We start from the raw sequence: 55,213 nt of genomic DNA on the forward strand, positions 1-55,213 counted from the left end.
GTGACCAACGGCTCGATTTTGGGCATTGCATCCGGTGATGCTGCCGCACAAGGGTTGGGGATTCAAATTCTCGACAGCAACGATACCGTCCTTCAGTTTGACCAGACCTATACTGCGATATCCGCTACGCAGGACAAGGTGCCCGCAGAGATCCCCCTGAAGGCCCGCTACGTAAAAACGGGGGAGGTCAAACCCGGAAAAGTCGAGGCGGTCGCCACGTTCGAGCTGTTTTACCGCTAATGCTTCCCGCCCGCTCCGGCGGGTTTTGGCGATCCTTTCGCTAACATCATTAACCCCCTGTTTTCATCTGGTTAATTCTTAATCCCTCAATTCTCGTAGGGCCGCTTATTGCTTGCTATGCAACCGGCGTTTCGCCTATTATTCTTGAGCTCATAATAATAATTCTCGTTTACGTTATCATTAACCTTTCCATCAGAGATACAACATGGCGCTTTCCAATACTGCTCAGCCAATCAACACGTCGCTGCGAAAAGTCGCGGTCGTCGTAGCCACAGCGGTTGCCGGCATGTCGGCTTATGCACATGCTGCCGAAACCCCGAAAAAAGAAGAAACCATTACGGTAACCGCAGCGCCTGCGGCACAGGAAAGTGCCTGGGGACCGGCGGCAACTATCGCGGCAAGACAATCCGCGACCGGCACGAAAACCGATACGCCAATTCAGAAGGTGCCGCAGTCTATTTCAGTCGTCACCGCCGAAGAGATGGCGCTGCATCAGCCGCGTTCGGTAAAAGAAGCCCTGAGCTATACGCCGGGCGTGGCGGTTGGCACCCGTGGTGCGTCGAATACCTATGACTATCTGGTGATTCGCGGCTTTGCGGCCGACGGCCAGAGCCAGAATAACTACCTCGACGGCATGAAGATGCAGGGCAACTTCTATAACGACGCGGTAATCGACCCTTACATGCTGGAACGCGCCGAGATCATGCGCGGTCCGGTTTCCGTTCTGTACGGCAAAAGCAGCCCTGGCGGTTTGCTGAACATGGTAAGCAAGCGCCCAACCACCGAGCCGCTGAAAGAAATCCAGTTCAAAGTCGGTACGGACAGCCTGTTCCAGACCGGGTTTGACTTCAGCGATGCCATCGACGACGACGGCGTATACTCTTACCGCTTAACGGGTGTTGCGCGTTCTAATAACGCTCAGCAGGAGCGTGCGGAAGAGCAGCGTTACGCCATCGCGCCATCGTTCTCCTGGCGTCCGGATGATAAGACTACCTTCACGTTCCTCTCTTACTTCCAGAACGAGCCTGAAACCGGCTACTACGGCTGGCTGCCAAAAGAGGGGACGGTTGATCCGCTGCCGAACGGCGATCGTCTGCCGACGAACTTCAATGAAGGCGCGAAGAACAATACCTATTCCCGCAACCAGAAAATGGTGGGATACAGCTTCGATCACGAATTCAACGATACCTTTACCGTACGCCAGAACCTGCGCTTTGCTGAGAATAAAACCTCACAAAACAGTGTTTACGGCTATGGCGTCTGTACCGACCCGGCGAATGCGGGCAACAAACAGTGCGCCGCGTTAGCCCCTGCTGACAAAGGCCATTATCTGGCGCGTAAATACGTTGTCGATAATGAAAAGCTCCAGAACTTCACCGTTGATACCCAGTTGCAAAGCAAATTCACTACCGGTGAGGTGGACCACATCCTGCTGACCGGCGTTGACTTTATGCGCATGCGTAACGACATCAACTCCTGGTTCGGCTATGACGACTCGGTGCCGCTGCTGGATCTCTACAACCCGGTGAACAGCGATTTTGATTTCGGTTCAAAAGATCCGGCGACCTCCGGCCCTTATCAGATCCTCAACCGTCAGAAACAGACCGGTCTGTACGTTCAGGATCAGGCGCAGTGGGATAAAGTGCTGGTTACGCTGGGCGGCCGTTATGACTGGGCGGATCAGGAATCGTATAACCGCGTGTTGAATACCACCTCCAAACGTGATGATACCCAGTTCACCTGGCGTGGTGGTGTTAACTACCTGTTTGATAATGGCGTAACCCCGTACTTCAGCTACAGCGAATCGTTTGAGCCCGCTTCGCAGACCGATGCTCAGGGCAAACTGTTCTCCCCGTCTAAAGGTAAGCAGTACGAAGCGGGCGTGAAATACGTGCCGAATGACCGTCCGATCGTTGTCACCGGTGCGTTGTACCAACTGACCAAAACCAACAACCTGATGGCGGACCCGGCTGGCTCGTTCTTCTCGGTTGAAGGGGGAGAAATCCGCGCGCGTGGCGTAGAGCTGGAAGCGAAAGCGGCGCTGTCTGCGAGCGTGAACGTTGTCGGTTCCTACACCTATACCGATGCGGAATACACCACCGATACAAATTACAAAGGCAACACGCCTGCTCAGGTGCCTAAACACATGGCATCCGTATGGGGCGATTACACGCTGTTTGATGGCCCGCTGTCCGGCCTGACGCTGGGTACCGGCGTGCGTTACACCGGCTCCAGCAAAGGCGATCCGGCGAACACCTTCACGGTAGGCAGCTACACCGTTGTCGATGCGCTGGTGAGATACGACCTGGCGCGCGTGGGCATGGCAGGCTCGAACGTCGCACTTCACGTGAACAACCTGTTTGATCGCGAGTATGTTGCCAGCTGCTTTAACACCTACGGTTGCTTCTGGGGTGCTGAACGTCAGGTTGTCGCCACCGCGACCTTCCGCTTCTAATCTCTCTTTGGGCACGGTTCGCCGTGCCCTTTTTATTTAAGTTGGCTGATATGCAGGATAATCAAACGCAATCCGACACCACCTTCACGCTCAATCATCTCTCCTTTCGCGTACCCGGACGCACGTTGCTGCATCCGCTCTCTCTGACGTTCCCGGCCGGTAAAGTGACGGGCCTGATTGGTCACAACGGTTCCGGTAAATCCACGCTCCTTAAGATGCTGGGACGCCATCAGCCGCCGTCTGAAGGGGATATCCTGCTGGACGGACAGCAACTGGAGAGCTGGAGCAGCAAAGCCTTTGCGCGCAAAGTGGCCTATCTGCCGCAGCAGTTGCCGCAGGCGGAAGGGATGACGGTGCGTGAGCTGGTGGCGATTGGGCGTTATCCGTGGCACGGGGCGCTTGGGCGCTTCGGCGTGGCTGACCGGGAGAAAGTGGAAGAGGCGATTGCGCTGGTTGGGCTAAAACCGCTGGCGCACCGTCTGGTGGATAGCCTGTCTGGCGGTGAGCGTCAGCGGGCGTGGATTGCAATGCTGGTGGCTCAGGACAGCCGTTGCCTGCTACTGGATGAGCCTACTTCTGCGCTGGATATTGCCCATCAGGTCGACGTGCTGGCGCTGGTACACCGGTTAAGCCAGCAGCGTGGCCTGACGGTGATTGCGGTCCTGCACGATATCAACATGGCGGCGCGCTACTGCGATTATCTTGTCGCGCTACGCGGCGGCGAAATGATTGCGCAGGGAACACCGTCAGAATTGATGCGCAGCGAAACGCTGGAACACATTTACGGTATTCCAATGGGTATCTTGCCTCACCCGGCTGGGGCTGCACCGGTGAGCTTCGTGTACTGATGCTGGACAACACATTTATCAGCCGTCGTCGCCTGTTGACGGCAATGGCGCTCTCACCCCTGCTGTTTAACATGACGACGGCGCGTGCTGCCGCAGTCGATCCTCACCGCATTGTGGCGCTGGAGTGGCTGCCGGTAGAGCTGATGATGGCGCTGGGTGTCACGCCCTATGGCGTGGCGGACATCCCTAACTATAACCTCTGGGTGAACGAGCCGAAGCTGCCGGACTCGGTGATTGACATCGGCCTGCGTACGGAGCCAAACCTCGAACTGCTTACCCAAATGAAACCGTCATTCCTGTTCTGGTCTGTGGGCTATGGCCCGTCAGAAGAGACCATGGCACGTATTGCGCCAGGGCGCGGTTTTTCCTTTAGCGACGGTAAAAAACCGCTGACCGTGGCGAAAAACTCGATCAACGAGATGGCGCATTTCCTCAACCGTGAAACGGAAGCCAAAAAGCATCTCGATGAATTCGATGCCCTGAAGCCGCGCTTTGCCGGGCGGGGTGATCGCCCGCTGCTGATGGTGACGCTGCTGGATGCCCGCCATATGCTGGTATTCGGTAAAAACTGTCTGTTCCAGGAGGTGCTGGACAGCTTTGGCATTCGCAATGCGTGGGAAGGGGAGATGACCTTCTGGGGCAGTACCGCCGTCGGTATCGATCGTCTGGCGGCGTTTCGTGATGTGGATGTGCTGTGTTTCGACCACGGCAACGAGCGCGAAATGCAAACGCTGATGGCGACGCCGCTCTGGCAGGCGATGCCGTTTGTGCGCGAGAAGCGCTTCCAGCGTGCGCCCGCTGTGTGGTTCTACGGCGCGACGCTATCGGCCATGCATTTTGCCCGCGTACTGGATAACGCGCTGGGAGGTAAAGCATGAGTACCCGTATCGCGCGTTTCCCGGTTCTACTGCTGTCCGTGCTTTTTCTGGCTGCACTGTCATTCACCGGGTTCAATCTCTCGACGGCGTTACCGCGTGCGCAGTGGGGAGCCGCGCTGGTCTCGCCGGATATCGACAATATTCAGCAGATGCTGTTCCACTACAGCCTGCTGCCGCGTCTGGCGATCTCCCTTTTGGTCGGGGCCGGTTTAGGCCTGGTAGGTGTCTTATTCCAGCAGGTATTACGTAACCCGCTGGCGGAGCCAACCACGTTGGGCGTCGCTACCGGGGCGCAGCTTGGGATCACGATCACCACGCTGTGGGCATTGCCCGGCGCGTTAACCTCGCAGTTCGCGGCCCTCGCGGGGGCGTGTGTCGTAGGGGCGCTGGTCTTTGGTGTGGCCTGGGGAAAACGCCTTTCTCCGGTAACGCTGATTCTGGCCGGGCTGGTTGTCAGCCTCTATTGCGGTGCGATTAACCAGCTGCTGGTGCTGTTCCATCACGATCAGCTGCAAAGTATGTTCCTGTGGAGCACCGGCACGCTCACCCAGACCGACTGGAGCATCGTGCAGCGTCTGTGGCCGCAGCTGGCGGGCGGGGTCGTGCTGACGCTGCTGCTCCTGCGTCCGCTGACGCTCATGGGGCTGGATGATGGCGTGGCGCGCAACCTGGGGCTGGCACTGTCGCTGGCACGCCTGGCGGCGCTCACGCTGGCGATTGTGCTGAGCGCTCTGCTGGTTAACGCGGTGGGCATTATCGGCTTTATCGGTCTCTTTGCGCCGCTGCTGGCAAAAATGCTCGGGGCGCGTCGGCTGCTGGCGCGTCTGCTGCTCGCACCGTTGATCGGGGCGCTGATCCTCTGGCTTTCCGATCAGATCATTCTCTGGCTGGCCCGCGTCTGGATGGAAGTGTCTACCGGGTCAGCAACGGCGCTTATCGGTGCGCCGCTGCTGCTGTGGTTGCTCCCGCGTTTGCGCAGCATCAGCGCGCCTGCGATGGACGCGGGCGATAAGGTCTACGCGGAACGTCAGTCGGTACTGTGGTTTAGCCTTGCCGGTCTGGGAGTCTTGCTTCTCGCCTCGTTTGCCGCACTCGCGTTTGGGCGCGATGCCGCAGGCTGGCACTGGGCAACGGGTGATTTACTCAACGAATTACTGCAATGGCGCTGGCCGCGGATCCTCTCCGCGCTTATTGCCGGTGTGATGCTGGCGGTTGCGGGCTGTATTATTCAGCGTCTGACCGGTAACCCGATGGCGAGCCCGGAAGTGCTGGGGATCAGCTCCGGTGCCGCCTTTGGCGTGGTGCTGATGCTGTTCCTGGTGCCAGGGAACGCGTTTGGCTGGTTGATGCCTGCCGGGAGTATCGGTGCGGCGGTGACGCTGATGATTATTCTGATTGCCTCTGGCCGCGGCGGATTTTCCCCGCACCGGATGTTGCTGGCCGGGATGGCGCTCAGCACGGCCTTTACGATGCTGTTGATGATGCTGCAGGCGAGTGGCGATCCGCGAATGGCGAAGATCCTGACCTGGATTTCTGGCTCAACCTACAACGCTACCGCCAGCCAGGTTGTGCATTCCGGGATCGTAATGATTGTGCTGCTGGCGATTGTGCCGCTGTGTCGTCGCTGGATGACCATTCTGCCGCTCGGCGGCGAAACGGCGCGGGCTGTGGGCATGGCGCTGACGCCTACGCGTGTCGCACTTCTCCTGCTGGCAGCGTGCCTCACGGCAACGGCAACCATGACTATCGGCCCGTTGAGCTTTGTCGGATTGATGGCACCGCATATCGCCAGAATGATGGGGTTCCGCCGGACAATGCCGCACATTGTGATGTCAGCCCTGACGGGCGGAGTCATTCTGGTATTTGCGGACTGGTGTGGAAGGATGGTGCTGTTCCCTTACCAGATCCCGGCGGGACTGCTGTCGACCTTTATCGGCGCGCCGTATTTTATTTATCTGTTGAGAAAGCAGAGTCGGTAGTCAGGTGCGGCCTGATGCCCTCACCCCGGCCCTCTCCCACGGGGAGAGGGAGAATATCGTAGGCCGGGTAAGCGTTAGCGCCACCCGGCAATTCCCTTAAAGCTTCGCAAACACCTTACGCGCCGCGTCGATGGTGTTATTGATATCTTCTTCGCTGTGCGCCACGGACATAAAGCCCGCTTCAAACGCCGACGGCGCCAGGTACACACCTTCTTCCAGCATCAGGTGGAAGAAGCGCTTGAAGCGTTCAACATCGCACTTCACGACGTCCTGATAGCAGGTCACGGTTGGCGCATCGGTGAAGAAAATCCCGAACATGCCGCCGACGTGATTGACCACCAGTGGGATACCCGCCTCTTCTGCAGCTTCCAGCAGACCGTTAGCCAGTTGAGTCGTCAGGTCGGTCAGGGTTTCGTGAATACCTGGTTGCGCCACTTCGGTCAGGCAGGCGAAGCCTGCTGCCATCGCAATCGGGTTGCCGGAAAGGGTACCAGCCTGGTAGACCGGGCCCGTTGGCGCCAGCGCTTCCATCACATCCTTACGGCCGCCGAATGCGCCAACAGGCATTCCGCCGCCGATGATTTTGCCGAGGCAGGTCAGGTCCGGCTCAACGCCATAATAAGACTGGGCACCCGCCAGCGCTACGCGGAAGCCGGTCATCACTTCGTCGATGATCAGCAGGGCACCAAACTCATCGCACAGGGCGCGCAGGCCCGGCAGGAAGTCCGGCTGCGGTGGAATGCAGTTCATGTTGCCCGCTACCGGTTCAACGATGATGCAGGCGATCTCCTGCGGATACTGCTCGAACGCCGCGCGAACGGTGTTCAGATCGTTATAGGTACAGGTCAGGGTATGCTTAGCGAAATCCGCCGGCACGCCAGGCGAGTTTGGCTGGCCGAGGGTCAGCGCGCCGGAGCCTGCTTTCACCAGTAAACAGTCTGCGTGACCGTGGTAGCAGCCTTCGAATTTAATGATTTTATCGCGACCGGTAAAACCGCGCGCCAGGCGGATCGCGCTCATGGTCGCTTCTGTACCGGAGTTCACCATACGTACCATGTCCATGGTCGGCACCAGTTCGGTCACCAGCTCCGCCATCTTCACTTCCATTTCGGTTGGCGCACCGAAGCTCAGGCCACGCTGAGCGGCTTCAATGACCGCGTTACGAATGGCTGGGTGGTTGTGCCCGAGCACCATCGGTCCCCAGGAACCGACATAATCGATATAGGCTTTGCCATCGACATCATACAGATACGCGCCGTCAGCACGTTCAATAAACAGCGGCGTACCGCCCACGCCGGTAAAGGCGCGAACAGGCGAGTTCACACCACCTGGAATAAGCTCCCGGGCTGCACTGTAGAGGTTTTCAGACTTGCTCATGGCGTCGTTCCTGGTTCGTATAAAATGATTAAGCACACTATTCTAAGTGATTCGCAGTAGGTTATGAAATTTTTAGCCAGATAATGCTTTAAGATTTGTTAAGTATTTTTAAGGGGACGGAGGGAAGGTCTCTGGTAAAATCTCCTCGGCTTTTTGTATGACGAATAAGAACAGGACATGAAATCAGATTCTCCGTCTTTTGAAGAACAACAGTTTACGCGCGCTCAGCACCGGATCAGTATTCGGCGGCTGCTCAATCGCGATAAAACGCCGCTGGCGATCCTGCTGGCTGCAGCCGTGGTGGGGACTCTCGCCGGTCTGGTTGGCGTGGCGTTTGAAAAAGCGGTCAATGCCGTACTCAACTGGCGAGTGGGCACCGTCGCGGGTTTTGCCGATAGCCGGTGGCTGGTCTGGGTCGGGGCATTTGGACTGTCGGCGCTGTTTGCCATGGTGGGGTATTTTCTGGTGCGTAAATTCGCCCAGGAGGCCGGCGGGTCTGGCATCCCGGAAATTGAAGGTGCACTGGAAGAGTTGCGCCCGGTGCGCTGGTGGCGAGTGATCCCGGTTAAATTCATCGGCGGTATGGGGACGCTGGGCGCGGGGATGGTGCTGGGCCGGGAAGGGCCAACGGTACAACTGGGGGGCAACGTCGGACGCATGGTGGGCGATCTGTTCCGGATGCGAAGCGCCGAAGCGCGCCATACGCTGCTCGCCACCGGTGCGGCGGCGGGTCTTTCAGCGGCGTTTAACGCACCGCTGGCGGGCATATTGTTCATCATCGAAGAGATGCGCGCGCAGTTCCGCTACAACCTGATCTCCATTAAAGCCGTGTTTACCGGCGTTATTATGTCGAGCATTGTTTTCCGCCTCTTCAATGGCGAAGGGGCGGTAATTGAGGTGGGTAAACTGACCAACGCGCCGGTCAACACCCTGTGGCTTTATCTAATCCTCGGCATGATTTTTGGCGTAGTGGGGCCGCTGTTTAACACCTGCATCTTACGTGCTCAGGATATGTTCCAGCGTATTCATGGCGGCAATACGACGAAATGGGTGCTGATGGGCGGCCTGCTGGGCGGGATGTGCGGCGTGCTCGGCTTTATTGAGCCGAATGCCGCAGGCGGCGGCTTCGGGCTGATCCCCATCGCCGCAGCGGGAAATTTCAGCGTCGGTCTGCTGCTGTTTATGTTTATCTCCCGGGTTATCACAACGGTTCTGTGCTTTTCCTCCGGTGCACCCGGCGGGATTTTCGCCCCGATGCTGGCGCTTGGTACGCTGCTGGGCACCGCGTTTGGTATGGCAGCCAAAGTGGGCTTCCCGGCGTATCATCTTGATGCTGGCACCTTCGCGGTGGCCGGTATGGGGGCACTGCTGGCAGCGTCTCTGCGTGCACCGTTGACCGGTATCGTGCTGGTGCTGGAGATGACAGATAATTACCAGCTCATTTTGCCAATGATCATTACATGTCTCGGGGCGACACTATTAGCCCAATTCCTGGGCGGGAAACCGCTATACTCCACCATCCTCGCGCGTACCCTGGCAAAGCAAGAGGCGGAGCGGGCCGCCGCGCAGAATACTTGAATGAATTACCAGGGTATTAGATAATGACGAAAAGAATTGGGTGAATTTTACCCAATAGCAGTATTCATGGGAGCATAAGATGAGTGATGACGTAGCTGTGCCGCTGGAATTTACCGAAGCAGCAGCCAACAAAGTGAAAACCCTGATTGCCGACGAAGACAATCCGGATCTGAAACTGCGTGTCTATATTACCGGTGGCGGCTGCAGCGGCTTCCAGTACGGTTTTACTTTTGACGATCAGGTGAACGATGGTGATATGACCATCGAGAAGCAGGGCGTTGCGCTGGTGGTTGACCCGATGAGCCTGCAGTATTTGGTCGGCGGTTCAGTGGATTACACCGAAGGTCTGGAAGGGTCACGCTTTGTGGTGACTAACCCGAACGCAACCAGCACCTGCGGGTGTGGTTCTTCGTTCAGTATTTAAGCCTGAATGCGGATTTGTATGCCCGGTAAGCGAAGCGCCACCGGGCTTATAAACCACGCCTATCTTGAATTTTCATCCAGCGCAAACGTCGGCAGCTTCAGGTGCCAGCGTATTGCCGCCAGACGAATCACCAGCGTCACGACCATCCCCAGCATCGCAGCATTTTCCAGCGGCACCGCAAAGGTGTAATACGCCGTGGCGTGCACAATCCCGCCAATAATACAGGCAGTAGCATAGATCTCGGTACGCAGGATCATCGGTACTTCACGCGCCAGAATGTCGCGAATAATGCCGCCGCCCACGCCGGTTAATACGCCCATGCAGATCGCGACCATCGGGCCGGTTCCGGCATTGAAGGCTTTATTGACGCCAATACCGACAAACACGGCCAGACCCACGGCATCCAGCACCGGGAGTATCCATTTCGGTAATCTGCGGGGCTGGCGAACCAGCACAATGGTTAACAGACAGGTCACCATGGCTACCACCAGATCGGTCGGATCTTTCACCCAAAACACCGGGCCATTCGCCAGCGCCATATCACGGATAGTCCCGCCGCCAACGGCAGTGACTACGCCAAGCACCAGCACGCCAAACGGATCCATGCGTAGTTTTCCGGCGAGCAGAACGCCGGAGATAGCAAAAACGGCTGTGCCAAGAATATCCAGCCAATAAACGAGCATCGTTAAATCCTCGAAAAGGTCTTCTGTTAGTGACTCTCTGCCAGTGCGGCACAGAGCTGTTTTGCGGCGAGGATAATACGCGGGCTGGCGCGTTCAAACCAGTCACTGTTGAGTGGGATCACCGGAATTTTTAGCTGGCTTTGCCAGAATTGTTTAATTTTAGGAATCTCGCTCGCATTTCCGACCACGACGATGGCCTGCGGCTGGCGCGCCAGTACCTGCTCACGGCTAACCTGCGGCCACGGTACCCGGCTGGCAGCAAAGATATTTTCACCGCCACACACTTCCAGGACCTGGTTCTGAATTGACCCTTTACCTGTGGTAAACAGCGGCTGACTGCCAAACTGCAGGAAGATGCGCTTTTTAACGGACGTATCGTATTGAGCTTTCAGCGCAGCATAGTCATTGAGCATCTGGCTCGCCGCATGCCTGGCTTTTTCAGGCGCAGGGCTATAAGGGGCAAGGGCTCGCAGTGCCTGAGCGACTTGCTCAATACTTACGGCGTCAACCCACATGACCTTGATGCCAAGCGAGGTAAGCTGATTGACCTGCCGTTCGGCGTTACCGCCACGCCAGGCCAGCACGAGATCGGGTCTCAGCGCCACGATGCGCTCAAGGTTCATCCCTTGCCAGGTCGCAACGTGTTCAATGTTGGCCGCCTGGGGGGGGTAATCCGAAAAGCTACTCACGCCAACGGGGGTGATGCCAGCGGCAAAGGCCAGCTCGGTGTTAGCGGGAGAGAGCGTAATTACGCGAGGCGCGGCACAGAGCCACGCTGAAGCAAGCAGAAGCAGGGCGGCGAGCGCCCTGAGGGATGGTTTAGCCACGTGCCAGGTTCTGCACCAGGCGTTCCACCATCACGGTGGACTGTTTTGCCGCAACGGTCAGGAACTCGTCGAAGCTGATGTGAGACTGCTGGTCTGCGACGTCAGAGATGGCGCGAACCACCACGAACGGTACGCTGAAGTTGTGGCAAACGTGCGCAATCGCGGTCGCTTCCATCTCAACGGCAACCGCCTGCGGGAAGTTATGACGGATTTTTGCCAGACCGACGGAGCCATTGATGAACGCATCACCGCTGACAATCAGGCCGCGTACCGCGTTAAGATTGAGCTCAGCAATGCAGGTTTCAGCCGCCGCAATCAGTTTGTCGTCAGCTTTAAACCCTGCCGGGCAGCCCGGGAGTTGACCGTATTCGTAGCCAAACGCGGTGACGTCGGCATCGTGATAACGCGCTTCGTCGGAGACAACGATATCGCCCACTTTCAGCGTCGGCGCCAGGCCGCCAGCCGAACCGGTGTTCACGATCACGTCCGGCTTGCAGCGCTCAAGCAGCAGGGTCGCACCCAGCGCAGCAGCCACTTTACCGATGCCTGATTTCAGCAGAGCCACGTCAACACCGTTAAGCTGACCGGTGTAGATCTCACCCCCCCCCAGAGAGAGGGTCTGACGGTTCTCAATTTTGTCACGCAGGAGCGTAACTTCTTCTTCCATTGCACCAATAATGCCGATTTTCATAGATTTACTCGCGATGTGCCTTGTTAAGATGCATAGTCTATCATGCGGTTAAGGGGAAACGCATTCTCACGCGGGGGAGCACATGTCACCAATCGATTTTCGTACCAAAATTAACTGGCACCGACGTTTCCGCTCGCCACAGGGCGAGAAGAGCGAACATGAGATCCTGCGTATCTTCGAAAGCGATCGAGGAAGGATTATTAACTCGCCCGCCATCCGGCGTTTGCAGCAAAAAACGCAGGTGTTTCCGCTGGAGCGTAATGCCGCTGTACGCACGCGCTTAACCCACTCAATGGAAGTGCAGCAGGTCGGGCGGTATATTGCCAAAGAGATTTTAAGCCGTCTCAAAGAGCTACGTTTACTGGAAACCTATGGTCTGGACGAGCTGACGGGGCCCTTCGAGAGCATCGTTGAGATGGCCTGCCTGATGCATGACATCGGCAATCCGCCTTTTGGTCACTTTGGCGAGGCGGCAATTAATGACTGGTTTAAACAACGCCTTCATCCGTCGGATGCGGCAAGCCAGCCGCTCAGCGATGACCGCTGCATCGTGCGGGATTTACGTCTGCGTGAAGGTGAAGAAGGGCTTAACGATCTGCGTCGCAAAGTGCGTCAGGATCTCTGTCACTTCGAGGGCAATGCCCAGGGTATCCGACTGGTACATTCCCTGATGCGCATGAACCTGACCTGGGCGCAGGTCGGCTGTATCCTGAAATATACGCGTCCCGCGTGGTGGACGGGAGAGACGCCCGCATCCCACAGCTATTTAATGAAGAAACCGGGCTACTACCTTTCCGAAGAGGCCTATATTGAACGGCTGCGTAAAGAACTTTCATTGACGCCAAACGGTCGCTTTCCATTAACCTGGATTATGGAAGCCGCGGATGATATTTCCTATTGCGTCGCTGACCTGGAAGACGCCGTTGAGAAAAGAATATTCAGCGTCGAGGAGCTTTACCAGCACCTTTATGCCGCCTGGGGAAACCACGAAAAAGGTTCACTGTTTGCTCAGGTTGTCGAAAATGCCTGGGAAAAGTCGCGCTCAAATACATTAAGCCGCAGCACGGAAGACCAGTTCTTTATGTATTTGCGCGTCAATACATTAAATAAACTGGTGCCCTACGCAGCCTCGCGCTTTATCGATAATCTGCCGCAGATTTTCAGCGGGGAATTCAATCACGCGCTGCTGGAAGATGACAGCAGTTTCAGTCAACTCCTTGAACTCTATAAACATGTGGCGATGCGGCATGTGTTCAGCCATCCGGATGTCGAGCAGCTCGAACTGCAGGGCTACCGGGTAATCAGTGGGTTACTGGAAATTTATTCTCCGTTGCTTCAGCTGTCGGTCGACGAATTCAGTGAGCTGGTGGAAAAAGAACGCGTGCGACGAATTCCTATCGAATCCCGGCTTTATCAAAAACTTTCAACCCGTCATCGGCTGGCCTATGTCGAAGCGATAAGTAAGCTGGATCGTCACGCTACGCAGTGGCCGGTAATGGAATTTTATTATCGCTGCCGTCTTATCCAGGACTATATCAGCGGCATGACGGATTTGTATGCCTGGGATGAATACCGCAAGCTAATGGCCGTGGAATAAACGCTGAGTTTTGTAAAGACGGCCAATAAATTTTTACCTTTTCCATAAACTTATGGCCGGAACTAAGCGGTATAAAATGAATCTGAGTTACACAGCAATTTTGCGTTACCTGTAAATCGAGATTGAGAAACATGAAAAAAACCACATTAGCAATGAGTGCACTGGCTCTGAGTTTAGGTTTAGCGCTGTCTCCTCTGACTGCTACCGCAGCCGAGACCGCGTCATCGGCAGCAACCGCGCAGCAGATGCCAAGCCTGGCACCGATGCTCGAAAAAGTGATGCCATCGGTGGTGAGTATTAACGTTGAGGGGAGTACGACCGTCAATACGCCGCGTATGCCGCGTAACTTCCAGCAGTTCTTTGGTGACAACTCACCGTTCTGCCAGGACGGTTCGCCATTCCAGAGTTCCCCGTTCTGTCAGGGCGGTGGTGCAGGGGATGACAGCCAGGGCGGCGGCCAGCAACAGAAATTCATGGCGCTTGGCTCGGGGGTCATTATCGATGCTGCGAAAGGCTACGTCGTGACCAACAACCACGTGGTTGATAACGCGAACAGCATTAAGGTTCAGCTGAGTGATGGCCGTAAGTTCGACGCAAAAGTGGTCGGCAAAGACCCGCGTTCCGATATTGCGCTGATCCAGATTCAGGATCCGAAAAACCTGACGGCGATTAAAATTGCCGACTCTGATGCGCTGCGCGTGGGCGACTACACCGTGGCTATCGGTAACCCGTTCGGTCTGGGCGAAACCGTGACCTCAGGTATCGTCTCTGCGCTGGGCCGTAGCGGCCTGAACGCAGAGAACTATGAAAACTTTATTCAGACGGATGCGGCCATCAACCGCGGTAACTCCGGCGGTGCGCTGGTGAACCTGAACGGCGAGCTGATCGGTATTAACACCGCGATCCTGGCGCCGGACGGCGGCAACATCGGGATCGGTTTTGCTATCCCGAGCAACATGGTGAAAAACCTGACCGCGCAGATGGTGCAGTACGGCCAGGTGAAACGCGGCGAGCTGGGTATTTTGGGCACCGAGCTGAACTCTGAGCTGGCAAAAGCGATGAAAGTGGATGCCCAGCGCGGCGCGTTCGTCAGCCAGGTGATGCCGAACTCCTCTGCGGCGAAAGCAGGGATTAAAGCGGGTGACGTGATCACCTCCCTGAACGGTAAACCGATCAGCAGCTTTGCAGCCCTGCGTGCGGAAGTCGGCTCTATGCCGATTGGCAGCAAAGTGACCCTCGGTCTGCTGCGTGACGGTAAGCCGGTCAACGTGAGCCTGGAGCTGCAGCAGAGCAGCCAGAATCAGGTTGATTCCAGCACCATCTTCAGCGGTATTGAAGGCGCTGAGATGAGCAATAAGGGCGCAGACAAAGGTGTGGTAGTGAATAACGTGAAGGCGAATTCACCTGCTGCCCGTATCGGCCTGAAAAAAGGGGATGTGATCATGGGCGCTAACCAGCAGCCGGTGAAAAACATCGCTGAACTGCGCAAAATTCTCGACAGCAAACCGTCCGTGCTGGCGTTGAATATTCAGCGTGGTGATACCTCTATCTACCTGCTGATGCAGTAATCCTCTTAAGCCCCTGTACGCAGGGGCTTTCTTGTTTCTGTGACTTTTCCCACAACTCCATACTTCTTACGCTCTCTTTGTGCATTCGCACAATGCAGCCGTCATTGAACTTCCCTATGCTTGAGCTCTGCTCAGAGGAGGGTGACATGGCTGGCTGGCATCTTGATACCAAAATGGCGCAGGATATTGTGGCGCGCACGATGCGCATCATTGATACCAACATCAATGTAATGGATGCCCGTGGGCGCATTATTGGTAGTGGCGATCGTGAGCGCATTGGTGAATTGCACGAAGGCGCGCTTTTGGTGCTCTCTCAGGGGCGTGTGGTTGATATCGACGATGCGGTTGCGAAACACCTGCACGGCGTGCGTCAGGGCATCAATTTACCGCTGCGCCTTGAAGGCGAGATTGTGGGGGTTATCGGTCTGACCGGCGAGCCGGAGTCCCTGCGTAAATATGGCGAGCTGGTCTGTATGACGGCGGAAATGATGCTGGAGCAGTCGCGCCTGATGCATCTGCTCGCCCAGGACAGCCGCCTGCGCGAAGAGCTGGTGATGAACCTTATTCAGGCGGAAGAGCTTACGCCTGCACTCAGCGAATGGGCGCAGCGCCTGGGGATCGACCTCAATCAGCCGCGCGTGGTGGCGGTGATCGAGGTCGATAGCGGTCAGCTTGGCGTAGACAGCGCGATGGCCGAACTGCAGCAGTTGCAAAATGCGCTGACGACACCGGAACGCGATAACCTGGTGGCGATAGTCTCGCTGACGGAAATGGTGGTGCTCAAACCCGCGCTCAATCCGTTTGGCCGCTGGGATGCCGAAGATCATCGCCGTCGCGTGGAACTGCTGATTTCCCGGATGCAGGAGAACGGTCAACTGCGTTTTCGCGTTGCGCTCGGCAATTACTTTTCCGGGCCGGGCAGTATTGCCCGCTCCTGGCGCACCGCGCGCACCACCATGATGGTGGGTAAGCAGCGGATGCCGGAGAGCCGCAGTTATTTCTATCAGGACCTGATGCTGCCGGTGCTGCTCGACAGCCTGCGCGGTGGCTGGCAGGCCAACGAGCTGGCGCGGCCCTTAGCGCGCCTGAAAGCGATGGACAACAACGGCCTGCTGCGCCGGACGCTGCAGGCGTGGTTCCGCCATAACGTGCAGCCGCTGGCGACGTCGAAGGCGTTGTTTATTCATCGCAATACGCTGGAGTACCGGCTTAACCGGATTTCGGAGCTAACGGGGCTGGATCTGGGGAATTTTGACGACAGGCTGCTGCTGTATGTGGCGTTGCAGCTGGATGAGCAGAGATGACTGAGTGCGGTCTGGTGCCCTCACCCCATCCCTCTCCCACGGGGAGAGGGCGCAAACATTAAAAACGGCAATCAGGGACTGCCGTTTTGCTTTTATTTCCGAGTTAACTTCTCAAGATCCGCTTCAATCTCGCTGATCTTATTGGTAACAACGCTTTCAAGGTGACGCAGATCGTCAAGGATCTTACGCTTGAGATCGACTTCAGTGCGGTCGCGCTGACAAATCTGATCGAGTTCATCGATCACATAGCGCAGGTTAGGGCTGATTTCCTGAACTTCTTTGTACCCCTGGCCTACGCCGTCCGCGACGACGGTCTTACGCTGGCGTGGATATTTAAACTTCACGCTTTTGGCGAAAAACTCGCCTTTATCCTTGTGAAAATAAATTTTTAAGATGTCGTTGTTGGCTTCCTGGCGGAGGCTGTAACGATCAATTTCATCAGGATTGGTAATGCCCAGACTTTTCAGATTATCGTACATAGCGGTACCCTTATCTCAACATAACCTTTGAATAATTAATGAAAAAATTCCTTTTTGCCACCCTCGGGTTCAAAAAAAGCGGGGTCGATCCTGATTACCTTTCACTGACATTACCGAGCAGGGTAAATAAATTGCTCCCACTCGTTTATTGTTGTTTTTAACGACCACGTCAAGCGGAAATCAACGTAATAAGGTAATCATTTCTCTCAACGTTAATGCAGTAGCGTGAGAGTCGTGAGAAAAGGCGAGCGAGACGGTATTCAAAGCCGGGGAATTCAGGCAAAGTTATCGCACGAAAGCGTAGGCTGCGGGGATAATGACATGTCAGGACGCATTGATTATCAAATTGAAAAATATAGCTTTGGTGCCGTAGAGGAGAACCAAAGACTCACGCATCAGTGGGCAGAAGTCGCCGCCGAATGCCGCCAGCTTCAGGCGGGGGCGGAGGAGCGTTTACGCATTGCCTTGCTCAACGTGGATTATGTCACCAGCTTCGAACTGCCATTTCGGCTGATACTGACCCGCGCCCCGCAGCTAATCGCCGGGCTGCGCGATGAGTTTCAGCTAAACCAGAAGAACGTCATCTTCAACGGCAAGCGCTTTGGCTGCGTTTACAGCCTGAAGGGCGATCTGGATGCGATCCCCGACGCTTTTCAATACCGCATGACCACCCGCATTCGACGGGTCGATCCCACCGGGCTTACGGCGGAGCCATTCCGGCAGATAGCCAGAGAGGTCAAAGCGCCGCGTGAGCGACTGAAGCTGGCGCTGGAATCGGGTCTGGCTGTGACTGCGCTTGATGGGCTTTTCTGGTTGGGGAGCCAGCGTATGGCGGCGGATATTGCAGGGTTGAGAAGAAAGGGAATGGCAATCGTGACTGCGGAAACGGACGTCTTTGATGATTACACCGGGACGCACAGGCGGGTCCCGGTGTATCAACGGGTCAGCGATTAGTCGATGGTGCGCAGCAGTTCGTTGATACCGACTTTACCGCGGGTTTTCGCATCCACTTTCTTCACGATAACGGCACAGTACAGGCTGTATTTGCCATCTTTCGACGGCAGGTTACCGGAAACGACCACGGAGCCCGCCGGAACGCGGCCGTAGTGAACTTCGCCGGTTTCGCGATCGTAAATACGGGTGCTCTGGCCGATGTAAACGCCCATGGAGATCACGGAACCCTCTTCCACGATCACACCTTCAACCACTTCTGAACGCGCGCCGATGAAGCAGTTGTCTTCGATGATGGTTGGGTTAGCCTGCAGTGGCTCCAGAACACCACCGATGCCCACGCCGCCGGACAGGTGAACGTTTTTACCGATTTGGGCACAGGAACCGACGGTAGCCCAGGTATCCACCATGGTACCTTCGTCAACGTAGGCACCGATGTTCACGTAGGATGGCATCAGCACGGTGTTGCGTGCGATGAACGCGCCCTGACGCACTGCAGCAGGCGGCACCACGCGGAAGCCTTCTTTCTGGAAACGCGCTTCGTCGTAATCCGCGAATTTCATTGGGACTTTATCGAAGTAGCGGCTTTCTGCTCCGTCGATAACCTGGTTATCGTTGATACGGAAAGAGAGCAGCACCGCTTTCTTCAGCCATTGATGAGTAACCCACTGACCGTCGATTTTTTCTGCCACGCGCAGCGCGCCGGAATCCAGCAGGGAAATCACCTGGTTTACCGCTTCACGGGTTACGGTATCCACATTTGCCGGGGTAATCTCGGCGCGACGCTCAAAAGCGGACTCAATAACGTTCTGTAACTGCTGCATTGTTTACTCTTTCCATTTCACTAAAAAACACGTCACCCTTTATCGTTTGGATTGAGGGCTGCTGTCAACCGTTGTTGCACTTCAAGTTGCAGGTCATTATTAAGGGCACGCCGGTCGGCGGTGGCGATTATAAATAAATCTTCTACTCGCTCGCCAATAGTTGTAATTCGGGCGCCATGAAGCGAAATTCCCAGATCGGCAAAAACCTGGCCGACGCGGGCGAGCAGCCCTGGCTGGTCGAGCGCGATCAGCTCCAGGAACGATTTACGGTCGGTGTGGGTCGGCAGGAAATTGACCTCGGTATCGACGGTAAAGTGGCGCAATTTCGCCGGCTGGCGACGCGGCTGCGGTGGCTGCCAGCTGCGCTGAGTGATCGCCTGTTCCAGACCGAAGCGTATCCCTTCATGTCTGTCCGACGAGAGCGGACTGCCGTCCGGCTCCAGTACGATAAAGGTATCCATCGCCATGCCGTCGCGGGTGGTAAAAATCTGCGCGTCGTGAACGCTCAGGTTACGCCTGTCCAGCTCGGCGCAGACCGCAGCAAACAGATAAGGCCGATCCGGGCTCCAGATGAAGATCTCCGTCCCGCCGCGCGTCGCCTGTGGGCTAAGCAGGATCATCGGCTGCGACAGATCGTGCTTCAGCAGATGTCGCGCGTGCCAGGCAAGCTGGTTTGGGCTGTGGCGGACAAAATAGTTGGCACGGCAGCGGGCCCAAATCTGATGCAGTGCTTCTTCATCAATGTTATCCATCCGCAGCAGCGCCAGGGCCTGCAGCTGGTGATGGCGCACGCGTTCGCGCATGTCCGGGGTGTTTTGCATCCCGCGACGCAGCTGTTTTTCGGTAGCGAAATAGAGCTCGCGCAGCAGGCTTTGCTTCCAGCTGTTCCACAGGGTTTCATTGGTGGCACAAATATCCGCGACCGTCAGGCACACCAGATAGCGCAGACGGTTCTCCGTCTGGACCTCTTCGGCGAATTGCTTAATTACCTCTGGATCCTGAATATCACGACGCTGGGCAGTGACTGACATCAGCAGGTGATGGCGTACCAGCCAGGCGACCAGCTGCGTTTCGCGCGAGTTGAGCCCATGCAGCTCGGCAAATTTCAGCACGTCCTGCGCACCCAGCACCGAGTGGTCTCCACCGCGGCCTTTGGCGATGTCGTGGAACAGGGCGGCAATCAGGATCAGTTCCGGATGGGTGAGGCGCGGCCACAGCTCCACGCAAAGCGGGTGGCGGGATCGCGTCTCTTCTTTCGCAAAGCTTTCCAGCTTGAGCATGACGCGGATCGTGTGCTCATCCACCGTGTAGGCGTGGAAGAGATCGAACTGCATCTGTCCGACGATGTGCGACCACTGCGGCATATAGGCCCACAGCACGCTATGACGGTGCATTGGCAGCAGACCACGGCTGACGGCGCCAGGATGACGGAGCATACTCAAAAACAGCGAGCGCGCTTCCGGGATATAGCACAGCGGCTGCGTCAGATGACGGCGCGCATGGCGCAGATGGCGCAGGGTGGTGGAGTAGATCCCGGTAATCGTGCTGTTGCGCACCATGGTGTAGAACATTCGCAGGATCGCTTCCGGCTCGCGGATAAACAGCGTTTCGTCCCGCAGGTCGATAAGCGTGCCGCGCAGCTGGAATTCGTCATCAATTGGGCGCGGCTTTTCGTCCGCCGTCAGGGCCAGAATGGCCTCGTCGAACAGCTGCAACAGCATCTGGTTCAGCTCGGTCACCCGGCGGGTGACGCGGAAGAAATCCTTCATCATCTGCTCAACCGGTTCGTTACCTTCGCCCTGATAATTCAATCGCTGCGCCACGCTGAGCTGGCGGTCAAACAGCAGGCGGTTATCGTAGCGGGTCACTTCCAGATGCAGGGCAAAACGGATGCGCCACAGCAGATGCAGGCACTCGTTCAGTTCGTTACGTTCGGCCTCGGTTAAAAAGCCAAAGCCGACCATCTCGTCCATTGAGGTGGCGCCAAAGTGGCGGCGGGCCACCCACTGTAGCGTGTGGATGTCGCGCAGGCCGCCGGGGCTGCTTTTAATATCGGGTTCAAGATTGTAACTGGTGCCGTGGTAGCGCTGATGGCGCTGATTTTGCTCCTCGACCTTCGCGGCGAAGAATTTTTCTGACGGCCAAAAGCCGTCGCTGAAGATGTGTTTTTGCAGCTCCAGGAACAGCGCCACGTCACCGATCAGCAGACGGGTTTCAATCAGGTTGGTGGCGACGGTCAGGTCAGATAAGCCCTCCAGCAGGCACTCTTCCAGGGTTCTCACGCTGTGTCCCACTTCCAGCTTCACGTCCCAGAGCTGGGTCAGCAGCTCGCCAATCTTCTGCGCCTGTTCGTCCGGTAGCTTTTTACGGCTTAAGATCAGGAGATCGATATCGGAAAGTGGATGAAGTTCACCGCGGCCATAGCCCCCGACGGCAACCAGCGCGATGTCGCTCACCTGCCCGAAACCGTAGTCGATCCACAGACGTTGCAGGAGCTGGTCGATAAATTCGGTGCGCGCTTCAATAAGTTGCTCGGCTGAGACCCCTGCGTCGAACGCGCTGCCCAGCCAGCGATGGAAAACATCCATATGGGCTTTGATATGCGCGCAGGTCAGCTCGTGCGACGGCCAGACGCCCGGGTTATCGGGCTGGTCGGGAAGGGTGGGAAGTGCTGTGTTAGCATACTGTTCGGGTAAGAGATTACTCATCGTGCGCCACCCATAAGAAAAAGCTATCGCCATTAAAAAAGCCGGCATTTGCCGGCTTCTTATCACTCAATGTTCGTCAGTATCGCCGGGATGGTGTCATCCTTGCGCAACGTCATAATTTCGCAGCCGTTGTCTGTTACCACAATAGTATGCTCGTACTGAGCAGACAAGCTTCTGTCTTTGGTTTTCACCGTCCAGCCATCTTTCATGGTGCGGATGCGGTAGTCACCGGCGTTGACCATCGGCTCGATGGTGAAGGTCATACCCTTTTGCAGCACCACGCCGCCGTCATCGGCATCATAGTGCAGAACCTGGGGTTCTTCATGGAAAACGCGGCCAATACCGTGACCGCAGTATTCGCGCACGACGGAGAACCCTTCCGCTTCTACAAACTTCTGGATGGCAGCACCAATGGTACGCAGGCGAATACCCGGCTTAACCATTTTCAGCGCCAGGTACAGGCTCTCTTGTGTCACTTTGCACAGACGCTCGCCCAGAATCGTTGGCTTGCCGACAATGAACATCTTAGAGGTGTCACCGTGGTACTCGTCTTTAATGACGGTCACGTCGATGTTGACGATGTCGCCATCTTTCAGCAGTTTTTCGTCGTCCGGGATACCGTGACAAACCACTTCATTAATAGAAATGCAGACGGATTTCGGGAAACCGTGGTAGCCGAGGCAGGCGGAAACCGCGTGCTGCTCGTTCACGATATAGTCGTTACAGATGCGGTCCAGTTCACCGGTGCTGACGCCCGGCTTCACGAACGGTTCGATCATTTCCAGCACTTCCGCGGCCAGACGACCGGCGACGCGCATCTTTTCAATTTCTTCAGGTGTCTTAATAGAGATAGCCATGTAATCTGTCCATCGGTGTCGATTTTTTCGACAATACTAGTCTAAGTGTCGTCAATGGTATCAGTCAGGCACGCTCCGTGCCAAATTGAGAATCATTAACAGCACACTCCGCCAACAACTGTTGGTTTCTGGTCGTGTTTTGTGGTATAAAGCGCGCCGGACTTCCGATCCATCTCAGATACACAGGCTGGACGGGAGCGACAAATCTCACTTTGTGTAACAACACACACGTATCGGCACATATTCCGGGGTGCCCTTCGGGGTCGGTAATATGGGATACGTGGAGGCATAACCCCAACTTTCAATATAGAGGTTTTAAACATGGCAACTGTTTCCATGCGCGACATGCTCAAGGCTGGTGTTCACTTTGGTCACCAGACCCGTTACTGGAACCCGAAAATGAAGCCTTTCATCTTCGGCGCGCGTAACAAAGTTCACATCATCAACCTTGAGAAAACTGTACCAATGTTCAACGAAGCCCTGGCTGAGCTGAACAAGATCTCTTCCCGTAAAGGTAAGATTCTGTTCGTTGGTACTAAGCGCGCTGCAAGCGAAGCTGTGAAAGATGCTGCTAACAGCTGCGACCAGTTCTTCGTGAACCATCGCTGGTTGGGCGGCATGCTGACCAACTGGAAAACTGTTCGTCAGTCCATCAAGCGCCTGAAAGATCTGGAAACCCAGTCTCAGGACGGTACTTTCGACAAGCTGACTAAGAAAGAAGCGCTGATGCGCACTCGTGAACTGGACAAGCTGGAAAACAGCCTGGGCGGTATCAAAGATATGGGCGGCCTGCCAGACGCGCTGTTCGTAATTGATGCAGACCACGAGCACATCGCTATCAAAGAAGCTAACAACCTGGGTATCCCGGTATTCGCTATCGTTGATACCAACTCCGATCCGGACGGTGTTGACTTCGTTATCCCGGGTAACGACGACGCAATCCGTGCTGTTAGCCTGTACCTGAGCGCTGTAGCTGCTACCGTTCGTGAAGGCCGTTCCCAGGATCTGGCTTCTCAGGCGGAAGAAAGCTTCGTAGAAGCTGAATAATAAGGTTTTACCCCTTATTAGTACCGTGTATGAATAGGGGCCCATTACCGGCCCCTTTTTTCAATTTACACTGTTTGGCCCCCGGCCGGGCAGTTCACATCTCCCGAGGATTTAAGAATGGCTGAAATTACCGCATCCCTGGTAAAAGAGCTGCGCGAGCGTACTGGCGCAGGCATGATGGATTGCAAAAAAGCGCTGACTGAAGCGAACGGCGACATCGAGCTGGCAATCGAAAACATGCGTAAATCCGGTGCGATCAAAGCAGCTAAAAAAGCAGGCAACCTTGCTGCTGACGGCGTGATCATCACCAAAATCGACGGCAACTACGGCATCATTCTGGAAGTTAACTGCCAGACTGACTTCGTTGCTAAAGATGGCGGTTTCCAGGCATTTGCGAACAAAGTTCTGGACGCAGCGGTTGCTGGCAAAATCACTGACGTTGAAGTTCTGAAAGCACAGTTCGAAGAAGAACGTGTTGCGCTGGTTGCTAAAATCGGTGAGAACATCAACATCCGTCGCGTTTCTTCTCTGGAAGGCGACGTTCTGGGCTCTTACCAGCACGGTGCACGTATCGGTGTTCTGGTTGCGGCTAAAGGCGCTGACGAAGAGCTGGTTAAACAGCTGGCTATGCACATCGCTGCAAGCAAACCAGAATTCGTTAAGCCAGAAGACGTGTCTGCTGAAGTGGTAGAAAAAGAGTACCAGGTTCAGCTGGACATCGCGATGCAGTCTGGTAAGCCAAAAGAAATCGCAGAGAAAATGGTTGAAGGCCGCATGAAGAAATTCACCGGCGAAGTTTCTCTGACTGGCCAGCCTTTCGTTATGGATCCAAGCAAGTCTGTTGCTCAGCTGCTGAAAGAGCACAACGCTGACGTAACTGGCTTCATCCGCTTCGAAGTGGGCGAAGGCATCGAGAAAGTTGAGACTGACTTCGCAGCAGAAGTTGCTGCAATGTCCAAGCAGTCTTAATGATTGAAAAGGAGCCGCCTGAGGGCGGCTTCTTTTTGTCACCCGTCATATGAAATCAGACAGGCTCCAGTGTCGCTGTGCTGATTTGCGGCATATCATGTCGCCAGAATTAACTCCCATCTTAATCGTTGACAGTCTCAGGAAAGAAACATGGCTACCAATGCAAAACCCGTGTACAAACGCATTCTGCTTAAGCTGAGTGGCGAAGCGCTGCAGGGATCGGAAGGCTTCGGTATTGACGCAAGCATCCTTGATCGCATGGCACAGGAAATCAAAGAACTGGTCGAACTGGGTATCCAGGTTGGCGTGGTCATTGGCGGTGGCAACCTTTTCCGTGGTGCTGGTCTGGCGAAAGCGGGGATGAACCGCGTTGTGGGCGACCACATGGGTATGCTGGCAACCGTCATGAATGGCCTGGCGATGCGTGATGCGCTCCACCGCGCCTATGTGAATGCCCGCCTGATGTCCGCGATTCCACTGAATGGCGTATGCGATAATTACAGCTGGGCAGAGGCGATCAGCCTGCTGCGCAACAACCGCGTGGTGATCCTCTCCGCCGGTACGGGTAACCCGTTCTTTACGACCGATTCCGCTGCCTGCCTGCGCGGTATTGAGATCGAAGCCGATGTGGTACTGAAAGCGACCAAAGTAGACGGCGTGTTTACTGCCGACCCGGCAAAAGATCCTTCCGCCACCATGTACGATCAGCTGAGCTACGGCGAAGTGCTGGAAAAAGAGCTGAAAGTGATGGATCTTGCCGCCTTCACGCTGGCTCGCGACCACAAACTGCCGATCCGTGTCTTCAACATGAATAAGCCTGGCGCACTGCGCCGCGTGGTCATGGGCGAAAAAGAAGGCACTTTGATCACGGAATAATTTCCGTCGGCGATAAATACAGGTAAGATTCCGCTTTATTTTGTAGTGGTATCTTACCCGGGCGCGCCTTTGGCGTTGTCATGAATTAAACGCGACTATACTTAGCACACCTGTAGCGCTGTGCTGGCGGATAGTCTGCCTGAGACAAGTTTTCAAGGATTCGTAACGTGATTAACGACATCAGAAAAGATGCTGAAGTACGCATGGAAAAATGCGTAGAAGCGTTCAAAACCCAAATCAGCAAAATCCGTACTGGCCGTGCTTCCCCAAGCCTGCTGGATGGCATCATCGTGGAATACTACGGTACGCCAACCCCTCTGCGTCAGCTGGCGAGCGTGACGGTAGAAGATACCCGTACGCTGAAAATCAACGTGTTCGATCGCTCTATGAGCCCGGCGGTTGAGAAAGCGATCATGGCCTCTGACCTCGGTCTGAACCCAAGCTCTGCCGGTTCTGATATCCGCGTTCCACTGCCTCCACTGACGGAAGAACGTCGTAAAGATCTGATCAAAGTGGTGCGTGGCGAAGCTGAGCAGGGTCGCGTATCCGTGCGTAACGTTCGCCGCGACGCGAACGATAAAGTGAAAGCGCTGCTGAAAGAAAAAGAGATCAGTGAAGATGACGATCGTCGTTCTCAGGACGACATTCAGAAAATGACCGACGCAGCGATCAAGAAAATTGATGCGGCGCTGGCAGATAAAGAAGCGGAACTGATGCAGTTCTGATTTCTGTCGTACACTGATAAACGCCGTTCAGAGGGACTTCGGGTCTTGCTGGCGGCGTTTTGCTTTTATCTGGTCTAACTTTTTTCGGGCATCCCATGAAGCATTTAACTCTCCTTGGCTCAACCGGCTCTATCGGTTGCAGTACTCTCGACGTCGTCCGCCACAATCCTGAACATTATACCGTGACCGCGCTGGTCGCCGGTAAGAACGTGCAGCGCATGGTCGAGCAGTGCCTGGAGTTTATGCCACGTTATGCGGTGATGGATGACGATGAGAGCGCGCGTCAGTTGAAAACTCTGCTGCTTGAGAAGGGCAGTCGAACCGAGGTGCTGAGTGGGTCGCAGGCGGCCTGCGACATGGCGGCGCTGGATGAGGTTGACCAGGTCATGGCGGCTATTGTCGGTGCGGCCGGGTTGCTGCCGACGCTTGCGGCAATAGATGCGGGTAAAGATGTTCTGCTGGCCAACAAAGAGTCGCTGGTGACCTGCGGACGCCTGTTTATGGACGCGGTGAAGCAGCGCGGGGCGCGTCTTTTGCCGGTCGACAGCGAGCACAACGCCATTTTTCAGAGTTTACCGCAACCTTTTCAACAGAACCTGGGGTACGCTGACCTGGAGCAGAATGGCGTCGTGTCGATTCTGCTTACCGGGTCTGGTGGCCCGTTCCGTGAAACGCCACTGTCTGAACTGAGCGCAATGACGCCGGATCAGGCGTGTCGTCATCCGAACTGGTCAATGGGGCGTAAAATCTCCGTTGACTCCGCCACCATGATGAACAAAGGTCTGGAATACATTGAAGCTCGCTGGCTGTTTAATGCGTCAGCGAAACAGATGGAAGTTCTGATTCACCCGCAATCGGTCATTCACTCGATGGTGCGCTATCAGGATGGCAGCGTGCTGGCACAGCTGGGCGAGCCGGATATGCGTACGCCCATCGCCCATACAATGGCGTGGCCAAACCGGGTGAAATCGGGCGTGAAGCCGCTTGATTTTTGTAAGCTAAGTTCCCTGACGTTCAGTGAACCCGATTACGATCGCTATCCTTGTCTGAAGCTTGCGATGAATGCCTTCGACCAGGGACAGGCGGCGACGACGGCACTGAATGCAGCCAACGAAATTACCGTTGACGCATTTCTGCATCAGCAAATCCGCTTTACCGATATCGCAACGTTGAATTTATCGGTACTGGAAATAATGGATTTGCGTGAGCCTCAAAGTGTGGAAGAGGTGCTGGCGGTCGATGCTGCTGCACGTGATATTGCGCGTAAACAGGTGAGCCGCCTCGCAAGCTGGTGATAAAGCAAGCACTAGTCGTCGTGCTATTTGTTAGCTTTGGGCTTCAGTGATATAGTCTGCGCCACCTGATCGCAGGAATTTGACTTTATGTGGTCAGGTAAGCCGTGGTTTGACACGGCTTTTTTATGTACAGGCTTAAGTATTCCTGAGTACCGTTAAATCCTTTTCAGGGACAAAAAACGCGTTATGTTGTCTGCGAATCAACCAATAAGCGAAAACTTGCCAGCTCATGGCTGCCGTCATGTAGCAATCATTATGGATGGCAATGGCCGCTGGGCGAAAAGACAAGGGAAGATACGAGCCTTTGGGCATAAAGCAGGGGCGAAATCCGTTCGCCGCGCCGTTTCTTTTGCCGCGAATAACGGCATTGATGCGTTAACGCTCTATGCTTTTAGCAGTGAAAACTGGAATCGACCGCCGCAGGAAGTGACTGCGTTGATGGAACTGTTTGTGTGGGCGCTCGACAGCGAAGTAAAAAGCCTGCACCGCCACAACGTCCGCCTGCGTATCATTGGCGATACCAGTCGTTTTAACTCACGTTTGCAGGAACGGATTCGTAAAGCAGAAGCGCTGACTGAAAATAATACCGGTCTGACGCTCAATATCGCGGCGAATTACGGCGGACGCTGGGATATTATCCAGGGCGTTCGGCATCTGGCCGAACAGGTTCAGGAAGGGCTGTTGAGACCCGACCAGATTGATGAAGAGGCGCTGAGCAAGCAAATCTGCATGAATGAGCTGGCACCTGTGGATTTGGTAATTAGGACAGGGGGGGAACATCGCATAAGTAACTTTTTGATATGGCAAATTGCCTATGCCGAACTTTACTTTACAGATGTTCTTTGGCCCGATTTTGATGAACAAGACTTTGAAGGTGCGCTGCATGCCTTTGCCAATCGAGAGCGTCGTTTCGGCGGCACCGAGCCAGGTGGCGACAACGCCTGATGGGGGTAGCTTTTGCTGAAGTATCGCCTGATTTCCGCTTTTGTATTAATACCCATTGTCATTGCGGCGCTGTTTTTACTGCCCCCGGTGGGATTCGCTATTGTCACGCTGGTGGTCTGCATGCTCGCGGCGTGGGAATGGGGACAGTTTAGCGGCTTTACCTCGCGCAATCAGCGAGTATGGCTTGCGGTACTCTGTGGCTTTATTCTGGCCATAATGCTGTTTACGTTGCCTGAATATCACCACGATATTCATCAGCCGCTGGTTGCCGGTTCCTTGTGGATATCGCTGGCCTGGTGGGTGGCTGCATTGCTGCTGGTTCTTTTTTATCCAGGCTCTGCGGCTTTATGGCGTAATTCAAAAGTGTTGCGACTCATTTTTGGTCTGCTCACCATTGTGCCTTTTTTCTGGGGGATGGTCGCGCTACGCGCCTGGCACTATGACGAAAACCACTATAGCGGTGCGATCTGGCTGCTTTATGTGATGATTCTCGTCTGGGGGGCTGACTCCGGGGCCTATATGTTTGGTAAACTGTTCGGCAAACATAAACTGGCGCCGAAGGTGTCTCCAGGGAAAACCTGGCAAGGATTCATCGGCGGCTTGTTTACGGCTGCAGTTATCTCCTGGGGCTATGGCGTCTGGGCGGATCTGGCAGTGGCTCCGTCAATACTGCTGGTATGCTCTATTTTTGCAGCGCTTGCCTCAGTGCTCGGTGATTTAACCGAAAGTATGTTTAAGCGTGAAGCAGGGATTAAGGACAGCGGACATCTGATTCCAGGGCATGGCGGTATACTGGATCGCATTGACAGCCTGACAGCGGCTGTTCCAGTGTTTGCTTGCCTGCTTTTACTGGTATTCGGGACGATTTAACGGAAGGTTTTATGCTGAGCATTCTCTGGAATCTGGCGGCGTTCATTGTTGCACTGGGTGTGCTGATTACCGTGCATGAATTTGGCCATTTCTGGGTTGCTCGCCGTTGTGGTGTGCGGGTAGAGCGATTCTCCATTGGTTTTGGCAAATCACTCTGGACGCGCACCGACCGTCACGGCACGGAATTTGTCATTGCACTTATCCCGCTTGGCGGCTACGTCAAAATGCTCGACGAACGCGTCGAGCCTGTCGCACCCGAGCTGCGACACAGTGCGTTTAACAACAAAACCGTTGGACAACGCGCTGCCATCATCGCTGCCGGACCGGTAGCCAACTTCATCTTTGCAATTTTCGCTTACTGGCTGGTGTTTATTATCGGCGTCCCTGGCGTGCGTCCGGTGGTGGGGGAAATTGCGCCCAACTCTATCGCGGCGAATGCGCAAATTACGTCCGGGATGGAACTTAAAGCGATTGATGGCATCGAAACCCCTGATTGGGATGCCGTGCGACTGCAACTGGTAGCCAAAATTGGCGATGCGCAGACAACCCTCAGCGTATCGCCGTTTGGGTCAGACGCGCGTCAGGACAAAGTACTGGATTTACGCCACTGGCGTTTCGAGCCCGATAAAGAAGATCCCGTCGCAGCGCTGGGTATTCGTCCCCGCGGTGCGCAGATTGAGCCGGTATTAGCTGAAGTCCAGCCAAATTCGGCGGCGAGCAAAGCGGGTTTGCAAGCGGGCGACAGGATCGTTAAAGTCGATGGTCAACCATTAACAGAGTGGATGACCTTTGTTACTCTGGTGCGCGATAATCCGGGGACGTCCCTCGCGCTGGAAGTTGAAAGGCAAGGCAGTCCGCTTTCGCTGACGCTGATCCCGGATACGAAGTCGGTCGGCAAAAAGGCAGAAGGGTTCGCAGGCGTTGTGCCAAAAGTGATCCCGCTGCCAGATGAGTACAAGACAATACGCCAGTATGGGCCGTTCAGCGCCATCCTTGAAGCCACGGATAAAACATGGCAACTGATGAAGCTGACGGTCAACATGTTGGGGAAATTGATAACCGGTGATGTGAAACTGAACAACCTCAGTGGGCCAATCTCGATTGCTCAGGGGGCTGGGATGTCAGCGGAATTCGGGGTGATTTACTATCTCATGTTCCTCGCGCTCATTAGCGTGAACCTTGGGATAATCAACCTGTTCCCGCTTCCCGTGTTAGACGGGGGTCATCTGCTGTTTTTAGCGATTGAAAAGCTAAAAGGCGGACCGGTATCCGAGCGAGTTCAAGACTTTAGTTACCGCATCGGCTCGATTTTGCTGGTGCTGTTAATGGGGCTTGCACTTTTCAATGATTTCTCTCGGTTGTAAGAGAGTTAGTTAGGAAGAACGCATAATAACGATGGCGATGAAAAAGTTGCTCATAGCGTCGCTGCTGTTTAGCAGCGCCACCGTATACGGTGCTGACGGGTTCGTAGTGAAAGACATTCATTTCGAAGGCCTTCAGCGTGTCGCCGTTGGTGCGGCCCTCCTCAGTATGCCTGTGCGCCCCGGCGATACGGTTAATGATGAAGATATCAGTAACACCATCCGTGCTCTGTTTGCCACCGGCAACTTCGAGGATGTCCGCGTCCTGCGCGATGGTGATACGCTGCTGGTACAGGTAAAAGAACGTCCAACGATCGCCAGTATCACTTTCTCCGGTAACAAGTCGGTGAAAGATGACATGCTCAAGCAAAACCTTGAAGCATCCGGTGTTCGTGTGGGGGAATCTCTGGACCGCACAACCCTTTCAGACATTGAAAAAGGTCTGGAAGACTTCTACTACAGCGTCGGTAAATACAGTGCCAGCGTGAAAGCGGTGGTTACGCCGCTCCCACGTAACCGTGTTGACCTGAAGCTGGTCTTCCAGGAAGGTGTTTCCGCGAAGATCCAGCAGATCAACATCGTGGGTAACCACGCGTTTAGCACCGACGAACTGATCTCCACTTTCCAGCTGCGCGATGAAGTGCCGTGGTGGAACGTGGTTGGCGATCGTAAATACCAGAAACAGAAACTTGCGGGGGATCTCGAAACCCTGCGCAGCTACTATCTGGATCGCGGTTACGCCCGTTTCAACATCGACTCGACTCAGGTCAGTCTGACGCCGGACAAGAAAGGTATCTACATCACGATTAACATCACTGAAGGCGATCAGTACAAGCTTTCCGGTGTTGAAGTCAGTGGTAACCTGGCCGGGCATTCAGCTGAAATTGAAGCGCTGACTAAAATTCAGCCGGGCGATCTGTACAGCGGTTCTAAAGTCACCAAAATGGAAGACGGCATTAAGAAGCTGCTCGGCCGCTATGGTTATGCTTACCCGCGTGTACAAACACAGCCGGAAATCAACGACGCGGATAAAACCGTTAAGCTGCATGTTAACGTTGATGCGGGTAACCGTTTCTACGTACGTAAGATCCGCTTCGTCGGTAACGATACCTCCAAAGACTCCGTTCTGCGTCGCGAAATGCGTCAGATGGAAGGGGCATGGTTGGGTAGCGACCTCGTTGACCAGGGTAAAGAGCGTCTGAACCGTCTGGGCTATTTCGAAACCGTGGACACGGAAACGCAGCGTATACCCGGCAGCCCGGATCAGGTTGATGTCGTGTATAAGGTGAAAGAGCGTAACACCGGTAGCTTCAACTTCGGTGTGGGCTACGGTACTGAAAGTGGCGTGAGCTTCCAGGTTGGCGTCCAGCAGGATAACTGGCTGGGTACAGGTTACTCTGTCGGTATTAACGGCACCAAAAACGACTACCAGACCTACTCTGAGTTCTCTGTTACCAACCCATACTTCACCGTTGACGGTGTAAGCCTGGGCGGTCGTATCTTCTATAACGACTTTAAAGCAGACGACGCGGATCTCTCCTCCTATACCAACAAGAGCTATGGTGTAGACGGAACGCTCGGCTTCCCGGTTAACGAATATAACACCCTGCGTGCGGGCTTAGGTTACGTGCATAACGACCTGTCCAACATGCAACCTCAGGTGGCGATGTGGCGTTATCTGGACTCTATTGGCCAGTCTGCGAGTAAAACCGGCGATAACAATGGTTTTGCTGCGGATGACTTCACCTTCAACTACGGCTGGACCTATAACCGCCTCGACCGTGGTTACTTCCCAACGGAAGGTTCTCGCGTCAACCTGAACGGTAAAGTGACCGTTCCGGGCTCTGACAATGAGTTCTACAAGGTAACCCTGGATACCGCGTCCTACTTCCCAATTGATGATGACCACAAGTGGGTCGTTCTGGGTCGTACCCGTTGGGGCTATGGTGATGGTATCGGCAGTAAAGAGTTGCCGTTCTACGAGAACTTCTACGCGGGTGGTTCCAGCACCGTGCGTGGCTTCCAGTCCAACAACATTGGTCCGAAAGCGGTTTACTACGGCGGTAACGATAAAGATAACTGCTATAAATCTTCATCTTCCGAAGTGTGTAGCTCTGATGATGCAGTGGGCGGTAACGCCATGGCCGTGGCGAGCCTCGAGTTCATCACACCAACGCCGTTTATCAGTGATAAATACGCGAACTCCGTCCGCACGTCCTTCTTCTGGGATGCCGGTACGGTGTGGGACACCAACTGGCAGAATACTGCACAGATGCGTGATGCTGGCGTTCCGGACTACAGCGATCCGAGCAATATTCGCATGTCTGCTGGTATCGCATTACAATGGATGTCACCGCTGGGACCGTTGGTCTTCTCTTACGCCCAGCCGTTTAAGAAATACGATGGAGACAAGGCGGAGCAATTCCAGTTTAACATTGGTAAAACCTGGTAATAATCCGCTGCAAAGGAATGCGTTGGCAGTGTAGCGCTGACAACCGGCGATCGGTAAAACGGTCGCCTTGCCACGCAAAGAACGGTACCTTCTGGTGCCAATGGGATGGTAAGGAGTTAATTGTGAAAAAGTGGTTATTAGCTGCAGGTCTCGGTTTAGCGATGGCAACTTCTGCTCAGGCAGCAGACAAAATCGCAATCGTCAACATGGGTAATTTGTTCCAGCAGGTTGCACAGAAAACGGGTGTTTCTGCAACACTGGAAAACGAATTCAAAGGCCGTGCGAGCGAACTGCAGCGTATGGAAGGCGATCTTCAGTCCAAAATGCAGCGTCTGCAGCGTGATGGTTCTACCATGAAAGCAAGCGATCGCAGCAAACTGGAAAAAGACGTTATGGCTCAGCGCCAGACCTTCTCTCAGAAAGCGCAGGCTTTCGAGCAGGATCGTCAGCGTCGTTCTAACGAAGAGCGTGGCAAACTGGTCACTCGCATTCAGACTGCTGTTAAAGCAGTGGCTGCCGATCAGAGCATCGATCTGGTTGTTGATGCGAATGCCGTTGCTTTCAACAGCAGCGATGTTAAAGACATCACCGCTGATGTTCTGAAACAGGTTAAATAAGTAATGCCTTCAATTCGACTGGCTGATTTAGCTCAGCAGTTGGATGCAGAATTACACGGTGATGGCGATATCGTCATCACCGCTGTTGCGTCCATGCAATCTGCTAAAGCTGGCACGATTACCTTCATGGTAAGCCCTAAGTACCGTGAACAACTGGCTCAATGCCAGGCGTCAGCTGTTGTTCTGACGCAGGACGATCTTCCCTTTGCCACTGGAAGTGCACTGGTAGTGAAAAACCCCTACCTGACGTATGCACGCATGGCTCAAATTCTTGATACCACGCCGCAACCGGCTCAGAACATTGCTGCCAGTGCAGCAATCGATCCGACGGCTAAGCTTGGTAACAACGTTGCCGTTGGTGCGAATGCGGTTATCGAGTCTGGCGTTGTGCTGGGTGATAACGTCGTGATTGGCCCGGGGTGCTTCGTTGGGAAAAATACGAAAATCGGCGCAGGAACCCGTTTATGGGCCAATGTGTCCGTTTATCATGAAGTTGAAATCGGCGAAAATTGCCTCGTCCAGTCCAGCACCGTGATTGGTTCTGATGGCTTTGGTTACGCGAACGATCGCGGTAACTGGGTTAAGATCCCGCAGCTTGGTCGCGTTATTATTGGCGATCGCGTGGAGATTGGGGCCTGTACCACGATCGACCGTGGTGCACTCGACGACACGATCATTGGCAATGGTGTTATCATCGATAACCAGTGCCAGATTGCGCATAACGTTGTGATTGGCGACAATACCGCAGTTGCGGGGGGCGTCATCATGGCGGGCAGCCTGAAAATTGGTCGTTATTGCATGATTGGCGGTGCGAGCGTGATTAATGGCCACATGGAAATATGCGACAAGGTGACGGTGACAGGCATGGGCATGGTAATGCGTCCGATCACTGAACCTGGCGTCTATTCCTCGGGCATTCCGCTGCAACCCAACAAGGTATGGCGTAAAACAGCAGCACTGGTGATGAACATTGATGATATGAGCAAGCGACTCAAGTCTCTTGAGCGTAAGATCGATCAACAAGACTAAACGTCACCCGTTTAACGCTATCTTTCCCGGCCTGTCGGCTTTCTAATAAACCGGCAGGCCGTGTTATTATTGTTATCAGTACATTTTGACAGGAAGAGTATTTTGACTACTGACACTCATACTCTGCATATTGAAGAGATTTTAGAACTTCTGCCGCACCGCTACCCGTTTTTGCTGGTAGACCGTGTGCTGGATTTTGAAGAAGGTCGTTTTCTGCGCGCAGTGAAAAATGTTTCCGTGAACGAACCGTTCTTCCAGGGACACTTCCCGGGTAAGCCTATCTTCCCGGGTGTGTTGATTCTGGAAGCGATGGCTCAGGCTACCGGTATTCTGGCGTTTAAAAGCGTCGGTAAACTGGAGCCAGGTGAACTCTATTACTTCGCAGGTATTGATGAAGCGCGCTTTAAGCGTCCTGTCGTGCCTGGTGATCAGATGATCATGGAAGTCACTTTTGAAAAAACGCGTCGTGGCCTGACTCGCTTCAAAGGCGTAGCGCTGGTTGACGGCAAAGTTGTTTGCGAAGCGACGATGATGTGTGCTCGTAGCCGGGAGTCCTGATACGTGATTGATAAATCCGCCTTTATTCATCCTACTGCTATTGTGGAAACCGGCGCCATCATTGGTGCCAACGTTCACATTGGCCCGTTCTGTATTGTTGGACCCAATGTCGAAATTGGTGAGGGTACAGTACTGAAATCTCACGTTGTCGTGAATGGTCATACGACCATTGGCAGCAATAACGAGATCTATCAGTTCGCTTCCATCGGCGAAGTTAACCAGGATCTGAAATATGCTGGTGAGTCGACCCGTCTGGAAATTGGCGATCGTAACCGTATTCGCGAAAGCGTCACCATTCATCGTGGAACAGTACAGGGTGGTGGGTTGACGAAGGTGGGTAGCGATAACCTGTTTATGGTGAATGCGCATATTGCGCATGACTGTACCGTGGGCGATCGCTGTATTCTTGCCAACAACGCAACGCTGGCAGGACACGTATCTGTTGATGACTTCGCAATTATTGGCGGCATGACCGCAGTCCATCAGTTCTGCATCATTGGTGCACACGTGATGGTCGGTGGCTGCTCCGGTGTGGCGCAGGACGTCCCACCGTATGTGATTGCGCAGGGCAACCATGCCACGCCGTTTGGCGTGAACATCGAAGGCCTCAAGCGTCGTGGTTTTAGTCGCGAAGCGATTACGGCCATCCGTAACGCGTACAAACTGCTGTACCGTAGCGGTAAAACGCTGGAAGAGGCGAAGCCGGACATTGCCGAACTGGCGGATAAGTTCCCGGAAGTGAACGCGTTCATGGAGTTCTTTGACCGTTCAACAAGGGGTCTGATTCGTTAATGGTCGACAGTCGTCCGCTTACGATAGCCCTGGTCGCCGGAGAAACCTCCGGCGATATTCTTGGTGCCGGTCTCATCCGCGCGCTCAAAGCTCGCGTACCTAACGCCCGCTTTGTTGGCGTGGCTGGCCCGCTGATGCAGGCCGAAGGCTGTGAAGCCTGGTATGAAATGGAAGAGCTGGCCGTGATGGGCATTGTTGAGGTGCTGGGGCGTTTGCGACGCTTGCTGCATATTCGTGCCGATCTTACCCGCCGCTTTACCGAGCTCAAACCCGATGTGTTTGTCGGTATCGATGCACCCGACTTCAACATTACCCTCGAAGGTAATCTGAAAAAGCAGGGCATCAAAACCATTCATTACGTCAGTCCGTCCGTTTGGGCGTGGCGACAGAAACGCGTTTTCAAAATTGGACGGTCCACCAACCTGGTGCTGGCTTTTCTGCCTTTCGAAAAAGCGTTTTACGACAAATTTAATGTTCCCTGCCGTTTTATCGGTCATACCATGGCGGATGCGATGCCGCTGGATCCGGATAAAAACGCGGCGCGCGACGTGCTCGGTATCCCTCATGATGTGCACTGTCTGGCATTGCTGCCAGGAAGCCGTGGCGCAGAAGTGGAGATGCTGAGCGCTGATTTCCTGAAAACCGCGCAGATTCTTCGCAAGACGTATCCCGATCTTGAAGTGGTCGTGCCGCTGGTGAATGCCAAACGCCGCGAGCAGTTCGAACGCATTAAAGCGGAAGTCGCCCCGGATCTTCACGTCCGCCTGCTGGACGGGAAAGGACGGGAAGCGATGTTTGCGAGCGATGCCGCACTGCTGGCCTCTGGCACGGCTGCGCTGGAATGTATGCTGGCGAAATGCCCGATGGTGGTCGGTTATCGTATGAAGCCGTTTACCTTCTGGCTGGCAAAACGTCTGGTGAAAACGGATTATGTTTCCCTGCCAAACCTGCTTGCCGGGCGCGAGCTGGTAAAAGAGCTCTTACAGGATGAGTGCCAGCCTCAGGCGCTGGCGGAGGCCCTGCTGCCGCTGCTCGCCAACGGCAAGACCAGCCACCAGATGCATGATACCTTCCGTGAACTGCATCAACTGATCCGCTGCAATGCAGATGAGCAAGCGGCCGATGCAGTGCTGGAGTTAGCAAAATGATGGAATTTGTATACCCTCACACGCATCTTGTGGCAGGGGTGGACGAAGTCGGTCGTGGCCCGTTAGTGGGGGCTGTTGTGACCGCCGCGGTGATCCTCGATCCCGCCCGCCCGATCGTCGGGCTAAACGACTCAAAAAAATTATCCGAAAAACGTCGACTGGCCCTGTTCAGTGAGATTCAGGAGAAGGCTCTGGCCTGGAGCCTGGGGCGCGCTGAGCCGCATGAAATCGACGAGTTGAATATTTTGCATGCTACAATGCTGGCCATGCAGCGCGCGGTAGCGGGCCTGAAAATTGCTCCGGAATATGTCCTGATTGACGGCAACCGCTGTCCGGCACTGCCGATGCCTTCTATGGCGGTCGTCAAAGGCGATAGCCGTGTCGCCGAGATCAGCGCAGCATCTATTATTGCCAAGGTGACACGCGACGCTGAAATGGCCGCGCTGGATCTCACTTACCCTCAGTATGGCTTCGCCCAGCACAAGGGGTATCCTACGGCTTTCCATCTGGAAAAGCTGGCTGAACATGGCGCAACTGAACATCACCGGCGCAGCTTTGGCCCGGTGAAACGCGCGCTGGGACGGGTGTCCTGAATCAATACGCAAGCAATTAAGTAACGCGGAATCTGAAGATGGCTGAACCACGTTTCGTACACCTGCGGGTGCATAGCGACTACTCCATGATCGATGGGCTGGCGAAGACCGGGCCGCTTGTAAAAAAGGCGGCCGCGCTTGGCATGCCTGCGCTGGCGATCACCGATTTTACCAACCTGTGTGGCCTGGTGAAGTTCTACGGAACGGCACATGGCGCGGGGATGAAGCCTGTCGTCGGTGCGGATTTTCATGTTCAGAGCGATCTCATCGGCGATGAACTGACGCAAATTTCCGTGCTGGCCATGAACAACACCGGCTACCAGAACCTCACTCTGCTTATTTCGAAAGCTTATCAGCGCGGCTATGGTGCGCTGGGCCCGTGGATCGACCGGGACTGGCTGGCGGAACTGAACGAAGGGCTGCTGCTGATCTCCGGTGGCCGCATGGGCGACGTCGGCAAATGCCTGCTGCGTGGCAACAGCGCGCTGGTGGATCAGTGCGTCTCGTTTTATGAAGAATATTTCCCGGATCGTTACTATCTGGAATTGATCCGCACCGGCCGCCAGGACGAAGAGAGCTATCTGCACGCCGCTGTTGCGCTGGCTGAAGAGCGCGGTTTGCCCGTGGTGGCGACGAATGATGTGCGTTTCCTGGAATCCGGCGATTTTGACGCCCACGAAATTCGTGTGGCGATCCATGATGGCTTCACCCTTGACGATCCAAAGCGCCCGCGTAATTACTCATCGCAGCAGTATATGCGCAGCGAAGAGGAGATGTGCGAGCTCTTTTCCGATATCCCTGAAGCGCTGGAAAACAGCGTAGAGATTGCCAAGCGCTGTAACGTCACCGTGCGCCTCGGCGAATACTTCCTGCCGCAGTTCCCGACGGGTGACATGACGACGGAAGATTTCCTGGTCATGAAATCGAAGGAGGGTCTGGAAGAGCGTCTCGAATTCCTCTTCCCGGATGAAGAAGAGCGTAAAAAACGTCGTCCGGAGTATGACGAGCGTCTGGATATAGAGCTTCAGGTTATCAACCAGATGGGCTTCCCCGGCTACTTCCTGATCGTTATGGAGTTCATTCAGTGGTCGAAGGATAACGGCGTACCGGTAGGTCCGGGCCGTGGCTCCGGTGCGGGCTCGCTGGTGGCGTATGCATTAAAAATTACCGACCTCGATCCGCTGGAATTCGACCTGCTGTTCGAACGTTTCCTCAACCCGGAACGTGTTTCCATGCCCGACTTCGACGTCGACTTCTGCATGGAGAAACGCGATCAGGTGATCGAGCACGTAGCGGACATGTATGGCCGTGATGCGGTATCGCAGATCATTACCTTCGGTACCATGGCGGCGAAAGCGGTTATCCGCGACGTGGGGCGTGTACTCGGCCACCCGTACGGTTTCGTCGATCGTATTTCTAAGCTGGTGCCGCCCGATCCGGGCATGACGCTGGCAAAAGCGTTTGAAGCCGAACCTCAGCTGCCGGAAATCTACGAAGCTGACGAAGAAGTCAAAGCCCTGATCGACATGGCGCGCAAGCTGGAAGGCGTCACGCGTAACGCCGGTAAGCATGCAGGTGGCGTGGTTATTGCTCCGACCAAAATTACCGACTTCGCGCCGCTCTACTGCGATGAAGCGGGTGAGCATCCAGTCACTCAGTTTGATAAGAACGACGTGGAATACGCCGGGCTGGTGAAGTTTGACTTCCTCGGCCTGCGTACGCTGACGATCATCGACTGGGCACTGAAGATGATCAACCCGCGCCGGGAAAAGCAGGGCCTTGAACCGATAGACATTGCTGCCATCCCGCTGGATGACAAGAAAAGTTTCGACATGCTGCAGCGCTCGGAGACCACCGCGGTCTTCCAGCTTGAATCCCGCGGCATGAAAGACCTGATCAAGCGCCTGCAGCCTGACTGCTTCGAAGATATGATCGCACTGGTGGCGCTGTTCCGCCCGGGGCCGCTGCAGTCGGGGATGGTAGATAACTTTATCGACCGTAAACACGGTCGCGAAGAGATTTCCTACCCGGACGTGCAGTGGCAGCATGAAAGCCTGAAACCGGTACTGGAGCCGACCTACGGCATCATCCTGTACCAGGAACAGGTCATGCAGATTGCTCAGGTGCTTTCTGGTTATACCCTCGGCGGCGCGGACATGCTGCGTCGTGCTATGGGGAAGAAAAAACCGGAAGAGATGGCCAAGCAGCGCTCCATCTTTGAAGACGGCGCGAAGAAAAACGGCGTTGACGGCGAGCTGGCGATGAAAATCTTCGACCTGGTGGAGAAATTCGCCGGGTATGGATTTAACAAATCCCACTCTGCCGCCTATGCGCTAGTCTCATACCAGACGCTGTGGCTGAAAGCGCACTATCCTGCTGAATTTATGGCGGCGGTAATGACTGCCGATATGGATAACACCGAGAAGGTCGTTGGTCTGGTGGATGAGTGCTGGCGCATGGGGCTCAAGATCCTGCCGCCGGATATTAACTCAGGGCTTTACCATTTCCACGTCAACGACGACGGGGAGATCGTTTACGGGATCGGTGCGATCAAGGGCGTGGGTGAAGGGCCGATCGAGGCGATCATCGAAGCGCGTAACAACGGCGGCTATTTCCGCGAGCTGTTCGATCTGTGCGCCCGTACCGATACCAAAAAACTGAACCGCCGCGTACTGGAAAAGCTGATCATGTCCGGCGCGTTCGACAGGCTGGGGCCGCACCGCGCTGCGTTGATGAACTCCCTCGGCGATGCCCTGAAAGCGGCGGACCAGCACGCGAAAGCGGAAGCCATTGGGCAGGCAGATATGTTCGGTGTGCTGGCGGAGGAGCCGGAGCAGATTGAGCAGTCGTATTCTAACTGCCAGCCATGGCCAGAACAGGTCGTGCTGGATGGCGAGCGTGAAACGTTAGGCTTGTACCTGACGGGTCACCCGATCAACCAGTACATCAAAGAAATTGAGCGCTATGTCGGCGGCCACAGGCTAAAAGACATGCATCCGACAGAACGTGGTAAAATTACCACGGCTGCGGGGCTCGTGATTGCTGCAAGGGTTATGGTCACCAAGCGCGGCAATCGTATCGGCATCTGTACGTTGGATGACCGTTCCGGGCGTCTGGAGGTGATGTTGTTCACCGACGCGCTGGATAAATACCAGCAATTGCTGGAAAAAGACCGCATACTTATCGTCAGCGGACAGGTCAGCTTTGATGGCTTCAGCGGGGGGCTTAAAATGACCGCCCGCGAAGTGATGGACATTGACGAAGCCCGGGAAAAATATGCTCGCGGGCTTGCTATCTCGCTGACGGACAGGCAAATTGATGACCAGCTTTTAAACCGACTCCGTCAGTCTCTGGAACCCCACCGCTCGGGGACAATTCCAGTACATCTCTACTATCAGAGGGCGGATGCACGTGCGCGGTTGCGCTTTGGTGCAACGTGGCGTGTCTCTCCGAGCGATCGTTTACTGAACGATCTCCGTGGCCTCATTGGTTCGGAGCAGGTGGAACTGGAGTTTGACTAATACAGGAATACTATGAGTCTGAATTTCCTTGATTTCGAACAGCCGATTGCTGAGCTGGAAGCGAAAATCGATTCTCTGACAGCGGTAAGCCGTCAGGATGAAAAACTGGATATTAACATCGACGAAGAAGTGCATCGTCTGCGTGAAAAAAGCGTAGAGCTGACGCGCAAAATCTTTGCCGATCTCGGCGCATGGCAGATCGCCCAGCTGGCGCGTCATCCACAGCGTCCGTACACCCTGGATTATGTCCGCCTGGCGTTTGACGAATTTGACGAACTGGCAGGCGATCGCGCATACGCTGATGACAAAGCTATCGTCGGCGGTATCGCGCGTCTGGACGGACGCCCGGTGATGATCATTGGTCATCAGAAAGGGCGTGAAACCAAAGAGAAAATCCGTCGTAACTTCGGTATGCCTGCACCAGAAGGCTACCGCAAGGCCCTGCGTCTGATGGAGATGGCTGAGCGTTTCAACATGCCAATCATCACCTTCATTGACACCCCGGGTGCATACCCTGGCGTGGGCGCGGAAGAGCGCGGTCAGTCTGAAGCCATCGCCCGTAACCTGCGCGAGATGTCCCGCCTGAAGGTGCCGGTCATCTGTACCGTCATCGGTGAAGGTGGTTCAGGTGGTGCGCTGGCCATTGGCGTGGGCGATAAAGTGAATATGCTGCAGTACAGCACCTATTCCGTTATCTCTCCGGAAGGCTGTGCGTCCATTCTGTGGAAAAGCGCTGATAAAGCGCCGCTGGCCGCAGAAGCGATGGGCATCATTGCCCCACGTCTGAAAGAGCTGAAGCTGATCGATACCGTGATCCCGGAACCGCTGGGTGGCGCGCATCGTAAGCCGGAAGTGATGGCTGCTTCCCTGAAAGCCCAGCTGCTGGCTGACCTGGCCGATCTGGACGTCCTGAGCAAAGAAGACCTGCTCAACCGTCGTTATCAGCGTCTGATGACTTACGGCTACGCGTAAGCTTCACAATTATCTGAAAAGCCGCACAATGTTGCGGCTTTTTTTATACCCGCCGTTTACCTTAACTATGCTTAGCTAATGTTTTTCAAGGAGGTAGACCGTGAACATCATTGCCATTATGGGGCCGCACGGCGTCTTTTATAAAGACGAGCCCATCAAGGAGCTGGAGCAAGCCCTTCAGTCGCGCGGGTATCAGCTCATCTGGCCGCACAACAGCGCCGACCTGCTGAAGTTTATTGAGCATAACCCGCGAATCTGTGGCGTGATCTTCGACTGGGACGAATACGATCTGGAGCTGTGCAGCGAGATCAACAAGCTGAACGAATATCTCCCGCTGTATGCGTTTATCAATACCCACTCGACCATGGACGTCAGCGCGCATGATATGCGGATGGCGCTGTGGTTCTTTGAATATTCTCTCGGCGTGGCGGAAGATATCGCGACCCGCATTCAGCAGTACACGGGTGAATACCTCGATAACATTACGCCGCCCTTTACCCGCGCGCTTTTTACCTATGTGAAAGAGGGGAAATACACCTTCTGCACGCCAGGGCATATGGCCGGAACAGCCTATCAAAAAAGCCCGGTAGGATGTCTGTTCTATGATTTTTTCGGGGGCAACACGCTGAAAGCGGACGTGTCAATTTCGGTCACGGAACTGGGCTCTCTGCTGGATCACACCGGCCCGCATCTGGAGGCTGAGGAGTATATTGCCCGCACCTTTGGCGCTGAGCAGAGCTATATGGTGACCAACGGCACCTCGACCTCGAACAAAATCGTCGGGATGTACGCTGCGCCTGTGGGCAGCACGCTGCTGATTGACCGTAACTGCCATAAATCGCTGGCGCACCTGCTGATGATGAGCGACGTGGTGCCGCTCTGGTTATCCCCTACGCGTAACGCGCTGGGGATTCTCGGCGGCATCCCACGCCGGGAGTTCACGCATCAAACCATTGAAAAGAAAGTTGCGGCGATCCCTGGCGCAAGCTGGCCTGTTCATGCGGTGATCACCAATTCCACCTATGACGGCCTGTTATACAACACCAACTGGATCAAGCAGACGCTGGACGTGCCGTCGATCCACTTCGATTCTGCGTGGGTGCCTTATACCAATTTTCACCCGATTTATTCGGGTAAGAGCGGGATGAGCGGCGAGCGCGTGCCGGGCAAAGTGTTCTTCGAAACGCAGTCGACCCACAAAATGCTGGCCGCCTTTTCCCAGGCGTCTCTTATTCACATCAAAGGCGAGTACGACGAGGAGACCTTCAACGAAGCCTTTATGATGCATACCACCACTTCACCGAGCTATCCGCTGGTGGCATCTATCGAAACCGCGGCGGCGATGCTGCGCGGCAACCCGGGTAAACGCCTGATAAACCGCTCGGTGGAGCGGGCGCTGCATTTCCGTAAAGAGGTCCAGCGGCTGAAAGATGAGGCAGACGGCTGGTTCTTTGATATCTGGCAGCCGGAAGAGATCGACGAGGCCGAGTGCTGGCCCGTTGCGCCTGGGGAGAGCTGGCACGGCTTCCGCGATGCCGATGCGGACCACATGTTCCTCGATCCGGTTAAGGTGACGATCCTGACGCCAGGCATGGACGAGCAGGGTGTAATGGGTGATGAAGGTATTCCCGCCGCGCTGGTGGCGAAGTTCCTTGATGAGCGCGGCGTGGTAGTGGAGAAGACCGGCCCCTATAATTTGTTGTTCCTGTTCAGTATCGGGATCGATAAAACCCGGGCAATGGGTCTGCTGCGCGGGCTGATGGAGTTTAAGCGTGCCTACGATCTCAACCTGCGGGTGAAGAACATGCTGCCGGATCTCTACGCGGAAGATCCTGACTTCTACCGCAATATGCGCATTCAGGATCTGGCCCAGGGGATCCACAGATTGATCCGCCAGCACGATCTGCCGCGCCTCATGCTTCAGGCGTTTGACGTCCTGCCTGACATGAAGCTGACGCCTCACAAGGCCTGGCAGCGGCAGGTAAAAGGTGAGGTAGAAACCGTTGAGCTGGAAAATCTGGTCGGGCGCGTGTCGGCCAATATGATTCTGCCTTACCCACCGGGTGTACCGCTGCTGATGCCGGGGGAAATGATCACCGAGGAGAGCCGGGCAGTACTCGATTTTCTGCTGATGCTCTGTTCGGTGGGGCGTCACTATCCGGGTTTCGAGACGGATATTCACGGTGCGAAGCGCGATGAGCACGGCGTTTACTGGGTGCGAGTCCTAAAATAACGCTGACCGCTTGCCAGGTGCGGGTTCTCGGTTGTAACGTTCAGGCATCATAAAAAGGAGAAGCTATGCTGGGTTTAAAAGCGGTTCACCATATTGCGATCATTGCTACCGATTACGCGAAAAGTAAGGCCTTCTATTGTGACATTCTTGGCTTTACGCTGTTGAGCGAGGCCTACCGCGAGGAGCGTGACTCCTGGAAGGGGGATCTCGCTTTAAACGGGCAATATGTGATTGAGCTGTTCTCTTTTCCCTTCCCGCCTGCGCGCCCGTCGCGCCCGGAAGCCTGTGGACTGCGCCATCTTGCCTTCAGCGTTGATGATCTGGATAACGCAGTAAAACATCTGGAAGCGCGCGGCGTGACGTGTGAACCGATCCGTGTCGATCCCTTCACCGACAAGCGTTTTACCTTTTTTAACGACCCGGATGATTTGCCGCTGGAGCTTTACCAGCAGTAATGTTTGTCCTGTGTGATAATGCCCGCTCAGTTCGGGCATTTTTTATGTGTAATTTCCTATGACCTTACCCGCTATCGCACAAGCTGTTTCACCGTACCGCCAGCTGCTGGTGGGGTTTAGCGGTGGCCTGGATTCCACCGTTCTGCTCCATCGCCTGAAACGCTGGCGCGACCGGGAGCCTGACGTCCAGCTTCGGGCTATGCACATCCATCATGGATTAAGTCCTCACGCTGAGGAGTGGGTGGCGCACTGTGAAGCCTTGTGTGCGGCCTGGGCGATCCCGTTCATCGCTGAGCGCGTCACGCTCATTGATGAGGGGAAGGGCATCGAGGCACAGGCGCGGAAAGCCCGCTATGCCGCTTTTTCCGCGGCATTACTTCCTGGCGAAGCGCTGGTCACGGCTCAGCATCTGGACGATCAGTGCGAAACTTTTTTGCTGGCGCTTAAGCGGGGAAGCGGACCGGCGGGGCTGTCCGCCATGCCTGCACGATCTGAGTTTGCCGGGACGCAATTGCTGCGCCCGCTGCTGGGCGAGACGCGGGCGTCGCTGGAAGCCTGGGCGCGGGAATATCAGCTGAGCTGGATAGAAGACGAGAGTAACCAGGACGACAGTTACGATCGTAATTTCCTGCGCCTGCGCATCCTGCCGCTGTTGAGCGAGCGCTGGCCGCATTTCGCCGACGCGACAGCGAGAAGCGCCATACTGTGTGCTGAACAGGAATTGTTGCTGGATGAACTGTTGAGTGCGGATCTGGCTGACCTGATTTCTGAAGACGGAGCACTGGCGATAGCGCCCCTGGAGGCGATGAGCCCGGTGCGCCGCGCCGCACTGTTACGCCGCTGGCTGGCTACTCATCGTGCAGCGATGCCGTCGCGGGCGATGCTGAGCCGGATCTGGGACGAAGTCGCGCAGGCGCGGGAAGATGCTTCCCCCTGCGTGTATCTGAATGGTTTTGAGGTCAGGCGCTATAAAGGCAAACTCTGGCGGGTCAAATCCACGCCTTCACTGACTGAGGTGGTACTCGACTGGGCGTCGCCAGAGGTACCGCTGATATTGCCTTGTGATGCAGGGAGCGTCTCTTTGAGCCCATCCGGTCATGTGCGTCTGCCGAAGCCTGGTGAGCCGGTAACCGTACGCTTCAAGGCTGGTGGTTTGCTGCATATTGTCGGGCGCAACGGGGGACGGAAGCTTAAGAAGATATGGCAGGAGTGCAGCGTGCCGCCGTGGCGACGTGATACCACGCCACTGCTGTTTTACGGTGAAACGTTGATGGCTGCTGCCGGGGTTTTCATCACGGAAGAGGGATGGTCAGAAGAAGGGGTCAGTTTTGATTGGCAGAAAATGTAACGGGCAGCCAGGCTGCCCGTAAGTGTCATCAGGATTCGCTCACCACGACTGTGCCGATTTGCGGGTGGCTGAAGCTGGCTATTTTATCCAGACGTAGCTCACGCGTTGCACTGCCGTCTTCAACAACCAGATATTCCACGTTTTTACGTGAAACCAGATCGCTGGCTTTTGCCTTCAATACTTCGCCATCTTTTAGCTCCAGCGTCAGTATTAAATGATGCTGGCAGGCGAGTTCGAGGTTGTCATAGTCATCACAATTGATGGGTTGATAAGTATCATTCATCGACATAATCGCTCACCAGTAAATTCGCCGCAGCGTACGCTGCTTTTTCCCTGACCGACTCTGAAAGGCTCTCATCAGAGGCCACTTCATTAAGCACTTTCAATACACAGCCCAACGCGTCCGGGACATACCCCAGAGCTCCGCTGGCGATTTCCGCATACCGTTTGCGAATTAACTCACAATAATTATTCACATCCCCTCCCGCCAGCGCACTGACTTACTGTGAGATATCATTAAGCCTACGAAGATAAACTCGGTTTAGCAAGGTGACTATACCATACTCATTTAAGCAATATCAGCGCCTTGACAGGTGTGATTTATCACCGCGTGACAGCCTTTTGCCTCTGTTTTCGCTACAATGTGCCCCTGATTCGAATGGAGTTCTCTCATGGCGCTTAAAGCGACAATTTATAAAGCAGTGGTCAATGTGGCCGATCTTGATCGCAACCAGTTTCTGGATGCGTCGCTGACGCTGGCGCGCCACCCCTCCGAAACCCAGGAGCGTATGATGCTGCGCCTGCTGGCGTGGATTAAATACGCCAACGAGCGGCTGCAGTTTACCCGCGGCTTAAGCGCAGAGGACGAGCCAGAAGCCTGGCTGCGAAACGATCATCTGGGCATCGACCTGTGGATCGAGCTCGGTCTGCCGGACGAGCGTCGGATTAAAAAGGCCTGTACCCAGTCCGCTGAAGTGGCGTTATTCGCCTATAACCAGCGCGCGGCGGAGATCTGGTGGCAACAAAACAAGAATAAATGTGCGCAGTATAAAAATCTCACCGTCTGGTATCTGGATGATGAACAGCTGGCGCAGCTCAGTGGGTTTGCCGGCCGGACGATGGCCCTGCAGGCAACCATTCAGGACGGCGCCATCTGGCTCTCTGATTCTCAGAATAATCTGGAAATTCATTTGACGGCCTGGCAGCCTGCGTCATGATTGTTTTGTCCCGAAACGTCAGCATCCTTGATAATGAGCTGGAGATCACCGCCATCCGTGCTCAGGGGGCGGGTGGACAGCACGTCAATAAGGCGTCAACGGCGATCCATTTGCGTTTTGACATTCGGGCATCAAGCCTGCCAGAGTATTATAAAGAGAGTCTGCTTGCTGCCAGCCATCATCTGATCACCAGCGAAGGTGTGATTGTGATTAAAGCCCAGGAGTACCGCAGCCAGGAGTTAAACCGGGAAGCGGCGATAGCCAGGCTGGTGGCCGTTATTAAAGAATTAACAGCAGTACAAAAAAGCCGCCGGGCAACGCGGCCAACCCGCGCATCGAAAGAGCGTCGGTTGTCCTCGAAAGCCCAAAAATCCACAGTGAAAGCACTACGCGGTAAAGTTCGTCGCCCGATGGAGTGACGAAAGGGAACACACTTTTCATAAGGAATTCATTGTGAAAAAAGCATTATTTTCAGCGCTGGCAGTGAGTACGCTGTTTGCGCTTTTCGGGTGTAACAACCGTTCTGAAACGCAGGTTTTGCAGTCCTCGCAGAATGAAGCGTTAAAGCCTATGCAGCAGAGCTGGCGCGGCGTATTGCCTTGTGCAGACTGTGAAGGCATCGAAACGTCCCTGTTCCTGCAAAAAGACGGCACCTGGGTTATGAACCAGCGTTATCAGGGCGCTAAAGAACCCTCTTCGTTTGCGACCTACGGAACCTGGGCGCGTACGGCGGAAAAGCTGGTCCTGAGAGATACCACGGGTGAGAAAACGTATTTCCGCGCCAAAGGTGAGGGGATGGAGATGCTCGACCGCGAGGGCAACCCGATTGAATCCCAGTTCAACTATACGCTTGCGCCGGTGAAAGCGGCTCTGCCTGCTACGCCGATGCCAATGCGGGGTATGTATTTCTATATGGCGGATGCGGCGATCTTTACCGACTGTGCAACGGGTAAGAAAGTCAGCGTGGCGAACAATGCGCAGCTTGAACGTGATTACGCCGTGGCGCGTGGCAATGACAGCAAGCCGGTATTGCTGACCGTAGATGGTCACTTTACGCTGGAGCCAAACCCGGATAGCGGAGAGAGCGTGAAAACGCTGGTGGTGGATAAAGAGGCGAAATTTATCACAGGCAAAGACTGTAACAGTCAATAAGCTGACGATTATCCATTAAAAAACCCCGCCTGAGCGGGGTTTTTTGTTTAGCCTTTGATGGCTTTCACCAGGTAATCAAGAATATCGCCTGTCTTGATCATCTGTTTCTCGCCGCTACGACGGTATTTGTATTCGATCTCATCGCTGTCGAGGTTACGGTCACCGATGACCACCGTGTGTGGAATACCAATCAGTTCCATATCGGCGAACATCACGCCCGGACGCTCTTTACGGTCATCCATCAGCACTTCGATACCTTGAGCACGCAGCTCGGCGTACAGCTTCTCAGCCAGCTCCTGCACACGGTAGGATTTATGCATGTTCATTGGCAGAATCGCAACCTGGAACGGAGCGATATTGTCCGGCCAGACGATGCCGCGTTCGTCGTAGTTCTGTTCAATGGCCGCCGCGACCACACGAGTGACCCCGATACCGTAGCAGCCCATGGTCAGGATCTGGTTACGGCCATCTTCACCCTGAACGGCGGCGTTCAGTGCGCGAGAGTATTTGTCACCCAGCTGGAAGATGTGACCGACTTCGATACCGCGCTTAATCATCAGGGTGCCCTGACCGTCCGGACTTGGATCGCCTGCGACCACGTTACGGATGTCTGCCACTTCAGGCGTCGCCACGTCGCGATCCCAGTTAATACCGAAGTAATGTTTACCGTCGATGTTAGCGCCGGCGGAGAAGTCGCTCATCGCAGCAACAGTGCGGTCAATAACAACCGGAACCGGCATATTAACCGGGCCGAGAGAGCCAGGACCTGCATTGACCACGGCACGGATTTCCGCTTCTGTTGCAAACGTCAGCGGGCTCGCGACCTGCGGCAGCTTCTCTGCTTTCACTTCGTTCAGCTCGTGATCGCCACGCACCAGCAGGGCAACCAGCGGGTAAGCGCTGCCTTCGGTAGATTTCACCAGCAGCGTTTTGACGGTTTTTTCAATCGGCAGACCGAACTGCTCAACCAGCTCAGCAATGGTTTTCGCGTTTGGCGTATCAACCAGCGTCATCTCCTGCGTTGCAGCGCCACGTGGTTCTTTTGGTGCCAGCGCTTCTGCAAATTCGATGTTCGCGGCGTAATCTGAAGAGTCCGAGAAGATCACATCGTCTTCACCGCTCTGCGCCAGTACCTGGAATTCATGGGATGCGCTACCACCGATAGAGCCGGTATCAGCCTGCACAGCGCGGAAATCCAGACCCATGCGGGAGAAGATTTTGCTGTATGCCTCGTACATTTTGTCGTAGGTCTCTTGCAGCGATTCCTGAGAGGTATGGAAAGAGTAAGCATCTTTCATCAGGAATTCGCGGGAGCGCATCACCCCGAAACGAGGACGAACTTCATCACGGAACTTGGTCTGAATCTGGAAGAAGTTCAGCGGCAGCTGTTTGTAAGAGCTCAGCTCGTTACGGATCAGGTCGGTAATGACCTCTTCATGCGTTGGGCCGAGAACGAATGGACGCTCGCCGCGATCGACGAAGCGCAGCAGCTCTGGGCCATATTGTTCCCAACGGCCGCTCTCCTGCCACAGGTCAGCGGGCTGAACCACCGGCATGGACACCTCGATAGCACCGGCGTTGTTCATCTCTTCACGCACGATGTTTTCGACTTTTTTCAGGACGCGCACGCCGGTCGGCAGCCAGGTATATAACCCGGAGGCCAGCTTGCGGATCATCCCGGCGCGCAGCATCAGCTGATGGCTGATCACTTCGGCGTCGGCAGGCGTCTCCTTCAGAGTGGAGAGCAGATATTGGCTAGTACGCATGTTGTTACGGTTCCATTTCGACGATTGGAACAGGCTGAAACACCAGCCTGACACAAAAAAAGTGGTTTAGTTTACCAGTGTGGCAAAGATGCCAAAAGAGAGGAGAACAAAATTACCTGGGTTCAAGGGCAAACACTTCAAAACCTGCCCCGGCGACGCGCCAGCGCACGTTAAAATCCAGCAGCCAGACGGCGTATATTTTTCCTGCTTCCTCTTCTTTACGGTAGGCTGGACGGGGGTCCTGTGCCAGCACTTCGGTGATAAAATTCCGCAAACGAGGATAGCGCTTCTCCATCTGGCTAAGCTGCGAGGCGATCTCAGGGGTAAAAGAGACAGGCATATCCGCCTGCGGTGCATCCTGAGCATAACTTGCGCGCGCGTCCGGGAGCGCTTCCGCGAAGGGCAAATAGGGTTTGATGTCGATAACCGGCGTGCCGTCCACCAGGTCCAGACTGCCTAATTCCAGTATCACCCGATCTTTCTGACAACGTATGCCTTTCAGTTCAACCAACGACATCCCGATCGGGTTTGGACGGAAGGTCGAGCGAGTCGCAAATACGCCCATTCGCGCATTTCCACCCAGACGAGGAGGGCGCACGGTTGGTCGCCAGCCGCCTTCCATCGTCTGATGAAAGACAAATACCACCCATAAATGGCTAAATGCCTCAAGCCCGCGTACCGCATCGGCCTGGTTGTAAGGCGCCAGAAGATGAAGCTCGCCCCCGCCGCTGGTCACCAGACCCGGCTGGCGAGGCACGGCGAACTTCTCTTTATAGGGAGAGTGGATAACGCCTATCTGCTCAAACTGAAATGCACTCATTTCGCCGTAATGTTCAGCGCAGAACCGATGCAAACCGCCTGACGATAGCAGCCCGGCGTGCCGCTGGTGACTTCACAGCTGTGCAGCAGAACCGCGTTGGCTTTCATTTTGGCAGCGTTAATCTGCATGCGTTTACGCGCTGTCGGGATATTCGGCGGAGAGTCCTGATTGGTTGCCTGACAGGATTCACCGCTTACTTCACCCAGTTCACGGAACGGTTTACCGACGAGTTCGTCAGGTTTCGTGATAATGCGAACCGGCGCAGGGCGAACCACTTTCGGTTTCGCAGGCTCTGTTTTTGGCGGGGTTGCCGTGCTTTGAACAGGTTCAACAGGAGATCTGCTTAGCATAGAACAGCCGCTCAGCATGAGTGCTAAAAGACAGATCGGTAAAGCACGCATAATAATTCCTCAATGGATAATCAAAACGTCAGATATTGAATCAGTTGACTGCACAAATGACAAGACGGGCATAAGCCCGTCCTGATGATATTACACTGAGGTGAGATTACCAGCCTTTAACCGCGCCGCCGTTAAACACTTTGTTGGCTTCCTGGTAAACTTCGTCAGACTGATAAGCCTGTACGAACTTCTTCACGTTTTCCGCGTCTTTGTTGTCTTCGCGAGTCACGATCAGGTTAACGTACGGGGAGTCTTTATCTTCAACGAAGATACCGTCTTTCGCTGGCGTCAGGCCAATCTGGCTGGCGTAAGTGGTGTTGATAACGGCCAGAGCAATCTGCGCATCGTCCAGAGAACGTGGCAGCTGTGGGGCTTCCAGCTCAACAATTTTCAGATTTTTCGGGTTCTCGGTGACATCCAGAACGGTTGGCAGCAGGCCAACACCGTCTTTCAGTTTGATCAGGCCCACTTTCTGCAGCAGCAGCAGGGAACGACCGAGGTTGGTTGGGTCGTTAGGCACCGCAACCTGAGAGCCCGGCTGCAGTTCGTCCAGTGATTTAATTTTCTTGGAGTAACCGGCAATCGGATAAACGAAGGTGTTACCGACACCTACCAGCTTATAGCCACGATCTTTGATCTGCTGATCCAGGTAAGGCTTATGCTGGAAGGCGTTAGCGTCGATATCGCCTTTGCTCAGCGCTTCGTTTGGCAGAACGTAATCGTTGAAGGTCACCAGCTCAACGTCCAGGCCGTATTTCTCTTTCGCCACTTTCTGGGCAACTTCAGCAACCTGCTGTTCTGCACCAACGATAACGCCCACTTTGATGTGGTTTGGATCTTTTTCGTCCTGACCGCAACCCACCAGTGCCAGAGAGCCAATAAGCGCGCCTACTGCTGCAAAGGTCTTTAATTTAAACGCCATGTTTTATCCTTAACTCGTCGAGTTTGTGTTGTGTGTAACGTTATTTGTGAGTAACAGCCCGGACGATGCGATCGCCAGAGAACTGGATTAAGTAAACCAGCACAACCAGCAATACCAGAACGGTATTCATTACGGTAGCGTTATAACCAATATAGCCGTACTGGTAGCCAATCTGGCCTAAACCGCCGGCACCTACGGCACCGCCCATCGCGGAATACCCCACCAGAGTAATAAGCGTAATCGTGGCCGCGTTCACCAGGCCTGGCAGTGCTTCAGGCAGCAGTACCTTGCGGACGATCTGCATAGGTGTTGCGCCCATCGCACGAGAGGCCTCGATCAAACCCGTCGGGATCTCCAGCAGGGCGTTTTCCACCATACGGGCGATAAACGGCGCAGCGCCGACCGTCAACGGAACAATGGCCGCCTGCAGACCGATTGACGTACCAACGATCACGCGGGTAAATGGAATCATCCACACCAGCAGAATAATGAACGGGATGGAACGGAAGATGTTAACCAGTGCAGAGAGCGTACGGTAGAGCTTCGCGTTCTCAATGATTTGACCCGGACGCGTGACATACAGCAGTACGCCGACCGGCAGGCCAATCACAAAACCAAAGAAACCCGATACGAAGGTCATTGCCAGCGTTTCCCAAACGCCGCGAACCAGCAGCCACATCATCGGCTCAGACATAACCCAGTACCTCTACTTTTACGTGGTGTTCTTGCAGCCAGGCGATTGCCGCCTGGGTTTCTTCTTGTGTGCCGTGCATTTCCGTCAGCATGATGCCGAACTTCACGCCACCGGCGTAATCCATCTGGGCGCTGATAATGTTGTTGTTCACGTTAAAGCGACGCGCGGTTTCGGAAAGCAGAGGGGCATCAACGGACTGACCGGTGAACTCCATGCGCAGCATTGGGACACTGTCTGCCGCAGGTTCGGTTTTCAAACGCTCCAGATAATCTTCCGGAATATCCAGATGCAGAGTGGACTGAATGAACTGCTGCGCCAGCGGGGTCTTCGGATGGGAGAACACTTCGCTGACGGTATCCTGCTCAATCAGTTCACCGTTGCTAATGACCGCCACGCAGTCGCAGATGCGTTTCACCACATCCATCTCGTGCGTAATAAGGAGGATCGTCAGGCCGAGGCGACGGTTAATGTCTTTCAGCAGTTCCAGAATAGAACGCGTGGTAGCCGGATCCAGTGCGCTGGTCGCTTCATCACACAGCAATACCTTAGGATTGCTAGCCAGTGCGCGGGCAATCGCCACACGCTGCTTTTGACCACCAGACAGATTTGCCGGGTAGCTGTCATGTTTGTCACCCAGACCCACGAGGTCGAGCAGTTCGGTAACGCGACGCTTCACTTCTTCTTTCGGTGTGTTGTCCAGCTCCAGCGGCAAGGCGACGTTGCCGAAAACGGTGCGAGAAGCCAGCAGGTTGAAGTGCTGGAAGATCATGCCAATCTGACGACGCGCTTTGGTGAGTTCTTTCTCTGAAAGAGCGGTAAGTTCCTGGCCGCCAACTTCTACGTTACCCTGGGTTGGACGCTCAAGCAGGTTAACACAACGGATCAGCGTGCTTTTACCTGCACCCGATGCGCCAATGACGCCATAAATTTGACCAGCAGGAACATGCAGGCTGACATTGTTCAGCGCCTGAATGGTTCGGTTCCCCTGCTGGAACACTTTGGTGATATTGGAAAGTTTAATCATTAGATTATTTTTATCGTATGTAAGTTAGCCGTGGCATTTTGTTCTGCCAGATACGGGTGATGACCGTAAACAAAACGGATGTTAAGGCATCCAGACGTCTAAATCAATCCAACTCTGTACGATGAGCACTTTATTGCGCTGCGTTTCATGAGATACTAGCTCAACAGGCCTTTTTCAGGAGCAAACCGGTGGCAAAATCAGTACCCGCAATTTTTCTCGATCGTGATGGCACTATTAATGTGGATCACGGTTATGTCCATGAGATTGATGAGTTCGAATTTATCGAAGGCGTTATAGAGGCAATGCGCCAGCTGAAAGAGATGGGCTACGCGCTGGTGGTCGTAACGAACCAGTCTGGTATTGCGCGCGGTAAATTCACCGAAGCGCAATTCGAGACGCTGACAGAATGGATGGACTGGTCGCTGGCGGATCGCGGGGTCGATCTTGATGGCATTTATTATTGCCCACACCACCCTCAGGGAACCGTAGAAGCGTATCGCCAGACCTGTGATTGCCGTAAACCGCATCCGGGAATGTTTATCTCCGCGCAAGAGTTTCTGCACATCGATATGGCCGCTTCTTATATGGTGGGCGATAAACTGGAAGATATGCAGGCAGCTGCAGCTGCAGGTGTGGGGACCAAAATATTAGTGCGCACGGGTAAGCCTGTTACGCCAGAAGCTGAAAATGCCGCGGATTGGGTGATTAATAGCCTGGCCGATCTGCCAAAAGAGATTAAAAAGCACCAAAAATAGCCGTTCTGGTGAAAAGGTGAGCGGTCGAAATAAAAATGCATATTTCCACTTGTCATTCCTCGGCAGCTCCCTATAATGCGCCTCCATCGACACGGCAGATGTGAATCACTTCACAGACAGCCCGGTCGGTTGAAGAGAAAAAATCCTGAAATAACGGGTTGACTCTGAAAGAGGAAAGCGTAATATACGCCACCTCGCAACGGTGAGCGAAAGCCGCGTTGCACTGCTCTTTAACAATTTATCAGACAATCTGTGTGGGCACTCAAAGTGACATGGATTCTTAACGTCCTCGGACGAAAAATGAATACCAAGTCTCTGAGTGAACATACGTAATTCATTACGAAGTTTAATTCACGAGCATCAAACTTAAATTGAAGAGTTTGATCAT

The 55,213-nt window shown here is 54.7% G+C and carries 51 protein-coding genes (1 of these 51 only partly in view); 35 read left to right on the forward strand and 16 right to left on the reverse strand.

Annotated features, from left to right (window positions below):
- The 5 genes from L383_RS01420 to fhuB form a co-directional block, all read left to right on the forward strand.
- Window positions 1-240 carry the 3' portion of a fimbrial protein gene (locus L383_RS01420; protein WP_023332120.1) on the forward strand. Its footprint begins 765 nt before the window's first position, so the window shows 240 of its 1,005 coding nt (coding positions 766-1,005); the start codon falls outside the window, past its left edge; the stop codon is at window positions 238-240.
- Window positions 241-445: 205 nt separating this feature from the next.
- Window positions 446-2,695: a ferrichrome porin FhuA gene (gene fhuA, locus L383_RS01415; RefSeq protein ID WP_014882612.1), complete on the forward strand. Its 2,250-nt coding sequence runs from the start codon at window positions 446-448 to the stop codon at window positions 2,693-2,695.
- 50 nt (window positions 2,696-2,745) lie between these two features.
- The gene (gene fhuC / locus L383_RS01410; protein WP_014882613.1) at window positions 2,746-3,543 is read left to right on the forward strand and encodes a Fe3+-hydroxamate ABC transporter ATP-binding protein FhuC; all 798 of its coding nucleotides are present in this window, start codon (window positions 2,746-2,748) and stop codon (window positions 3,541-3,543) included.
- Window positions 3,543-4,421 carry a Fe(3+)-hydroxamate ABC transporter substrate-binding protein FhuD gene (gene fhuD / locus L383_RS01405; RefSeq protein ID WP_023332121.1) on the forward strand — a complete coding sequence of 293 codons (879 nt, stop codon included), beginning with the start codon at window positions 3,543-3,545 and terminating at the stop codon, window positions 4,419-4,421. Before fhuC ends, fhuD begins: the two co-directional genes overlap by 1 nt.
- Complete coding sequence (gene fhuB, locus L383_RS01400) at window positions 4,418-6,400, forward strand: Fe(3+)-hydroxamate ABC transporter permease FhuB (protein ID WP_023332122.1); 1,983 nt, start codon at window positions 4,418-4,420, stop codon at window positions 6,398-6,400. Before fhuD ends, fhuB begins: the two co-directional genes overlap by 4 nt.
- A gap of 96 nt (window positions 6,401-6,496) precedes the next feature.
- Here fhuB and hemL read toward each other — a convergent pair whose 3' ends face one another.
- Window positions 6,497-7,777 (reverse strand): glutamate-1-semialdehyde 2,1-aminomutase, encoded by a 1,281-nt coding sequence (hemL, locus tag L383_RS01395; RefSeq protein WP_014882616.1) that lies wholly within the window; start codon window positions 7,775-7,777, stop codon window positions 6,497-6,499.
- A gap of 177 nt (window positions 7,778-7,954) precedes the next feature.
- Between hemL and clcA the strand changes: the two genes are divergently transcribed.
- Entirely contained in the window at window positions 7,955-9,355 is a 1,401-nt protein-coding gene (gene clcA / locus L383_RS01390) for a H(+)/Cl(-) exchange transporter ClcA (protein ID WP_023332123.1), read from the forward strand.
- 79 nt (window positions 9,356-9,434) lie between these two features.
- Complete coding sequence (gene erpA, locus L383_RS01385) at window positions 9,435-9,779, forward strand: iron-sulfur cluster insertion protein ErpA (protein WP_008501923.1); 345 nt, start codon at window positions 9,435-9,437, stop codon at window positions 9,777-9,779.
- 59 nt (window positions 9,780-9,838) lie between these two features.
- On the opposite strand, the gene L383_RS01380 is transcribed toward erpA, so the two are convergent.
- Genes L383_RS01380 through mtnN form a run of 3 tightly spaced genes read right to left on the reverse strand, consistent with a single transcriptional unit; the run spans window position 9,839 to window position 11,980 of the window.
- A complete protein-coding gene (locus L383_RS01380; protein WP_014882618.1) occupies window positions 9,839-10,462 on the reverse strand; it encodes a TRIC cation channel family protein in 624 nt (207 codons plus the stop codon).
- A 26-nt stretch (window positions 10,463-10,488) separates the two neighbouring features.
- Window positions 10,489-11,289 carry a vitamin B12 ABC transporter substrate-binding protein BtuF gene (gene btuF, locus L383_RS01375; protein ID WP_023332124.1) on the reverse strand — a complete coding sequence of 267 codons (801 nt, stop codon included), beginning with the start codon at window positions 11,287-11,289 and terminating at the stop codon, window positions 10,489-10,491.
- A complete protein-coding gene (gene mtnN, locus L383_RS01370) occupies window positions 11,282-11,980 on the reverse strand; it encodes a 5'-methylthioadenosine/S-adenosylhomocysteine nucleosidase (RefSeq protein WP_023332125.1) in 699 nt (232 codons plus the stop codon). The genes btuF and mtnN overlap by 8 nt, the downstream gene beginning before the upstream one ends.
- An 82-nt stretch (window positions 11,981-12,062) precedes the next feature.
- Here mtnN and dgt point away from each other — a divergent pair, with 82 nt between their 5' ends.
- From dgt to cdaR, 3 genes are all read left to right on the forward strand, one after another.
- Window positions 12,063-13,577 (forward strand): dGTPase, encoded by a 1,515-nt coding sequence (gene dgt, locus L383_RS01365; RefSeq protein WP_014882621.1) that lies wholly within the window; start codon window positions 12,063-12,065, stop codon window positions 13,575-13,577.
- A 131-nt stretch (window positions 13,578-13,708) separates the two neighbouring features.
- The gene (degP, locus tag L383_RS01360; protein ID WP_014882622.1) at window positions 13,709-15,145 is read left to right on the forward strand and encodes a serine endoprotease DegP; all 1,437 of its coding nucleotides are present in this window, start codon (window positions 13,709-13,711) and stop codon (window positions 15,143-15,145) included.
- A gap of 146 nt (window positions 15,146-15,291) precedes the next feature.
- The gene (cdaR, locus tag L383_RS01355; RefSeq protein WP_014882623.1) at window positions 15,292-16,449 is read left to right on the forward strand and encodes a DNA-binding transcriptional regulator CdaR; all 1,158 of its coding nucleotides are present in this window, start codon (window positions 15,292-15,294) and stop codon (window positions 16,447-16,449) included.
- A 92-nt stretch (window positions 16,450-16,541) separates the two neighbouring features.
- Here the strand turns inward: cdaR and L383_RS01350 are convergent, their stop codons facing one another.
- The gene (locus L383_RS01350) at window positions 16,542-16,928 is read right to left on the reverse strand and encodes a DUF3461 family protein (RefSeq protein WP_014168696.1); all 387 of its coding nucleotides are present in this window, start codon (window positions 16,926-16,928) and stop codon (window positions 16,542-16,544) included.
- A gap of 321 nt (window positions 16,929-17,249) precedes the next feature.
- Between L383_RS01350 and L383_RS01345 the strand changes: the two genes are divergently transcribed.
- Window positions 17,250-17,882 (forward strand): ECs1377 family protein, encoded by a 633-nt coding sequence (locus tag L383_RS01345; protein ID WP_023332126.1) that lies wholly within the window; start codon window positions 17,250-17,252, stop codon window positions 17,880-17,882.
- Here L383_RS01345 and dapD read toward each other — a convergent pair.
- From dapD to map, 3 genes are all read right to left on the reverse strand, one after another.
- Window positions 17,879-18,703, reverse strand: coding sequence for a 2,3,4,5-tetrahydropyridine-2,6-dicarboxylate N-succinyltransferase (dapD, locus tag L383_RS01340; RefSeq protein ID WP_008501915.1), 825 nt, complete (start codon window positions 18,701-18,703; stop codon window positions 17,879-17,881). The genes L383_RS01345 and dapD overlap by 4 nt on opposite strands.
- A 32-nt stretch (window positions 18,704-18,735) precedes the next feature.
- Window positions 18,736-21,411: a bifunctional uridylyltransferase/uridylyl-removing protein GlnD gene (gene glnD, locus L383_RS01335; protein WP_032629830.1), complete on the reverse strand. Its 2,676-nt coding sequence runs from the start codon at window positions 21,409-21,411 to the stop codon at window positions 18,736-18,738.
- Window positions 21,412-21,473: 62 nt separating this feature from the next.
- Window positions 21,474-22,268 carry a type I methionyl aminopeptidase gene (gene map, locus L383_RS01330; protein ID WP_014882626.1) on the reverse strand — a complete coding sequence of 265 codons (795 nt, stop codon included), beginning with the start codon at window positions 22,266-22,268 and terminating at the stop codon, window positions 21,474-21,476.
- Between the two features lie 321 nt (window positions 22,269-22,589).
- Here map and rpsB point away from each other — a divergent pair, with 321 nt between their 5' ends.
- The 20 genes from rpsB (at window position 22,590) to tilS (ending at window position 46,074) form a co-directional block, all read left to right on the forward strand.
- On the forward strand, window positions 22,590-23,315 hold the full coding sequence (gene rpsB / locus L383_RS01325; protein WP_003856207.1) for a 30S ribosomal protein S2: 726 nt from the start codon (window positions 22,590-22,592) through the stop codon (window positions 23,313-23,315).
- Between the two features lie 117 nt (window positions 23,316-23,432).
- Complete coding sequence (tsf, locus tag L383_RS01320) at window positions 23,433-24,284, forward strand: translation elongation factor Ts (RefSeq protein ID WP_023332128.1); 852 nt, start codon at window positions 23,433-23,435, stop codon at window positions 24,282-24,284.
- A 150-nt stretch (window positions 24,285-24,434) separates the two neighbouring features.
- Window positions 24,435-25,160 carry a UMP kinase gene (gene pyrH / locus L383_RS01315; RefSeq protein ID WP_023332129.1) on the forward strand — a complete coding sequence of 242 codons (726 nt, stop codon included), beginning with the start codon at window positions 24,435-24,437 and terminating at the stop codon, window positions 25,158-25,160.
- A gap of 167 nt (window positions 25,161-25,327) precedes the next feature.
- Window positions 25,328-25,885 carry a ribosome recycling factor gene (frr, locus tag L383_RS01310; protein ID WP_014882629.1) on the forward strand — a complete coding sequence of 186 codons (558 nt, stop codon included), beginning with the start codon at window positions 25,328-25,330 and terminating at the stop codon, window positions 25,883-25,885.
- 95 nt (window positions 25,886-25,980) lie between these two features.
- Window positions 25,981-27,180 carry a 1-deoxy-D-xylulose-5-phosphate reductoisomerase gene (gene ispC / locus L383_RS01305; RefSeq protein WP_023332130.1) on the forward strand — a complete coding sequence of 400 codons (1,200 nt, stop codon included), beginning with the start codon at window positions 25,981-25,983 and terminating at the stop codon, window positions 27,178-27,180.
- Window positions 27,181-27,366: 186 nt separating this feature from the next.
- The gene (ispU, locus tag L383_RS01300) at window positions 27,367-28,125 is read left to right on the forward strand and encodes a (2E,6E)-farnesyl-diphosphate-specific ditrans,polycis-undecaprenyl-diphosphate synthase (RefSeq protein WP_014882631.1); all 759 of its coding nucleotides are present in this window, start codon (window positions 27,367-27,369) and stop codon (window positions 28,123-28,125) included.
- 12 nt (window positions 28,126-28,137) lie between these two features.
- Window positions 28,138-28,995 carry a phosphatidate cytidylyltransferase gene (cdsA, locus tag L383_RS01295; RefSeq protein ID WP_014882632.1) on the forward strand — a complete coding sequence of 286 codons (858 nt, stop codon included), beginning with the start codon at window positions 28,138-28,140 and terminating at the stop codon, window positions 28,993-28,995.
- A gap of 11 nt (window positions 28,996-29,006) precedes the next feature.
- A complete protein-coding gene (gene rseP / locus L383_RS01290; protein WP_014882633.1) occupies window positions 29,007-30,359 on the forward strand; it encodes a sigma E protease regulator RseP in 1,353 nt (450 codons plus the stop codon).
- Between the two features lie 31 nt (window positions 30,360-30,390).
- Window positions 30,391-32,808: an outer membrane protein assembly factor BamA gene (gene bamA, locus L383_RS01285; RefSeq protein ID WP_014882634.1), complete on the forward strand. Its 2,418-nt coding sequence runs from the start codon at window positions 30,391-30,393 to the stop codon at window positions 32,806-32,808.
- Between the two features lie 122 nt (window positions 32,809-32,930).
- Complete coding sequence (gene skp / locus L383_RS01280; RefSeq protein ID WP_014882635.1) at window positions 32,931-33,425, forward strand: molecular chaperone Skp; 495 nt, start codon at window positions 32,931-32,933, stop codon at window positions 33,423-33,425.
- A 3-nt stretch (window positions 33,426-33,428) separates the two neighbouring features.
- Entirely contained in the window at window positions 33,429-34,454 is a 1,026-nt protein-coding gene (gene lpxD, locus L383_RS01275) for a UDP-3-O-(3-hydroxymyristoyl)glucosamine N-acyltransferase (RefSeq protein ID WP_023332132.1), read from the forward strand.
- Window positions 34,455-34,556: 102 nt separating this feature from the next.
- Window positions 34,557-35,012: a 3-hydroxyacyl-ACP dehydratase FabZ gene (gene fabZ, locus L383_RS01270; protein WP_010426706.1), complete on the forward strand. Its 456-nt coding sequence runs from the start codon at window positions 34,557-34,559 to the stop codon at window positions 35,010-35,012.
- 3 nt (window positions 35,013-35,015) lie between these two features.
- Window positions 35,016-35,804: an acyl-ACP--UDP-N-acetylglucosamine O-acyltransferase gene (lpxA, locus tag L383_RS01265; protein ID WP_014882637.1), complete on the forward strand. Its 789-nt coding sequence runs from the start codon at window positions 35,016-35,018 to the stop codon at window positions 35,802-35,804.
- Window positions 35,804-36,952, forward strand: coding sequence for a lipid-A-disaccharide synthase (gene lpxB, locus L383_RS01260; protein ID WP_023332133.1), 1,149 nt, complete (start codon window positions 35,804-35,806; stop codon window positions 36,950-36,952). The genes lpxA and lpxB overlap by 1 nt, the downstream gene beginning before the upstream one ends.
- A complete protein-coding gene (rnhB, locus tag L383_RS01255; RefSeq protein WP_014882639.1) occupies window positions 36,949-37,545 on the forward strand; it encodes a ribonuclease HII in 597 nt (198 codons plus the stop codon). Before lpxB ends, rnhB begins: the two co-directional genes overlap by 4 nt.
- Window positions 37,546-37,583: 38 nt before the next feature.
- Window positions 37,584-41,066, forward strand: a complete 3,483-nt coding sequence (gene dnaE, locus L383_RS01250) for a DNA polymerase III subunit alpha (RefSeq protein WP_023332134.1) — start codon at window positions 37,584-37,586, stop codon at window positions 41,064-41,066.
- A 12-nt stretch (window positions 41,067-41,078) separates the two neighbouring features.
- Entirely contained in the window at window positions 41,079-42,038 is a 960-nt protein-coding gene (gene accA / locus L383_RS01245) for an acetyl-CoA carboxylase carboxyl transferase subunit alpha (RefSeq protein ID WP_013095666.1), read from the forward strand.
- A 100-nt stretch (window positions 42,039-42,138) separates the two neighbouring features.
- Window positions 42,139-44,271, forward strand: a complete 2,133-nt coding sequence (locus tag L383_RS01240; protein ID WP_023332135.1) for a lysine decarboxylase LdcC — start codon at window positions 42,139-42,141, stop codon at window positions 44,269-44,271.
- Between the two features lie 65 nt (window positions 44,272-44,336).
- Window positions 44,337-44,726 carry a VOC family protein gene (locus L383_RS01235; RefSeq protein WP_023332136.1) on the forward strand — a complete coding sequence of 130 codons (390 nt, stop codon included), beginning with the start codon at window positions 44,337-44,339 and terminating at the stop codon, window positions 44,724-44,726.
- Window positions 44,727-44,784: 58 nt separating this feature from the next.
- Window positions 44,785-46,074, forward strand: a complete 1,290-nt coding sequence (tilS, locus tag L383_RS01230) for a tRNA lysidine(34) synthetase TilS (protein WP_032629736.1) — start codon at window positions 44,785-44,787, stop codon at window positions 46,072-46,074.
- A gap of 28 nt (window positions 46,075-46,102) precedes the next feature.
- Here the strand turns inward: tilS and rof are convergent, their stop codons facing one another.
- Both rof and L383_RS01220 read right to left on the reverse strand, forming a co-directional pair.
- Complete coding sequence (gene rof / locus L383_RS01225) at window positions 46,103-46,363, reverse strand: Rho-binding antiterminator (protein ID WP_014882644.1); 261 nt, start codon at window positions 46,361-46,363, stop codon at window positions 46,103-46,105.
- The gene (locus L383_RS01220) at window positions 46,350-46,550 is read right to left on the reverse strand and encodes a YaeP family protein (RefSeq protein ID WP_023332139.1); all 201 of its coding nucleotides are present in this window, start codon (window positions 46,548-46,550) and stop codon (window positions 46,350-46,352) included. The genes rof and L383_RS01220 overlap by 14 nt, the downstream gene beginning before the upstream one ends.
- 195 nt (window positions 46,551-46,745) lie before the next feature.
- Here L383_RS01220 and L383_RS01215 point away from each other — a divergent pair, with 195 nt between their 5' ends.
- The 3 genes from L383_RS01215 to nlpE are packed head-to-tail and all read left to right on the forward strand — an operon-like array spanning window position 46,746 to window position 48,443.
- A complete protein-coding gene (locus L383_RS01215) occupies window positions 46,746-47,291 on the forward strand; it encodes a YaeQ family protein (protein ID WP_023332140.1) in 546 nt (181 codons plus the stop codon).
- Window positions 47,288-47,710, forward strand: a complete 423-nt coding sequence (gene arfB / locus L383_RS01210; protein WP_023332141.1) for an alternative ribosome rescue aminoacyl-tRNA hydrolase ArfB — start codon at window positions 47,288-47,290, stop codon at window positions 47,708-47,710. Before L383_RS01215 ends, arfB begins: the two co-directional genes overlap by 4 nt.
- Before the next feature lie 34 nt (window positions 47,711-47,744).
- Window positions 47,745-48,443 carry an envelope stress response activation lipoprotein NlpE gene (gene nlpE, locus L383_RS01205; protein WP_023332142.1) on the forward strand — a complete coding sequence of 233 codons (699 nt, stop codon included), beginning with the start codon at window positions 47,745-47,747 and terminating at the stop codon, window positions 48,441-48,443.
- A gap of 47 nt (window positions 48,444-48,490) precedes the next feature.
- On the opposite strand, the gene proS is transcribed toward nlpE, so the two are convergent.
- The 6 genes from proS to metN form a co-directional block, all read right to left on the reverse strand.
- Window positions 48,491-50,209, reverse strand: a complete 1,719-nt coding sequence (gene proS / locus L383_RS01200; protein WP_023332143.1) for a proline--tRNA ligase — start codon at window positions 50,207-50,209, stop codon at window positions 48,491-48,493.
- A 112-nt stretch (window positions 50,210-50,321) separates the two neighbouring features.
- Window positions 50,322-51,029 (reverse strand): tRNA (N6-threonylcarbamoyladenosine(37)-N6)-methyltransferase TrmO, encoded by a 708-nt coding sequence (gene tsaA, locus L383_RS01195; RefSeq protein ID WP_023332144.1) that lies wholly within the window; start codon window positions 51,027-51,029, stop codon window positions 50,322-50,324.
- Window positions 51,026-51,430, reverse strand: coding sequence for an Rcs stress response system protein RcsF (gene rcsF, locus L383_RS01190; protein ID WP_023332145.1), 405 nt, complete (start codon window positions 51,428-51,430; stop codon window positions 51,026-51,028). The genes tsaA and rcsF overlap by 4 nt, the downstream gene beginning before the upstream one ends.
- A gap of 106 nt (window positions 51,431-51,536) precedes the next feature.
- Window positions 51,537-52,352 (reverse strand): methionine ABC transporter substrate-binding lipoprotein MetQ, encoded by an 816-nt coding sequence (gene metQ / locus L383_RS01185; RefSeq protein WP_014168729.1) that lies wholly within the window; start codon window positions 52,350-52,352, stop codon window positions 51,537-51,539.
- A gap of 40 nt (window positions 52,353-52,392) precedes the next feature.
- On the reverse strand, window positions 52,393-53,046 hold the full coding sequence (locus L383_RS01180; protein ID WP_003856130.1) for a methionine ABC transporter permease MetI: 654 nt from the start codon (window positions 53,044-53,046) through the stop codon (window positions 52,393-52,395).
- Window positions 53,039-54,070, reverse strand: a complete 1,032-nt coding sequence (gene metN / locus L383_RS01175; protein ID WP_023332146.1) for a methionine ABC transporter ATP-binding protein MetN — start codon at window positions 54,068-54,070, stop codon at window positions 53,039-53,041. The genes L383_RS01180 and metN overlap by 8 nt, the downstream gene beginning before the upstream one ends.
- 188 nt (window positions 54,071-54,258) lie before the next feature.
- Between metN and gmhB the strand changes: the two genes are divergently transcribed.
- Window positions 54,259-54,825 carry a D-glycero-beta-D-manno-heptose 1,7-bisphosphate 7-phosphatase gene (gmhB, locus tag L383_RS01170; RefSeq protein ID WP_014882651.1) on the forward strand — a complete coding sequence of 189 codons (567 nt, stop codon included), beginning with the start codon at window positions 54,259-54,261 and terminating at the stop codon, window positions 54,823-54,825.
- Window positions 54,826-55,213 lie beyond the last annotated feature (388 nt).

Source organism: Enterobacter sp. MGH 37, from assembly GCF_000534515.1.
GTDB classification, from domain to species: Bacteria; Pseudomonadota; Gammaproteobacteria; order Enterobacterales; family Enterobacteriaceae; genus Enterobacter; species Enterobacter kobei.

Bases quoted from the DNA above. Each gene is read 5' to 3' on its own strand.
- fhuA (WP_014882612.1), top strand. From the start codon at position 446: ATGGCGCTTTCCAATACTGCTCAGCCAATCAACACGTCGCTGCGAAAA.
- fhuC (WP_014882613.1), top strand. From the start codon at position 2,746: ATGCAGGATAATCAAACGCAATCCGACACCACCTTCACGCTCAATCAT.
- fhuD (WP_023332121.1), top strand. From the start codon at position 3,543: ATGCTGGACAACACATTTATCAGCCGTCGTCGCCTGTTGACGGCAATG.
- fhuB (WP_023332122.1), top strand. From the start codon at position 4,418: ATGAGTACCCGTATCGCGCGTTTCCCGGTTCTACTGCTGTCCGTGCTT.
- hemL (WP_014882616.1), bottom strand. From the start codon at position 7,777: ATGAGCAAGTCTGAAAACCTCTACAGTGCAGCCCGGGAGCTTATTCCA.
- clcA (WP_023332123.1), top strand. From the start codon at position 7,955: ATGAAATCAGATTCTCCGTCTTTTGAAGAACAACAGTTTACGCGCGCT.
- erpA (WP_008501923.1), top strand. From the start codon at position 9,435: ATGAGTGATGACGTAGCTGTGCCGCTGGAATTTACCGAAGCAGCAGCC.
- L383_RS01380 (WP_014882618.1), bottom strand. From the start codon at position 10,462: ATGCTCGTTTATTGGCTGGATATTCTTGGCACAGCCGTTTTTGCTATC.
- mtnN (WP_023332125.1), bottom strand. From the start codon at position 11,980: ATGAAAATCGGCATTATTGGTGCAATGGAAGAAGAAGTTACGCTCCTG.
- dgt (WP_014882621.1), top strand. From the start codon at position 12,063: ATGTCACCAATCGATTTTCGTACCAAAATTAACTGGCACCGACGTTTC.
- degP (WP_014882622.1), top strand. From the start codon at position 13,709: ATGAAAAAAACCACATTAGCAATGAGTGCACTGGCTCTGAGTTTAGGT.
- cdaR (WP_014882623.1), top strand. From the start codon at position 15,292: ATGGCTGGCTGGCATCTTGATACCAAAATGGCGCAGGATATTGTGGCG.
- L383_RS01350 (WP_014168696.1), bottom strand. From the start codon at position 16,928: ATGTACGATAATCTGAAAAGTCTGGGCATTACCAATCCTGATGAAATT.
- L383_RS01345 (WP_023332126.1), top strand. From the start codon at position 17,250: ATGTCAGGACGCATTGATTATCAAATTGAAAAATATAGCTTTGGTGCC.
- dapD (WP_008501915.1), bottom strand. From the start codon at position 18,703: ATGCAGCAGTTACAGAACGTTATTGAGTCCGCTTTTGAGCGTCGCGCC.
- glnD (WP_032629830.1), bottom strand. From the start codon at position 21,411: ATGAGTAATCTCTTACCCGAACAGTATGCTAACACAGCACTTCCCACC.
- map (WP_014882626.1), bottom strand. From the start codon at position 22,268: ATGGCTATCTCTATTAAGACACCTGAAGAAATTGAAAAGATGCGCGTC.
- rpsB (WP_003856207.1), top strand. From the start codon at position 22,590: ATGGCAACTGTTTCCATGCGCGACATGCTCAAGGCTGGTGTTCACTTT.
- tsf (WP_023332128.1), top strand. From the start codon at position 23,433: ATGGCTGAAATTACCGCATCCCTGGTAAAAGAGCTGCGCGAGCGTACT.
- pyrH (WP_023332129.1), top strand. From the start codon at position 24,435: ATGGCTACCAATGCAAAACCCGTGTACAAACGCATTCTGCTTAAGCTG.
- ispC (WP_023332130.1), top strand. From the start codon at position 25,981: ATGAAGCATTTAACTCTCCTTGGCTCAACCGGCTCTATCGGTTGCAGT.
- ispU (WP_014882631.1), top strand. From the start codon at position 27,367: ATGTTGTCTGCGAATCAACCAATAAGCGAAAACTTGCCAGCTCATGGC.
- rseP (WP_014882633.1), top strand. From the start codon at position 29,007: ATGCTGAGCATTCTCTGGAATCTGGCGGCGTTCATTGTTGCACTGGGT.
- bamA (WP_014882634.1), top strand. From the start codon at position 30,391: ATGGCGATGAAAAAGTTGCTCATAGCGTCGCTGCTGTTTAGCAGCGCC.
- lpxD (WP_023332132.1), top strand. From the start codon at position 33,429: ATGCCTTCAATTCGACTGGCTGATTTAGCTCAGCAGTTGGATGCAGAA.
- lpxB (WP_023332133.1), top strand. From the start codon at position 35,804: ATGGTCGACAGTCGTCCGCTTACGATAGCCCTGGTCGCCGGAGAAACC.
- rnhB (WP_014882639.1), top strand. From the start codon at position 36,949: ATGATGGAATTTGTATACCCTCACACGCATCTTGTGGCAGGGGTGGAC.
- dnaE (WP_023332134.1), top strand. From the start codon at position 37,584: ATGGCTGAACCACGTTTCGTACACCTGCGGGTGCATAGCGACTACTCC.
- accA (WP_013095666.1), top strand. From the start codon at position 41,079: ATGAGTCTGAATTTCCTTGATTTCGAACAGCCGATTGCTGAGCTGGAA.
- L383_RS01235 (WP_023332136.1), top strand. From the start codon at position 44,337: ATGCTGGGTTTAAAAGCGGTTCACCATATTGCGATCATTGCTACCGAT.
- tilS (WP_032629736.1), top strand. From the start codon at position 44,785: ATGACCTTACCCGCTATCGCACAAGCTGTTTCACCGTACCGCCAGCTG.
- rof (WP_014882644.1), bottom strand. From the start codon at position 46,363: ATGTCGATGAATGATACTTATCAACCCATCAATTGTGATGACTATGAC.
- L383_RS01215 (WP_023332140.1), top strand. From the start codon at position 46,746: ATGGCGCTTAAAGCGACAATTTATAAAGCAGTGGTCAATGTGGCCGAT.
- arfB (WP_023332141.1), top strand. From the start codon at position 47,288: ATGATTGTTTTGTCCCGAAACGTCAGCATCCTTGATAATGAGCTGGAG.
- proS (WP_023332143.1), bottom strand. From the start codon at position 50,209: ATGCGTACTAGCCAATATCTGCTCTCCACTCTGAAGGAGACGCCTGCC.
- tsaA (WP_023332144.1), bottom strand. From the start codon at position 51,029: ATGAGTGCATTTCAGTTTGAGCAGATAGGCGTTATCCACTCTCCCTAT.
- rcsF (WP_023332145.1), bottom strand. From the start codon at position 51,430: ATGCGTGCTTTACCGATCTGTCTTTTAGCACTCATGCTGAGCGGCTGT.
- metQ (WP_014168729.1), bottom strand. From the start codon at position 52,352: ATGGCGTTTAAATTAAAGACCTTTGCAGCAGTAGGCGCGCTTATTGGC.
- L383_RS01180 (WP_003856130.1), bottom strand. From the start codon at position 53,046: ATGTCTGAGCCGATGATGTGGCTGCTGGTTCGCGGCGTTTGGGAAACG.
- metN (WP_023332146.1), bottom strand. From the start codon at position 54,070: ATGATTAAACTTTCCAATATCACCAAAGTGTTCCAGCAGGGGAACCGA.